The sequence below is a fragment of the Limimaricola cinnabarinus genome (assembly GCF_047631075.1).
Lineage (GTDB): Bacteria > Pseudomonadota > Alphaproteobacteria > Rhodobacterales > Rhodobacteraceae > Limimaricola > Limimaricola cinnabarinus.
The window spans coordinates 113,910-170,255 of sequence record NZ_JBLHYX010000008.1 but is presented as its reverse complement, the minus strand read 5'-3'; the positions used below and the strand labels follow the sequence as shown (position 1 = coordinate 170,255).

The window sequence follows — 56,346 nt, the reverse complement described above, 5'->3', positions numbered from 1 at the left end:
CGCATCGTTTCACCCATGTCGATGTCTCCCCCCTACGGACCCGTGCTTGATGCGGGGTCGGCCCCGCCTTGTCCAGCGGTGTCCGCCGCGCCCCTTCGCGCATTGCGCCTTTCGGCGGCGTCGCGATCCGCGACGCGCCCCATCGGGTCGCCGCAGGCCATTGATGGCGGGGAAACGAACTATGCCGTCTTCAGGGCCTTCCATTTGACCCCCTTTCTGGGCGATGTGAAGCGCAATGATCTTAGATGGCCCCGTTGCCGGTTCCATGTTCCCTGACTTTGAATGGAGTATCTCATGACCACCATCACCCCCGTCCTCCTCTGCGGTGGTTCCGGCACCCGTCTGTGGCCGCTATCGCGCAAGAGCTATCCCAAGCAGTTCGTGCCGCTGATGGGTGAAGAGACACTGTTTCAGGCTTCGGCACGGCGGCTGCAGGGCACGCGGCAGGGCAGCGGCGATCTGAACTTCGACCGCCCCCTCGTGCTGACCAACTCCGATTTCCGCTTCATCGTGACCGAACAGCTCAGCCTCGCGGCGATCGATCCCGGCGCCGTGCTGATCGAACCCGAGGGCCGCAACACCGCCCCCGCGATCCTCGCCGCGGCGCTGCATCTCGAGGCGACCTCGCCCGGGGCCATTATGCTTGTCGCCCCGTCCGATCAGGTCGTCCCCGACACCGCCGCCTTCCACGCCGCGATCGAGCGCGGGCTCGAGCCGGTCTCGCGCGGCCAGCTCGTCACCTTCGGCATAAAGCCGACCCATGGCGAGACCGGCTACGGCTATCTCGAGATCGCAAGCCCGATCGCCGACGGCGCGCCGCAGAAGCTGAGCCGTTTCGTCGAAAAGCCCGATGCCGATCGCGCGACGCAGATGTTCGAATCCGGCAAGTTCCTGTGGAACGCGGGCATCTTCATGGCGCGCGCCTCCGACATGGTCGCCGCCTTCAGGGCCCACGCCCCCGAGACCTTCGCCCCGGTCGAGGCGTCGCTCGCCCAAGGCAAGACCGATTTGGGTTTCCTGCGCCTCGACCCCGAGGCGTGGTCCACCGCGCCCGACATTTCGATCGACTACGCGGTGATGGAGAAGGCCGACAACCTGTCGGTGGTCCCCTTCGTTTCCGAATGGTCGGATCTGGGCGGCTGGGACGCCGTCTGGCGCGAGAGTAACCCCGACGCGCAGGGCGTCGTGACCTCGCAGGGCGCCACCGCGATCGATTGCGCCAACACGCTGCTGCGCTCGGAGAGCGAGCGCATGGAGGTCGTGGGCATCGGGCTCGAGAACATCATGGCCATCGCGATGAACGACGCGGTGCTGGTCGCGGACATGAGCCGCGCGCAGGACGTCAAGAAGGCGGTCGAGGCGCTCAAGGCCAAGAAGGCCCCGCAGGCCACCGCCTTCCCCAAGGATCACCGCCCATGGGGCTGGTTCGAAAGCCTCGTGGTCGGCGGCCGCTTCCAGGTGAAGCGGATCATGGTGCATCCCGGCGCCTCGCTGTCGCTGCAAAGCCATCACCACCGCTCCGAGCACTGGATCGTGGTCGAGGGCACCGCGCGCGTGACCGTGGATGAAGAGGTCAAGCTCGTGACCGAGAACCAGTCGGTCTATATCCCGCTGGGCGCCGTGCACCGCATGGAGAACCCCGGCAAGGTGCCGATGGTGCTGATCGAGGTGCAGACCGGCGCCTATGTCGGCGAAGACGACATCGTGCGCTACGAGGACGTCTACGCCCGCAGCTGATCCGGAACCCCGCGCCCCCGCGGCAGTTGCCCCCCCGAGGGGCGCTGTCGCGGGAGGCCGCGCGAGGCCGCGCCCCCCGGCCAAAGCGAGGGGCAGATGACCGACAGACTTCAAGGCAGCATCGCGATCGTCACCGGTGCGGAATCCGGCATCGGCCGCGCCATCGCCATCGCCTTCGCGCGCGAGGGCGCTGACCTGGTGCTGGCCTATCTGAGCGATGCCAAAGCCGCGGACGAGACCGCCCGCGCGGTGCGCGAGGCGGGCCGCGCCGCGATCACGGTGCAATGCGACCACACCCGTCCCGACGACGTGGAGCGGCTCTTCTCCTCGGCGGGCGACGCCTTCGGTCCGCCCGACATTCTCGTCAACTCCGCCGGTCTCGACGCGCCGGGCGACGAGGTGGCCGAGATGGACGAGGAAACGTGGGAAAAGATGCTGAAGGTCGATCTCTTCGGTCCGTTCCTGTGCTGCCGCGCCTTCATCCGCGCGCGGCGCGCCGAAGGCGGCGGCGGGCGGATCGTCAACATCTCCTCGGTGCATGAGGAAATCCCGCGCATCGGTTCGGCCGCCTATGACGCCGCCAAGGGAGGCCTGCGCAACCTCACCCGCACGCTCTGCCTCGAACTGGCACCGGACCGCATCGCGGTCAACAACATCGCGCCGGGGATGATCCTCACCGCGATGAACCAAGAGGCGATGGACGACGCGGAGGCCCGCGAAAAGCAGGTGCGCAACATCCCGTGGCGGCGTGCTGGCCAACCCGAGGAGGTGGCGCATCTCGCGGTCTATCTCGCCTCGCCAGAGGCCGATTACGTGACCGGGCAGACCTTCACCATCGACGGCGGCCTTTCGCTGAACGTAGGCCAGGGTGCCTGATCGCGCGTCCGAGACCAGGCGCGACCTGACCGCGCCCCAGCGCATGGCGCATCCCGCCTTGGGCATGCTGGGCGTGGTGACGCTGGTGCTGGTGGGATGGGCGCTGCACGCGATGCAGCCGGTGTTCCTGCCGATCGTCTTCGCGGTCTTCGTGGCGCTGCTGCTTGCGCCTGTCGATGGCTGGGCCGCGCGGGCGGCGGGCGGGCGGCGATGGGTCGGCCATCTCGCGGCGATGACGCTGCTGGCGCTGACGCTGGCGGTCTTCATCGGCATGCTGTGGGTCTCGGCGCAGCAATTCCTGACCCGGTTTCCCGCCGAACAGGCCAGCGCCGCGGTCGAGCAGATTTCGGACGCGACCGGCGATGCGTCCGGCACCGAGGGCGACACGAACGAGGCCGCCGGGGACGCGGCGGCGAGGGCCACGGGTGCCGCGGTCGAAAGCGCGATTCAGGCGACGCCCGGCGCGGGCCTCAACCCCGCCGACGCTCCCGATCCCGCCCAAGGCGGCGGCGGATCGGCGACAGGGCTGATCGAGCAGATCCGTGGCCTCGCGGGCGGCGGCGGTCTCGGCGGCACGCTGATGGAGCGGGCTTCGGGCATCGCCACCGCCGTGGTCTCGACGATCTCGGGCCTCGCGCTGGCGCTGGTGCTGATCTTCTTCCTGACGCTTCTGATGCTGTCGGAGGCGCCGCGCTGGCATGACAAGCTCTGCGCGATGCTGCGGCCCGACCGCCGCGAAGAGGTGGAGAGCGCCGTCGCGCTGATCGCCTCCAAGACGCGGCGCTATCTCGCGGTGCGCTTCGTGCTCGGGGTGCTCACTGCCCTCCTTTACGTGGGCTGGCTCTGGATCTTCGGGATCGACCTTCTTCTGGTCTGGGCGCTGCTGACCTTCGTGTTCAACTTCGTGCCTTCGATCGGTTCGCTGATCTCGGGCGTGCTGCCGGTGCTTTATGCCTTTGCCACGCGCGATCCTTGGACCGCCGTGCTGATCGGCGCGGGCATCCTGATGATCGAACAGGTGATGGGCAACTACATCGATCCGCGCGTGCAGGGCCGTCACCTGTCGATCTCGGCGCTGGTGATCCTGTCGTCGCTGCTGTTCTGGGGCTGGGTCTGGGGGGTCGCGGGGGCGATCCTCGCGGTGCCGATCACCATGGTGGTGATGGTGGCTTGCGCCCATGTGCCGGCGCTGCGCTGGGTCGCCCTCGCCCTGTCGGACGAGACCGATTACGACGGCATCGACGCGCAGCTCGGCGCGCCGGGCGAGGCCCGCGCGCCGGACTGAAACGGATCGGTCCTACTTGCCGAACACCACCGTGCGGCTGCCATTGACGAGCACCCGCCGGTCGAGATGCAGCGCCACGGCCCGCGCCAGCACCCGCCTCTCGATGTCGCGGCCCTTGGCCACGAGATCGTCGGGCGTGTCGGCATGGGTCACATGCTCCACGTCCTGCGAAATGATCGGCCCCTCGTCGAGATCCTCGGTCACGTAATGCGCCGTGGCGCCGATCATCTTCACGCCGCGCGCATGGGCCTGATGATAGGGCTTGGCCCCCTTGAAGCCGGGCAGGAAGGAGTGGTGGATATTGATGCAGCGCCCCGAGAGCCACGCCGACATCTCGTCCGACAGAATCTGCATATAGCGCGCCAGCACCACCAGCTCGGCCCCGGTCTCCTCGACCAGCGCGCGGATCTCGGCCTCCTGCTGCGGCTTGGTCTCGCGGGTGATCGGCAGGTGGTGATAGGGCACGTCCTCGGGCAGGCGCACCGACAGCGCGCTTTCGGGATGGTTGCCCGCCACCGCCACGAGATCCATCGGCATTTCGCCGATGCGCTGCCGGTAGAGCAGGTCCGACAGGCAATGGTCGAACTTCGACACGAGGATCAGCACCTTCTGGCGGTAGTCCTGCGGGCTCAGCGTCCACTGCATCCCGAAGGCGGTGCCGATGCCGTCCATCTTGGCGCGGAACCCGCCATCACCGCCGATCTCCTGCGGCAGGCGGAACGCCACGCGCATGAAGAAGGTGCCGGTGAGCGTGTCGTCGAACTGCCGCGCCTCGGTGATGTCGCCGCCTGTCTCGGCCAGCGCCGTGGCGACGGCGGCGACGATGCCGGGGCGGTTGCGGCAGGTGAGCGTGAGGATATGGGTGGTCATGGCGTGTCCCGTCTTGGCTTGCCCGGTTCTCGCCCGCCCTGCCCCGGGATGCCAGCACGCCCGCGCCGCTCCGACGGGGTTTGGCGACATCCCCGCGCGGAAACCCGCGTCGCGCCGGCGCGTTGAGGCGCAGAGGTTTCCGATAGGAGCACGAGATGAGCGACAGCAGGACGACGACCGATCACGACCAGATCCGCGAATGGGTCGAGGCGCGCGGCGGCCACCCGGCGCGGGTGCGCGACACCGGCGAGGGCGACGGCGACGGCATCCTCAGGATCGACTTCGAGCCGCAGGCCGACGGGCTGGAGCGGATCGACTGGGACGACTGGTTCGCCACCTTCGAGGAGAGCGAGCTGGCCTTCCTGCATCAGGACAGCGCCAAGGACGGTGCCGCAAGCCGGTTCAACAAGCTGGTTTCCCGCAACAGCTGATCATATCCTCCGGGGTGCGGGATGCCCGAGACTGGCCTCCCGCACCCGCGCACGATATTTCAGAGAGCATGAAGCCGCTTCTCGCTCTGACCGGGCCCCGCTTTCGCGGCGCGCCTCCGGCCCCTGACGATCCCTTCCTCGCCATCGGAGACGTCCATGGCCGCGCCGATCTGTTGGAGGCGCTGCTCGACAGGTTGCTGCGACGCCCCGTCAGGGGTCCGGTCGTGCTCTTGGGTGACATGATCGACCGAGGCCCCGACAGCGCCCGGGTGCTCCGCTTGATGTACGGGTTGTCGGATCTCAGGGTGATCTGCCTTTCGGGCAATCATGAGGAGATGATGCTCGATTTCCTCGACGCGCCCGCCTTGCGGGCGAAACGCTGGTTGCGCAATGGCGGCGCCGAGACGTTGCAAAGCTTTGGCATCGACCCCCCGGACCCTCATGCGTTCGAGCGCTCGGCCCAAGATCTGCACCGCGCGCTCGGCCCGATGCTGCCTTGGCTGCGCGGCCTTCCCGCGATGTGGCGCAGCGGCAATGTCGTGGCCGCGCATGCCGGTCTCGACCCGAACAGAAAGCCCGAGTTTCAGGAACGCGCCGATCTGCTCTGGGGGCATTCCGCCTTTGCCCGGCACCCCCGCCGGGACGGGCTGTGGGTGGTGCATGGCCATGTCGTGCAAGACGAACCCAACTGTCATCAGGGCCGCATCGCGATCGACACCGGCGCATGGCTCACCGGTCGTCTCAGCGCCGCGCGCATCGGCGCCGGGACGGTGGAGTTCGTGACCGAACCCTAACCCGCCCCGGCGCGTCGGTCAGGCGCGGATGCGCACCGGCACCCCCTTGTAGGCCGGGGTCTTCGACAGCTCGTCATGGTAGTCGAGCGGCACCAGCGGGTTGGTCTCGGGATAATAGGCGAGAACCGTGTCGTCGGGCAGATCATAAGGCACGACCCTGAGCCCGCCAACCTCGCGCGTCTCGCCATCATCGATGGCGCAGGAGAGCGTCACTTCCTGCCCCTCGGTGAGACTGGCCCTGGCGATCATCTCGGGGTTCATCATCACCACGTGCCGATCGGTCTTGAGCCCGCGCAGCCGGTCGTTGAAGCCGTAGATCGTGGTATTGAACTGGTCGTTCGAGCGCACGGTGACGAGGGTGTAGCTGTCCTTGTCCGGCACCTGCCCCAGCGCCGAAAGCGTCTTGGGCGCGGTGAAGATCGCCTTGCCGGTCTCGGTCTTCCAAGTCCGCTCGCGCGCGGGGTTGCCCTTGTAGAAGCCGCCCGCCGTGAACAGCCGCGCGTTGAAGTCGGTGAACTGGTCGGGATAGGTCTCCTCGATCAGGTCGCGCACGAGGGCATAATCCCCGACCCAGTCGTCCCATTTCACCTTGGGGTTCGGATCGAGCGTCGCCTTGGCGATCCCCGCCACGATGAAGGGCTCGGAGCGGAGCATCTTCGAGGCAGGCTCGCGCTTGCCCTCGCTGCCATGGATCATCGACAGGCTGTCCTCCATCGACACCGCCTGTGGCCCCGTCGTCTGCATGTCGAGTTCAGAGCGCACGAGGCAAGGCAGCAGCCACGCCTCCTTGCCCACCAGCGTGTGGCTGCGGTTGAGCTTGGTCGCGATCTGCACGTTGATCTCCAGATCCTGCCATGCCGGATCGGCCCGGCCCTGATCGGGGATCGCGCGGGCAAAGTTGCCGCCCAAGCTCACGAAGCCCTTGATCGAGCCGTCGAGGATGCCCTTTACGGCATCGACCGTGGTGGTGCCCTCATCGCGCGGGCTCTTGAAGCCGAACAGCTCGTCGATCTTGTCGAGCGGCACCAGCTCGGGCTTTTCCGAGATGCCGACGGTGCGCTGGCCCTGCACGTTGGAGTGGCCGCGCACCGGCGAGATGCCCGCGCCCTCGCGACCAATGTTGCCGCGCATCAGCAGCAGGTTGACATACATCGCGATGTTGAGGCTGCCATGCACGTGTTGCGTCAGCCCCATGCCATAGATGCCGATCACCTTCTCGGAGTTGCAGTACATCTCGCCGACCTCGGCGATGTCCTCGTGCCTGAGCCCCGAGACCCGCTCGATATCGGCCCAGTCGATCTCGCGGATCTTCGCCTCGAACTCGGGCCAGCCCGAGGTGTGCTGCGCCACGAACTGGCGGTCGATCACGCCGCCGCCCTGCTCGTCGTCGATCTCGAAGACGCGCTTGCACAGGCCAGCCAGCACCGCGACGTCGCCGCCGGGCTTGAGTTGCAGGTAACGGTCCGAGATCACCGTCTCTTTGCCGCCCAGCATCTCGACCGGGTTCTGCGGGTCGCGGAAGGTGACGAGACCGGCCTCGCGCACCGGGTTGAACGTGACGATTTGACATCCACGCTTCTTGGCGGCCCGCAGAGGGTGCAGAAAGCGCGGGCTGTTGGTGCCGGTGTTCTGGCCGAAGAACAGGATCATGTCGCAATGATCGAAATCCGACAGCACGCAGGTCCCGACCGAGCTGCCGGTCACGTTCTTGAGCCCGACGCTGGTGGTCTCGTGGCACATGTTGGAGCTGTCGGGCAGGTTGTTGTTGCCATAAAGCCGGGCCAGCAGCGCGTAGAGATACGAGGTCTCCAAGCTGGCGCGCCCGGAGGCGTAGAACACGACCGATTTGGGGTCCTTGGCACGGATCTCGCGCAGCTTAGCGCCGATCGCCGAGAACGCCTCATCCCACGTTGCTTCGACATATTTGTCCGAGGCCGGATCGTAGCGCATCGGATGCGTCAGCCGCCCCTCGATCTCGAGATCGTAATCAGGCCATGTGCGCAACTCCCTCACCGTATGGCGCGCGAAGAAATCGGGGCCGCAGCGGTCGCGGGTCAGATCCCACAGCGTCGCCTTGGCCCCGTTCTCGCAGAATTCGGCGATATGCGGGTTCGGCGGCTTGGTCCAGGCGCAGGAGGTGCACATGTGGCCGCCGGGCTTGTTCTGGCGCATCAGGGTTTCCATCACCCCTGCCGAAGGACGTTCCTGACCCATATGCTTGGCCACGCTCTTGAGCGAGCCCCAGCCGCCCGAGGGATGGTCGTAATGCGGCAGGTCCTCGCGCTGATGGGTTTCCTTGCGGTCGGTCATGATCGGTCCTTTCGCGTCTCTCGCGCCCCTGCCCCGGTGCCACCGGGGTTCGCACGTGTCCCGGCGATCAACTGTGACCCGAGGGGCGCGGTTCCGCGCATCGATCTCTCGGTACGGAACCCCGGTATCGCCCGGCCCGTTTCGACCGTCATGGATATCGAGAGCCTCCCCCGACTTCGCGCCCCCGACAGCACGCTGTCGCTGCTACGCGAAGGCTACGACTTCGTCTCGCGCCGTTGCGACAGGCTTGGCACGGACGGGTTTCGCACGCGGCTGATGCTGCGCCCCGTCACCTGCCTGCGCGGCCCGGAGGCCGCGCGCGCCTTCTACGTCCCCGGACGGCTGACCCGGCGCGGCGCGATGCCGGCGCAGGTCCTCGCGCTGCTGCAGGACAAGGGGTCGGTGCAGGCCCTTGACGGGGTCGAGCATCTCAACCGCCGCGCGCTGTTTCTCGACCTTATGTCCCAAGAGCGTCTCGACCTCGCCCGTCGCCTCCTGCGCGAGGAATGGCGGGCCACCGCGCGGACGTGGAGCGGGCGTGAGGTGACACTGTCGCGCGAGATCGGGCCGATCCTGACCCGGACCGCGCTGCGCTGGTGCGGCATCGATCCCGTCGACAACGCGCCCGGTCAACGCGAAGAGGAGCTGAGCGCGATGGTCCGGGGCGCGGCAAAGATCGGCCCCGGCCATTGGCGCGCCCGCGCCTTGCGCCGCCGCTCCGAAGCCTGGGCACGCGAACAGATCCGCGCCGCGCGTGCCGGTGCGCCGCCCCCCGGCACGCCTCTGGCGGCGCTCGCATATCACCGCGATCCAGATGGCCTCGCCCTGCCCCGCGACGTGGCGGCGGTCGAGTTGCTGAACCTGCTGCGCCCGATCGTGGCCGTGGGCCGCTTCATCGCCTTTTCCGCCCATGCCATGGCGACCGAACCCGAGGCGCGCACAAGCCTCACTGCCGACGAAGCCGCGCTGCGGGCCTGGGGCGACGAAGTCCGCCGCCTCTACCCGTTCTTCCCGCTGATCGGCGGCCGGGTGCAGAAGCCCTTCTCGCATGCGGGTCATCGCTTCGACAGGGATGACTGGGTGTTGCTCGACCTCCACGGCACCAATCGCCATCCCGCGGCCTGGCCCAAACCCGAGCGCTTCGACCCGTCTCGCCATCTTGCCGCGGCCCCGGTCGAGGGCGGCTTCGTGCCGCAGGGCGGCGGGCCCATGCGCGAGGGGCATCGCTGTCCGGGCGAAATGCTGACCCAAGCCCTTTTGTCCGAGGCGACGGCGCTGCTTCATGAGGCCCAATTCGAAACCCCGCCGCAGGACCTGTCGATCCCGCGCCGCACGATCCCGCCATGGCCCGCCTCGGGGATGCGGCTGCGGCTCTGAGGAACCGCCCCGCCCCGGCTTCGGTTTGAGTTTCGACATCTCAAAGGAGCCACGACATGGCCGAGACACCGCATACCGCCGATCGCCTCCGTCACGACATCGACGAGGGCGAGGCCGGCGACAAGAAGGGCTACCCCGACGCGGCGGCTTCGCCGCTGGGGACCGACGACGAAGCCTCGGGCTTCCCCAACACCGAAGCGCAGGTCGAACGCGCCCAAGCCGCCGAGACCGCAAACCCCGCCCGCAAGGACGCGCCGAAGGGGGCCGAGGCGACCCGACCCGACAGCATGTCGGCAAGCCACACCTCGCGCGAGGCGAGCAATCGCACCATCCTGATCGCCGTGACGGTCGGGACAGCGGTCGTGCTGACGGTGATCGCGCTTCTGGTCTAGACCTCAGGACGCGGTGATCACCACCACCTCGTCCACCGCATCATCCACGGCGCGGCAGGCATCGAGCAGCCGCGCGGTGAGATGCGTCTGCACATAGGCCGCGTGAAAGCGCGACGGCGCGGCAAGGGTCAGCCGGCCGCCCGCGCGCCCGGCGCGGGTCAACGCGCGCATCCATGACGCATAGAGCCCCGGCGCCTCGGCATGCAGCACGGCCTGCGCCAGTGCCCATTCCGTGCCCGCCGACAGGTCGGGCGGCGCCACCTCGCCGCGCAGCGGCAGCGGCACGACCTTGCCGTCGCTGTCATCGCCCTCGACGCGATGCGCGAAATCCGGCCCGACCTTTTCCCAGCCCGGGCGCGTGTCCGCCAACACCCGCTCGATCCCGAGGCGGTATTCCGCAACCCGGCCGCGCGCCGCCGCCCGGCTCAGCTCGAGCCAGCCCCTGCCCCGCAGCTTGGCCATCTCGCGCTTGACTGTCCGCTCGTCGACCGACCACAGCCGGGCGATCTCGCGCTGCCCAACGGCAAGCTCGTCACGGCCCCAGTTGTAGCGCGCGGTGATCAGCGTCACGAGCCGCAGCGCCAGCACCTGCTCGCCCCTCCCCTGCCCCAGCGCATGCGCGCCAAGAGCGGTGAGGATATCGTATTTGCGAGCCGCCGCACCCCGGCCTACGGGCTTCGTCAACAACATGGCACGCCCTGTCTGTCCCCCGCGAGGGGTCGTCGCTTCACTGCCTCGATCGAACATCGGTGTGATCCGATATCCCCTGGGTCCGCGCGTCTTCGCAACGCCTTTCCCCAACTTGACCTGATTTGCGTCCGGAAACTCGATTCTGTCAAGCCGAGTCCCGGATCGGGATCGCAGCCCGCCCTATTTCCGTTGGGAAATCGGTATGTACTGGTATTGGGGGACATACAGGCTGTCCCCCCATGGGCGGGAAATGTCCCCTCAAGGGTAATTTTGCCGATCCGGCCTGTCCCCCTTCTTTCGGATGCGGCTGCGGCAGGGACCTGGCCGTGTGGGGGCCGAGGCGCGAATCGCAAAGCCCCTTGTGGCATTGAGGATTGCTCGATTTCCGTAAAATCCCCTTCGGGAGCATAAATGGCTTTTCATGTTCCGCAAATGCGTCGTAGATCAGGACATCGCAAGAATTAGCGTTCCCTCGGTCTCCGGTTTCGGTTCCCCGCGGGGAACCGGAGGGCAGACACCGCATGTTCACACACACCGACCTGGCCCGGCTGCAGTCGCAGTCGCTCAAGATGCAGGGCTTCATCCGGCAGCAGACCTTTTCGCCCGAGAGCGAGAAGAGCCTGCGCCGCTTCTCGAGCTGGGAGGTGGCGGAGCTGATCCTCGGGCTGAACCCCTCGACATTTCGCGGCCGCCTCGCCGCCGACCCGTCGCTGCCCCAAGGCCTCGTCGAGGAGGATGGCCGCCAGCGCTGGTACAGCCTCGAGGAGATCAACGAGCTGCGCCGCCGGCTGCGCCACAAGAACAAGCCGATGCTGCCGCCCCGCCCGTCGGGCAAGCGCGCGATCCGCGCCGCCGTCGCCAACTTCAAGGGCGGCGCCGGCAAGTCGACCGTGGCGCTGCACTTCGCCCATGCCGCGGCGCTCGACGGCTACCGGGTGCTCTGCGTCGACTTCGATCCGCAGGCGACGCTGTCGCATTCGATGGGCCTGTCGGACGTGGCCGAGGAGTACACGGTCTGGGGCATCATGGCGCGCGATCTGATCCGCGAGACCGAGCGGATGAACGCCGCCGGTCGCGGCGCCGAGTCCGGTGCCGCCCTGCCCGAGCGCAAGCTGCCGCCTTCGGTCACCGGGATGGGCCTTGACGATCTCCGCGTCACCGACTTCATCAAGCCGACCTCGTGGCCGACCATCGACCTCGTGCCGTCCTGCGCCAACGCCGCCTTCGTCGAGTTCGCGAGCGCGCAGTACCGGCACCTCAATCCCGAATGGTCGTTCTTCGCCGCCGTCGACCGCTACCTCGATCACCTGCCCGCCGACGCCTATGACATCGTGATCTTCGACTGCCCGCCCGCGATCGGCTACCAGTCGATGAACGCGGTCTTCGCCGCCGACGTGCTCTATATCCCGTCCGGCCCCGGCTACTGGGAGTATGACAGCACCACCTCCTTCATCGGTCAGCTGGCCGAGGCGCTCGAAGATCTGGGGCGGTTCCGGGGTGCCGTGCCGGCGGGGACCGAGCCCGAGAAGCACTTCTCCGACATCCGCTTCCTGCTCACCCGGTTCGAGCCGAACAACGATCTGCACCGCGCGATGCAGCAGGCCTTTCAGAAGGTCTTTGGCCCACATGTGGCGGAGCATCCGATCGAGATGACCCGCGCGGTGGAGCAGTCGGGACGGTTCCTGAGTTCGGTCTACGAGATCGACTATCGCAACATGACCCGCGAGACATGGCGGCGTGCCCGCGCCTCTTTCGATCGCGCCTATGACGAATTCCGTGCCACCCTCGTGGCGGCGTGGGACAAGCTGGAGGACTGAGATGGCCAAGAAGCGCAGCGTTTTCGACATCGACTTCACCCCCGACGTGCCCGAGCCCGCGGCGCCCGAGCGGTTCCCCGCGGGGAACCCCGAGCCGGAACCGGCCCCGCCGGCCGCCCCGACGCCGCCGACGCGGCGCGGACCGATGGCCTCGGCGATCACCGAAACCGCGGATGCCGCGCGCGGTCGGGCCGAGGCCGAGGCGGCGATCCGCGCCGAAAACGACGAATTGGCGCATGAGCATGTGCGGCTCAAGAAGCTCGGTCTGATCACCGACCTGATCGCGATCGACGCGGTGCGCACCTCGAAGCTGGTGCGCGACCGGGCCAAGGGCCGGGACCCCGAGCTCGAGGAATTGAAGGTCTCGATTCAGGACATCGGCCTGTCGAACCCGATCCGCGTGGAGCAGGACGGGCAGGGGGGCTATGAGTTGATCCAAGGGTTTCGTCGCCTGTCGGCGTTCCGCGAATTGCTCGAGCAGACCGGCGACCAACGCTATGCCCGGATCCCCGCTGCGATGGTTCCCCGCGGGGAACCGGTGCGTGACCTCTATCGCAAGATGGTCGACGAGAACCTCGTGCGTAGGGACATCTCGTTCGGCGAAATGGCGCAGCTGGCCCTGAACTATGCGCAGCATACCGGGATCAAACCGCATGACGCCGTGTCCGAACTCTACGCCTCGGCGCTCAAGCAAAAACGCAGCTATATCCGCAGCTTTACCCGCGTGCTGGAGCGCGCCAAGGGCAAGATCCGCCATCCCGAGGCGATCCCGCGGGCCCTTGGACTGGAGCTGTTCAAGATCATCGACGCCGACCCGCTCTTGGGGGATGAGCTGATCGGCATGCTGGGGCGCGCGCCCGATCGCGACGCCGAGGCCGAGGTGGCGGTGCTCAAGGACTTCGTGCATCGCGCGCCCAAAATCGTGAAGCCGCGGCCCAAATCGGTGTCGAAGACGATGCTCCGGCTGCCCCGGCCCGAGGGCGAGGCGCGGATCGCCGCCTCGGATGGCCGGGTCGAATTGCGGCTGGCGCGGGATTTCTCGGCGCTGGACCGGGCGCGGCTGCAGCAGGCCTTCGAGGCCTTCTTTGACGCGCTCGATGCGAAATGAAAAAGGCCGGTTCCCCGCGGGGAACCGGCCTGCCGTCCTTGGCGCTGGCGCCAGCGCGAAGGTCTAGGACGCGCCGCCCGTGTTGCCCTTCTTGGCGCGCGGCTTGCGCGTGGCGGTCTTGGTCGCCTTCGCGGCGGGCTTGGCATCTGCCTTCGCGCTCGCGCTCTTGCGCGGTGACTTGGCGCGGGTCGGCTTGGCTTTGGCCCCGCCCTCGGCCCCCGTCACATCGGCCCCGCCCAGACCGGCGCCGCCCTCGTCACCGCCGTGAATGTCGCCTTCGGGCTTGGCGGCCAGGGTCTCGGGCGTCTCCGCATATTCGGGGGTCTCACCCGACTCCGAGGCGATCTCGGCGTCGATCTCGCGCGTGGCGTCGTGCCAATGCCCCTGATCCTGACCTTCGGGAAAACCGTCGCGTTCCCACATCTCGTGGGCGCGCTTGCGGATCCGCTCCTCGCGATCGTCAGCCATGGTCTGTGTCTCCTTCGCAGGCTCTAATTCTATCGTGCCGCCATGTCCGCGCATCGTGCGCGCTTGGGGCTGGAACATCTCGACCGTCCCGGCCCGAAGGCGGTCCGGGCGGATCGGAGCGGCCGGGATGGTCCGGCCTCTCTCGCATCCGCAGAATAAGCGTCGCCCGACAGGCGCGGGAATGCCAGCCGCTCCTTACGCAACGTCAGCTTTGTGCGATAGCGTACCTAGAATGTCACCCTCGGCCGCGATAGCCCGGCACGCCCGCATCGGGGATCCAGACGCCCTTGGGCGGCTCGCCGGTCTGGTAGAACACGTCGATCGGAATCCCGCCGCGCGGATACCAGTAGCCACCGAGCCGCAGCCAACGCGGCGACAGCGTGTCGACCAGCCGCCGGGCGATCGAGACCGTGCAATCCTCGTGGAACGCACCATGGTTGCGAAAGCTCGTCAGGAACAGCTTGAGCGACTTGCTCTCGACCAGCCAGTCGCCGGGCACGTAGTCGAGCACCAGATGCGCGAAGTCGGGCTGCCCGGTGAGCGGGCAGAGAGACGTGAATTCAGGCGCGGTGAAGCGCACCGCGTAATCGACGTCCGATTGCGGGTTGGGCACGCGTTCGAGCACCGCCTCTTCGGGCGATTGCGGCTGCACCGTCGCGCCGCCGAGCATGGTCAGGCCGTCATAGATGGATTTGTCGGACATGGGGGATCTCCTGCTGTCATGCCCCGCATGTGGGGGCAGGGGGGCGATCCGCCTAATGCCGGGGGACGCGGGGCCGGGCAAGGCCCCGCGCGTGGGCTCAGGCGGCGTCGCGCAGCCGCGCGCCCAGCCGGTCGAGATGGCCCGAGAGCAGCGCCTGCGCCCGCTCGGGGCTGTCGGCCTCGGCATAGAGGCGGCATTCGGGCGCGTTGCCCGAGGGGCGCAGATGCACGATGTCGCCATTGACGAAGGTCACGCGCAGACCGTCGGTCTCGTCGATCGCCTCTTCGGCGCTGCCGGTGTCGAAGAACTCGGCCCGCGCGGCGGGCTCGGCCCGAAGCCGTTCGATCAGCGCCATCGACCGCTCGGACGGGACCTCCTGCAGCCGGTCGGCGGCGGTGAAGCGCGGCGGCAGGCTCGCGGCCATCTCGGCGAGGCCCCGGCCATCGGCCCGCGCCGCCGCCAGGGGCGCCACGATCGGCAGCACCGCGTCGCGGGTAATCAGCGGCGCGATCGCGCCCTCGGGGCCATTTGCGGCAAAGCCGAGCAGGAAGCCGCCATTGGCCTCGTAGCCGACCACCGCCGCCGAGGCGTTCTCGGCCAAAGCGGCCTCCATCCCGGCGATCACGAAGGGCGAGCCGATCTTGGTGCGCCGCACCTCGAAGCCCTCCATGGCGTCGACCAGCGTGTTGGACGACACCGGCGTCACCACGATCCGCGCCCCCAGAAGGCGCGCGGTGATCGGGCCGAGCACGTCGCCGGGGATCATCGCGCCCTTGGCATCGGTCACCATGGGTCGGTCGGCGTCGCCATCGGTCGACACGATCGCGTCAAGCTCGTGCTCGGCGGCCCAGCCCGCGAGCGCGGCGCGCGTGTCGGGATCGACGGCCTCGGTGTCGACGGGGATGAACGTCTCGGAGCGCGCGATGCGCACCACGCTGCCGCCCAGACCGGCGATGACGTCGCCGAGGCTGTCGCGCGCGACGCTGCTGTGCTCATAGACGCCGATCCGCAGCCCCGAGAGCGCCTGCGCGCCGAAGCCATCGACATAGCGCGCGACGTAGCGCGCGGCGCAGTCGGGGTCCTGCTCAAGCGGGCCTTCGGGCGCGTCGGGCGCGCCGCCGGTCTTCAGGGCTTCGAGGATCGCCGTCTCGTCGGGCTTGGCGATCTCACCCGAGGGAATGTAGAACTTGAGGCCGTTGCGGTCGGCGGGGATATGGCTTCCGGTCACCATCACCGCCGCATGGCCGCGCGCCATCGCCGCCATCGCGAGCGCCGGCGTCGGCACCGCGCCGCAATCGACCGCGCCCAGACCGGCACCGCGGATCGCCTCGATCACCGTGGCCGCGATGCGCGGCGAGCTGTCGCGCAGGTCGCGCCCGACATGGACCGTGCCGCCATGCGGGCAGGCGGCGAGGAAGGCCCGGATATGGGCATGGACCAGTTCGTCGGTGAGCTCTGTCACCAGACCGCGCAAACCGCTTGTTCCGAATTTGGGGGGCATTGTCGTCCTGTTCGTGATGGGAGGTTCGCGGCGGACTATGCCACCCGCACCCCGACGCAGCAATCATGGCCGGGCGGAACAGCGCGCGCCTGTCGGCGCTTGTGACGCCAAAGGATGCAGCAAGGAGCACGATCATGACCTCCGCCACGCGTTTCACCCTGTTCGCCGCGGCATTGGCCCCGGCGCTCGCGCTGTCGAGCGGCCCGGCAGGGGCGCAGCCCTCCTTCGATTGCGGCGCCGCGCGCACCGCGACCGAACGGGCGATCTGCGCCGATCCGGATCTTGCGGATCTCGAACGGAACATGGTCGCGGTCTATGAGGATCTCGTGGCGGGGATCGGCGAGGCCAGGGCGCGCCGCATCGCCGACATTCAGCTCGAACGGCGTCAGGCCTGCGAGGGCGACACCGCCTGCATCGAGCGTCAGCTCCTGACCAGCATCGGCATCTTTCGCGCCGAGACCCGGGCCGCGGCCTCGCCGCAGGTGGTCCCGCCCGCCCAGCCGGCGCCTTCTGTCCAACCGGCCCCTTCCGTGCAGGCCGAGGCTCCGAGCCCCGCGCAGCGGCGTTCACAAGCACTCCAGGACGGGTTTGTCGCGATGCCCGAGTATCGTCGGCGCAACGTGCAGGGCCGGTTGCGCGACGCGGGGCTTCTGGCGGGGCCGATCGACGGCATCTGGGGCCGTGCGAGCGAGGCGGGCGTCGAGGCCGTGCTGCGCCAAGTGCGGGAACGGGGGCGCGGTTTCGAGGTCGCCCGTCCTGAGGGCGTCGCCGCCCTCTACCGTTTCATCGACAGCGACATCTTCTATTACGATTTCCTGCCCGAAGCCGCGCGCTGACGCAGCGCGGCGCTGGCCTTCGACGCCGGTCTCGTCCATCGGGGGGCGAAACCGGAACGAAAGGCGAATCGGCGGCGATGATGGGACGCACACATCTGGCGTTTGGGGCCGTGGCGGGGGTGCATCTGGCAGCGTCGATCCCCGCGCTCGGCCTGCCGATCATGGCGGCGGCGCTTCTGGGGTCGATTCTGCCCGATCTCGATACCCCCTACAGCAAGCTCGGCCGCCGCTTCTGGCCGGTCTCGAAGCTGGTGTTCTCGATCTTCGGGCATCGGGGCGGCACGCATTCGCTGCTCTTCACCGGGCTCGTGATGGCTCCGGTCTGGGCCGTCTCGCCGCCCGTGGCGCTGGCCTTGGGGGCGGGAATCATCACCCATCTGGCGGCGGATGCGATCAGCTTCGGGCAGGGGCCGCGCTTTGGCTGGCGCGGCGCGGGCGTGCCGCTGCTGTGGCCGCTGACCGAGGCCAAGACCGGGCTGCGGCTGGTCAAGGTGAACGGCCCCTTGGAAAACCTCGTGATCCTGCCGTGGATGGCGCTTTTCGCGGTGCAGTCGGGATGGGATCTGATCTGAGCGCGCGAGGCGGTGTTTCCTTGCAGGCGGCGCTGGGATAGGTTGACGCAAAACAAGGCAGGCACCGGACCCTCCATGGCACAACTGCGTTCTCGCGTCCTCATCGGGCCTGCCCTTCTCGGGCTCGTCCTTCTTGCGTCCGGCTGCAGCAACCTGCCGCGCGGCGCCGCGCTGCGCAGCGAGATCCTGCAGACGCAGGTGGCCGACGATCCTGCGGCCCGCGATTTCACCGTGGCCCCGGTGACCCGCGCCTTGCTGCCGGTTTATGCCGCGTGGCCGGGCAATGGCGGCACGGGGCATTCGTGGATCGACCGGGTGGATCAGCCCAACACGCGGATCATCGCGCCGGGCGACAGCATCGACATCACGATCTGGAGCACCGAGGAGAACGGCCTTTTGACCACGCCGGGCCAGCGCTTCGTGGCGCTGCCGCAGCAGCGCGTCGGCGCGGGCGGCACCGTGTTCCTGCCCTATGTCGGCACGGTCAAGGTCTCGGGCATGAGCCCGGAGACGGCGCGCGACCGGATCGAGGCGGAGTATGTCGAGGTGACGCCCTCGGCGCAGGTCCAGCTTGAATTCAGCGAGGGGCGCCAGAACACCGTGAGCCTCGTGTCGGGCGTGGCCAGTCCCGGCAGCTATCCTCTGCCCGACAGCGACTTCACGGTTCTGGGCCTCATCGCCGAGGGCGGCGGCGTGTCGAACGCATTGCGCAACCCGCAGATCCGGCTGACCCGCGACGGGCGGCTCTATGGCACCTCGGTCGAGCGGCTGCTCGACAACCCGCGGCTCGACACCACCCTCAAGGGTGGCGACAAGGTGCATATCGAGGCGGACGACCGCAAGTTCCTGTCGCTGGGGGCCGCGGGCAGCGAGAGCGTGCATTACTTTACCGAAGACAGGCTCGACGCGCTCGAGGCGATGGCGATCATCGGCGGCGTGGCCGACAGCCGCGCCGACCCCGGCGGCATCCTCGTGCTGCGCCGCTATGCGCCGAAGATGGTGACGCCGGGACCGGCCGGGCCGGACCATGCCCGCGTCGTCTTCACCATCGACCTGACCTCGGCAGACGGGCTGTTCAGCGCCGGGGAGTTCGAGATCCTGCCCGGCGATCTGGTCTATGCCACCGAAAGCCCGGTGACCTCGGCGCAGACGATCTTCGGCCTTCTCGGCACGAGCCTCGGGCTCGCCAGCCGAGTCGGCGTGAACTTCTAGACGCTCCAGCGGCCCACGGCCAGAAGCCTGACGCTGGCGATCTGCGCGCCGCCTGCGAAACCCGCGGCCCCGGCGGCGCGCGGCAGCCTGAGCGCGGCCGAGGCGGCGCCGGTCTCCTGCATCAGGGGGCCGATGTCGCCCGGAGCCAGCCCTGCGAAATCGGCCTCCGCGCCGGGCAGGGTGGCCGTGACCTGCGGGCTTTGGGCGAAGGGGGCGGGAAAGCTCCAGACATGTTCGAGCCGGTCGGGCGAGGCCTGGGCGAAGAGCGCCGCGTCGATCTGTGCGATCTGGGTGCCGTCGGCGAGGCGCAGGTAACGGCCCGAGGCGGTCTCGCCGGTTTCGAACACCGCGCCGCCCGGCAGGCCGCCCGACAGCGAGACCGGCCCCAGAAGGTCGGCCTGCCCGATCTCGCGGCGCCATCCCTGCCAGATCCCGCCCGCGCGGGCCCGCCGCCAGACGCGGCCCGTCGCGGTCTCATGCAGGCGCTGCGTCGCCTCGTCGGGGCCGAGTGCCGCGACCGACAGCAGCCCCGGCCCGGTGGCCCCGGAAGGTGTGCCGGGGCTGGGCATGGCGATCGCGAAGCTGCCGCCGGTGAGGGCGGCGTCGGCATCGGTGATCGCCGGGGCTGCCGTGGTGCCGAGGCCGAACGCCCCCACCGTCAGAAGCCGCCCCGGCGTCGCGTCGAGCCGGTCCGACTGCACCGCCGCCCCCGAGGCGCGCCCATCCGCCGCCGAGAGCCGCAGCGCCGTGGTCCAGCCCGCGCCGTCGGCGCTGGTCTTGATCGAGAAATCCGCCTCACCCGCGAGGCCCATCTCGGCCCCGCCCGCATAGCCGGTCTGGAACAGCATCGATGCGGTATCGCCGCCGCCTGCGCGGTTGATCTTGAGCCGGTGCCCCGCGCCCTCGTGGGTCAGCAGGGTGGAGGCCGCCGAGATTGTGAGCCGGTCGGTGGCGTCGGCCTCGGCGTTGAGGCCGAGATGCGCGGCCCGGGCGCCGCGCTCGGACCGGCCCTGCCAGCCCTGCGCGCCGAAAAGCAGATCCTCACCCTCGGCGAGGCAATGCGCGCGCCAGCCGGGCAGGGGGGTCTCGAACAGCCAGGCGGCCCCGTCCCAGACCGCGATCTCGCCCGCATGCCCGGCCCAGTCGCCCGCCGCCCCCGCCGCCACGACGTGGCGCGCGCCGAGGCCCGGCGTGGCGGGAGGGGCCGCGCGGTCCCGGTCGGCGACCACCGGCTGCACAAGCGCGTCGAGCCGCTTGAGCGCCTCGTTATGGGTGACGTGTTTCTGCGCCTGTCCGGGCTGGATGTAGGGCAGCGACAGGATGGCCGAGATCTGTGACATGGCGTCCTCATGGGGCTGGCTTTCGGGCGAGCATAGCCGCGGTGTCGCAACGAGGCGTGATCGTGGCGCGCGTTGCGCGCGCGCCAACCGCGCGCGACCCTGCTGTGGAGCGCTTCCCACGACCCGCGATTGTCCGGTTTCGTTTGAAGCTGCTTGGCGCGCGCATGGCTTGGCGATGACGCGAACGCGCCGCTAGAGTGGTGGACGCCAACGTCGAGGGAACCAGATGCACGACTTCGCAATCCTGTGGGACTGGGCCGGTTTCGCCGTGCGCTGGCTCCATGTCATCACCGCCATCGCCTGGATCGGCTCGTCCTTCTATTTCGTCGCGCTCGACCTCGGGCTGAAGAAGGCCCCCGACCTGCCGCCCGGCGCGCATGGCGAGGAGTGGCAGGTGCATGGCGGCGGGTTCTATCACATCCGCAAGTTTCTCGTCGCACCCGACGCGATGCCCGAGCACCTAACGTGGTTCAAATGGGAGAGCTATGCGACGTGGCTGTCGGGCGCGGCGCTGTTGATGATCGTCTACTGGGTCGGGGCGGAGCTCTATCTCATCGACCCGTCGCGCGCCGATCTCGCGGTGTGGCAGGCGATCGCGCTGTCGGCGGGATCGCTCACCATCGGCTGGCTGGTCTATGACCGGCTGTGCAAATCGGGGCTGGGCGCGCGTCCGACGCTCCTGATGCTGCTTCTCTTCGCGCTGCTGGTGGCGATGAGCTGGGGCTACAACCAGATCTTCACCGGGCGCGCGGCGCTGTTGCACCTTGGCGCCTTCACCGCGACGATCATGACCGCGAACGTGTTCCTGATCATAATGCCGAACCAGCGCATCGTGGTCGCCGACCTCAAGGCGGGGCGCAAGCCCGATCCGAAATACGGTAAGATCGCCAAGCTTCGGAGCACGCACAACAACTACCTGACCCTGCCGGTTGTGTTCCTGATGCTGTCGAACCACTACCCGCTCGCCTTCGCGACAGAGTATTCGTGGATCATCGCTTCGCTGGTGTTCCTGCTCGGCGTGACGATCCGGCACTACTTCAACACCATGCACGCCACCGGCAAGGGGCCGCATTGGACATGGGGGGCGACGGTGATCATCTTCCTCGTCCTCGCGTGGCTCTCGACCGCGCCGATGTGGGGCTCCTACGAGGAGGCCGAGGCGCGGCCGATGACCGCCTATGAGCAGCGCTTCGCAGAGGCGGAGGGCTTTCACGAGGCGGAACAGATCGTGGTGGGACGCTGCTCCATGTGTCATGCGCGCGAGCCGGTCTGGGACGGCATCCGTTGGGCCCCCAAGGGGGTGGTGCTCGAGACGCCGCAGGACATCGCGCACAACGCCCGCGCCATCTACCTTCAGGCCGGGGTCACCCATGCGATGCCGCCCGCCAACGTCACCGACATCTCCGAGGCGGACCGCCGGGCGCTGGTGCGCTGGTTCCGGGCGGGGCAGGGGGCTTGATCTGGGAGCAGGCTGTCCCTATCTAGACAGGTAGCTAGACAGGAGCAGCGCCATGTGGAGCCTTCAGGACGCCAAGAACCGGTTCAGCGCCGTGGTGGACGCCGCCATCGCCGGTGCGCCGCAGGAGGTGACCCGGCGCGGCAAGCCCGCGGTCGTGGTGCTGTCGGCTGCGGAATACGCGCGGCTGGTGGCGGCGGCGGGGGCCGAGCGGGGCAGTTTCGCCGAGCATCTTCTCGGCTTTCCGGGCCTTGAGGATGAGCGTGATCGGCTGCGGGCGCGGCCGCGCGACGTCGCGTTTTGATCTATCTTCTCGACACCAACGTGATCTCGGCGGTGCGGCGCGACGGCCGCGCGCCCGCCGTCGCGGCATGGCTGCGCGCCCAGCCCGAGCAGGCGCTGTTCCTTAGCGCCGTGACCTTGGGCGAGATCGAGCGCGGCATCGCCCGGCAGGAGGGGCGCGATCCCGGTTTCGCCGCCGATCTGCGCGGCTGGCTCGACCGGACGGCGCGGCTGTTCTCGGACCGCATCCTGCCCTTCGGGCCTGATGAGGCGCGGATCTGGGGTCGGCTTTCGGCCGAGATCGGCCATGGTGGCGCCGATCTGATGATCGCCGCCACCGCGCTGGCGCACGGGGCAACGGTGGTCACGGGCAACGTGTCGGATTTCGAACCGACCGGCGTTGCGATCCTCGACCCGTTCTGACGCCTCAGCCCTTGGCGCGGCGCACCATGCCGAAGAGGTCGCGCGTGTCGTCGGGATCGGCGAGCAGGTCGAGCAGGGTATAATGCCCCGTCCGGTCGAGCTGGTCGCGCACATAGCGCAGCGCCGAGAAATCCTCGGTCGCGAAGCCGACGCTGTCGAAGAGCGTGATCTGGTCGGGCGCACGCCGTCCCTCGGCCTTGCCGGTGATGACCTGCCACAGCTCGGTCACCGGGTGGTCGGGGTCGAGCTGCTGGATCTCGCCCTCGATCCGGGTCTGCTCGGGGTATTCGACGAAGATGTCCGAGCGCAGCAGGATGTCGCGGTGCAGCTCGGTCTTGCCGGGGCAGTCGCCGCCGATGGCGTTGATGTGGACGCCGCGCCCGACCATGTTGTCGGTCAGGATCGTGGCGTACTGCTTGTCGGCGGTGCAGGTCGTGATAATCTCGGCCCCCGCGACCGCCTCCTCGCCGCTGTCGCAGGCGGTGACGTCGAGGCCGCTATCGGCGAGGTTCGCCACGGCCTTTTTCGTGGCAGACGGGTCGATGTCGTAGATGCGGACCCTTTCGATGCCGAGCATCTCCTGGAACGCCAGCGCCTGAAACTCGCACTGCGCGCCGGCGCCGATCATTGCCAGCGTCTTCGCCCCCTTGGGCGCTAGGTGACGCGCGGCCACGGCCGATGTGGCGGCGGTCCTGAGCGCGGTCAGCACCGTCATCTCGGACAGAAGGATCGGATAGCCGTTGTCGACGCGGGCCAGCACGCCGAAGGCGGTGACGGTCTGAAAGCCGCGGCGCAGGTTCGAGGGGTGGCCGTTGACGTATTTGAAGCCGTAGGTCTCGCCATCCGAGGTCGGCATCAGTTCGATCACCCCCTCGGGCGAATGGCTGGCCACGCGCGGCGTCTTGTCGAACAGCTCCCAGCGGCGGAAATCCTCTTCGATGTAGTCGGCCAGTTCGGCCATCATCCGGCGCGGCCCGATGCTGTTCACCATCTCCATCATCTGGGCCACCGAAACGAACGGCACCATGGCGAGCTTGGACGGGGCGGGGGCGTCGGTCATCGGTCACTCCTGTCGGTCATGATTTTCCTTGATACTGGGGCATGACGCGCGCGGCTGGGAGGGGACGGATTGCGCATGACGCGCGGTTCTTCCTACAGTTTGCGCAATGAACCGACGGATTGCGCAATGACCAGCTTTGATCAGACCGACCGGCGCCTTTTGGCGCTGCTGCAACAGGACGCGCGGATGCCCGTGGTGGCGATCGCCGCCGAGCTGGGCCTGTCGCGCGCCACCGTCAGCGCGCGGATCGAACGGCTGCGCGCCACCGGGGCGATCCGCCGCTTCACCATCGAGCTCGGTGCACCGGAGGCCGACGACATGGTGCGCGCGGTGATGATGATCGAGCTTCAGGGGCCCAAGGCGCGCGGCGTCGTGGCGCGGCTGCGGCGGATGCGGCAGGTGTCGGATCTGTATTCGACCAATGGCGCGTGGGATCTCGTGGCGCGGATCGAGGCCGGATCGCTGGTCGAGTTCGACCGGGTGCTGGGCGATATCCGGGAGATACAGGGCGTGCTCAACTCCGAGACCTGCCTCCTGCTCGCCCGCGCCGGGGGCTAGGCCGACCCCGATGGCCGCGCGAAGGCCTTGCCAAGGGCGCGCGCCTGCCCGAGCATGGGGCGCGCGCCGGGGAGGCGGCGCAACAGGGCAGGAGGATCGCCATGGCCGAAGCGCAGATCGTAGGCTGGGCGCATAGCGTGTTCGGAAAGAGCGAGGCGCCGGATACGGCGTCGTTGATGGCCGAGGTGACGGGCCCGGCGCTGGAACATGCCGGGATCGGCGCCGAGGAGGTCGACGGCGTCTTTGTCGGCGTGTTCAACAACGGCTTCTCGAACCAGGATTTTCAGGCATCGCTGGTGGCGATGGGGCATGACGGGCTGCGCCATGCGCCCGCAACGCGCTACGAGAACGCCTGCGCCACCGGGACGGCCGCGCTCAACGGGGCGATGGATTTCATCGCCGCCGGGCGCGGGCGCATCGCGCTCGTGGTCGGGGCCGAGAAGATGACCGCGACGCCGGGCGCGCAGGTGGGCGACATCCTTCTGGGCTGTTCGTGGCGCGAGGAGGAGGGCGAAACGCCGGGCGGTTTCGCGGGCATCTTCGGGCGCATCGCGCAGGGATATTTCCAGAAATACGGCGACCGCTCCGAGGCGCTGGCCCGGATCGCCGCCAAGAACCATGCCAACGGCGTGGAGAACCCCTATGCCCATATGCGCAAGGATATCGGCTTCGAGGCCTGCAACGCCGTCACCGACCGCAACCCCTATGTCGCGGCGCCATTGCGGCGGACCGACTGCTCTCTCGTCTCGGACGGGGCGGCGGCGCTGGTGCTGGCCGATGCTGAGACCGCCAAGGCGATGCGCCGGGCCGTCGCGGTGCGCGCCCGCGCCCATGTGAACGACATCCTCGCCCTTAGCCGTCGCGACGTGCTAGCCTTCGAGGGGCCGAAAAGGGCCTGGGCCCGCGCCTTGCAGCAGGGCGGGCTGACGCTCGACGACCTGTCGCTGGTCGAGACGCATGACTGCTTCACCATCGCCGAGCTTCTGGAATACGAGGCGATGGGCCTCGCCGCCCCGGGGCAGGGGCACCGGGTGATCGAGGAAGGCGTGACCTCGAAGGACGGACGCCTGCCGGTGAACCCGTCGGGCGGGCTCAAATCCAAGGGGCACCCGATCGGGGCGACGGGTGTGTCGATGCATGTGATGGCGGCGATGCAGCTGATGGGCGAGGCGGGCGGCATGCAGGTGCCGGACGCGAAGCTCGCGGGGGTGTTCAACATGGGCGGCGCCGCGGTGACGAGCTATGTGTCGCTGCTCGAACGGGTAGGCTGAGGCTGAGGCCGGCCCACCGCCGGGCCGGCCTCCTTGCCGCGCCGCGACCTCAGACGGGGGTCGCGTGCTGCGCGGTTCTCGCGCGTCGGGTCAGCTCGACGGTGGTGTCGAGCATTTCGCTCTCGGCCTCATGGGCCTCTCGCGCGAGATGACCGGTGCAGTTGGTGCACAGGATCAACCAATCGCGCAGGTCGGCCCGAAGCCGCGTCTGAGCGCCCTCCTGCCAGCGGGTCACGGCCTGCGACAGCCGGGCCGTGTCGGTCCCGGCCTCGGATGTTTCGGCGGCAAACTCTCCGAGCGCCTCCGCCATGTGGTGGCGGCGCTCGAACCAGCCCGCCAGAAACGTCTCTGTTTCATTGAGCAGGCGGACCTGCGCCGCCCAGAGATGCTCGTGCCGTAATGTCGGGAAGGATCGCGGTGCCACGGCCCGTGTCGAAGGCCGTCGATCGGCGGTTGCGGGTTTCAGTCGGGGTGTGCGGGTCATCTCAAGCCTCCCGTGCGAGATCGACGCAGGCTCATCCTGGCAGGTTCGGCCGCGTCGATCCACGATCGCGCGAGGCCCGGCCCCATGCGGCGGGAAATGGCCCAAGTGCCGCGCGAAGCCCGGCGGATTTGCGCGATTTCGAGGCGATCCGAACGCTACAGCATCACCCGATGAAATGTCTGGCGGTGCGGTGCGGCGAATCGCGCTGCGGGGTTCGCGGGCAGAGCGCAGGGGCATCCGCTGCGTCGGGGACGGGGCGCCGGAGGGCGGCCCCGGCCCCCCGGCGCGACGCGACACCGGGCCGGGGCTATGCGCCCGGCCCGGTGCCCGATGGCCCGTCGGTCAGGCCCGACCGACGGGGTCTCTCACTCGGCCGCGAACTGGTTCATCGTGTTCGCATGGCCACCGGCCTTCAATGCGCGGTCGCCGCCGACCATCTCCTTGAAGGTATCGCCCAGATCCGAGCCGACCTCGTGCTGGTGTTTGACCGCCGAGATGCCGCGCCGGATCTCCTCGCGCTGCACGGTGGCGACATAGGCCAGCATCCGGTCTTCGCCGAAATAGCCGCGCGACAGCTCGTCCACCGATTTGGCGGTGAGGTGGAAGGTCGGCAGCGTGATCAGGTTGTGGAACACGCCCGCCTTGGTCGAGATGTCGTACTGGAACCGCTTGAGCCGGGCGTCGGCCTCGCGCCCGAGATCGGTGTCGTCGTAATCGGCCTTCATCAGCTGGGTGCCGTCCGGGTAGTCGGTCTCGGCGATCCGGCCCTCGCCGATCCAGTCCTCGCGCACCTGGCGGCGCAGGTTCAGGGTCCAGTTGAAGGAGGGCGAGTTGTTGTAGACGAGCTTGGCCTGCGGGGCCTTCTGGCGGATCTCGTCGACCATGCCCGCGATCTCGGCCACGTTGGGGGTGTCGGTCTCGATCCAGATCAGGTCGGCGCCGCCATCATTGAGAGAGGCCACGCAATCCTCGATGACCCGCGCCCGGCCGGTGTCGGGCTTGAAGCGCACGAGGCCGTTGGGCAGGCGCGCGGGCTTGGCCCAACCGCCGTCGCGCCACATGGCGATCTCGCCTTCGTCGGGCTGGCCATTGATGCTCTCGGTTTCGATCCATTTGAGGTATTCGGCCGCGTGGTCGCCGCTCTGCTGGCTCACCGGGAGCTTCTGGGTCAGGCCCGCGCCGAGGCTGTCGGTGCGCGCGACGATGACGCCCTCGGTCACGCCAAGCTCTTCGAAGGCCATGCGGCAGGCGCGCAGCTTTTCGATGAAATCCTCGCGCGGGACGGTGACCTTGCCGTCCTGGTGGCCGCATTGCTTGGCATCGGACACCTGGTTCTCGATTTGCAGGCAGCAGGCCCCGGCCTTGATCAGCTCCTTGGCGAGCAGGTAGGTCGCGTGCTCGTTGCCGAAGCCCGCATCGATGTCGGCGATGATCGGCACGACGTGGCTCTCGAAGCTGTCGATCGCGGTGACGGCCTCGCGCTCGGCATTGGCGTCGCCGCTCTCGCGGGCCTTGTCGAGGGCGCGGAACAGGTCGTTCAGCTCGACCTCGTCGGCCTGACGCAGCGAGACGTAGATTTCCTCGATGAGATCCGCGACGGCGGTCTTTTCATGCATCGACTGGTCGGGCAGATGGCCCCAGCGGTTGCGCAGACCCGCGACCATCCAGCCGGAAAGATAGACGTAGGCCCCCTTGGTGGTGCCGCGCAGCCGCTTGACCGAACGGATCATCTGCTGGGCGTGAAAGCCCGACCAGCAGCCGAGACTTTGCGTGAAATGCTCGGGGTTGGCGTCATAGGCGGCCATGTCGGCGCGCATCACGCGTGCCATCTCGCGGGCGATGTCGAGATGGGTGTTGTAGGTGTTCTGCATCTGCAGCTGCAGGATGTCGTCGATGCCGATGCCGCCGGGCGCTTCGCCCTTGGGAAAGCGCGAGGCGAGGCTGGCGCGGCGCTCGGCATAGGTCTTTCGGCTCTGGGGGGTCATGTCGGTCATGTCGTCAGGTCCTTGTCGATGAAGGGGAAGGGGGCGGGGGCCTTCGGGGCCCCGCGCCGGAAATCAGTCGAGCGTGTCGAGCAGCGGCGCCGCGAGGCGGGCGACGTGGTCGGGCTGCGGCGTGGCGCAAGCGGCCTCCTGCACGATGCGCGCGGCAGAGGCGTAGCGGCCGCGGTGGAAGCTGTGCGGACCCAGCCACTCGACCAGCGCCACGATCTCCTCGTGGATCAGTTCGGCGAGCCAGTCGGCGGTCATGCGGCGGCTTTCGCCGGCCTCCATCTCGACCGATGCGCCATGCGCCAGCCATTGACCGAGCCGGGCGCGGGCGAGATCGGCGGAGGCCAGGCCGTGAAGCTGGTCGTCGATGCGGACCGGGCCGCGACCGGCGATCCACGCGGCAAGCGCGCCGATGGCGACATGGACAGTGCCGCGCAGCCCGGCTTCGGTGACGGGGCCGGTATGGGGCTTGAGAAGCATCTCCGGGCTGATCCGGAAATACTGGCGCGGCTTGCCGATCTGGTGCGCGCCGGGCAGCGCGCGGGCGGTCGCCTCGCGGGCGGGTTCGATCCGCTCGGGCGCCGCGAGCCACATGCCGTCGCAGCCCTCGTCGAGCGGGCGGCGCAGCTGCGACGCCTCGGCGCTGTCGGGGCCTTCGGCGATGGCGTGGGTGCCCCGGCGATGCGCGACCTTGACCATGCGCGCGGCGCAGGTCCCGAGGAAAGCGGCCTCGGGGTCGAGCGTGGCGGGCAGCACCGCGTCGGGATGGGCGCGCATCAGCCGCAGATAGGAGGCGGTGAGCGGCGCGCGGCGCAGCGTCAGGCCAAGCGCGCGGCCCCGCAGCTCCCACAGGATCTCGTCCATCTCGAAGCCCGCATTGACGCTTTCGATCGAGGCCTCGGCGCGGATCGTGCCGGGGGCGAGGCCCGCGCGCTCCTCGGCGATGTCGAGGATCTCGGACCAGAGCCGCGCCTCGCGGTGGCCGTCGATGCCGCCGAGTTGCAGGTACGGCCCCATGTCGCGCGTCGAGAGCGGCGTCGCGAGATGGGTGACGATCAGCGCCAGATCGAACAGGCCCGCCGAAACCGGGTGGCCGCCGATCAGCAGCGCCGGCTCGTCGCGGTCCAGCGGGCGCGGACGGATCAGCATCGGCGTGTGGTCGTCGGGCGCCTCGATCAGCGCCGCGATCCCGGCGACGAGGTTGGCGAAGCCGGGCGCGGTCGTCTCGTCGAGATCGACCAGCAGCGTCGAGACGCCGCCCGCGCGGGCCATGGCCAGCGCCCCGGCCTCGGCGGCGGTGGCGAGACCGACGCGGCGGTCGCGCAGGCCCTCGGGCGCCGGGGTGCAGGTCCACATGCCCTTGCGGATGCTGGCCGTGTCTTCGAGGTAATCGGGCATGCGGCCTTCGTCGGCGCGTTCCTGACGGCGATCACGGGCGACCGAGAGCGCCTGCATCTTGGGTGCGAAGCGGGTCTGAAGCTCGGCGGCGAGGGCGAGCGCCTCGTCGGTCAGGACGCGGGAGGCGCCAGGCACGTCGCGCAGCAGGACCGGCTTCGGGGCTGCGGGGGCGGGGACGAGATCGAGAGACATCTGCGTGACCTTCCTGTTGGTGGCACCGAAAGGGAGGAGGGTGCCTGTTCTGTCTGTAAGGTTAGTGTGGTCATGGCGCAGTTGCAGCATAATTTTGTTGCGAGCGGGTAATCTTGTAAGTTATGTAAGCGGTAAGTTTGAAACATTGTTAGGTCTGAAATGAGTGAGCGTGGTGAAAAGCTGCTGATCGGTCCTCGTCTCAAGGCGCTGCGCGTCTCGCTCGGGTTGACGCAGGTGCAGATGGCCGGACGTCTGGGCGTGTCGTCGAGCTACGTGACGCTGATGGAGGGCAACCAGCGCCCGGCTTCGGCCAAGCTGCTGATGCGGCTCGCCGAGGCGTTCGACATCAATGTGAGCGAGCTGGCGCCAGAGACCGACGCGCAGCTTGCCGCCGATCTGGCCGCGGCGCTGAAGGACCCCGCGCTCGAGGCCTCGGTCGGGCGGGTCGAGATCGAACAGGCGCTCTCGGCGGCTCCAGGCGTCGCGGCGGCGCTGGTGCGGCTGCACGATCGCTACCGCCAGCTGGTGCTGTCGCGCCAGACCGACGCCAACCCGTTGGCGGATCGCGACAAGGTCGAGGTGCTGGAGGAGGGCAGCCGCGCGGTGCAGTCGGTGCGCGCCTGGCTGTTCGAGCGGCGCAACCATGTCGACGCGCTCGACCGCGCCGCCGAAGCCATGGCCGAGGAGATGAAGCTGCACCGGAGCGAGCCGCACACCGCGCTGACCGAGCGGCTGCGCGGTCATGGCATCCGCGTGCGCATCCTGCCGTCCGAGGTGATGGCGGGCCGGTTGCGCCAGCACGTGGCGCATCGCGGCGAGCTGCGCCTGTCCGAGCTTCTGGGCCAGTCAAGCCGCCGGTTTCAGATGGCGGTGCTTCTGGCGCGGCTGGAATTGCCGCAGGAGATCGCCGACGAGGTCGCGGCGGCGGGTCTCACCGACCCGTCGGCGCTGGCGCTGGCGCGGGTGACGCTGGCCAATTACTTTGCCGCGGCGCTGCTGATGCCCTATGCGCGCTTCCTCGCCGCCTGCGAGAGCGCGCGCTACGATGTGGAGCTTCTGAGCCACCGCTTCGGCACCAGCTACGAGCAGGTGGCGCACCGGCTCACCACGTTGCAGCGCGAGGGCGCGCGCGGCATCCCGTTCTTCTTCGTGCGGGTCGATCAGGCGGGCAACATCTCCAAGCGGTTCAGCGCGGGTCGGTTTCCGTTTTCCTCCTTTGGCGGCACCTGCCCGCTTTGGAACATCCATGCCGCTTTCGAGGCGCCGGACCGGGTGCAGACCCAAGTGATCTCGATGCCCGACGGGGCGCGGTATTTCTCGATCGCCCGCACCGTGACCCGGCATGGCGGCACGCTGGGCCAGCCCGCGACGCGGCTGGCCATCGGTCTGGGCTGCGACGTCGCCTATGCGCCGCGCCTCGCCCATGCCCAAGGGCTCGACCTCGACCGGATCACCCCCACCGGCATCGGCATCAACTGCTATCTATGCGAGCGGCCCAACTGCGCCAGCCGCGCCCACGCGCCGGTCAACCGCAAGCTCGAGATTGACGAGAGCGAGCGCGGCCTCGCGATCTACCGCTTCGAAGGCGAGCGGTGATCCCGGCCTCCCTTGCGTCACCCGGGGCGCGCCGCTAACGTCCGCTCGAATCCGTTGGGGTGCCCAGCTAGGGCTGAGAGGCGAAAGCCGACCCATCGAACCTGATCCGGTTGATACCGGCGGAGGGAACGGAGACGCGACCGGGGCCATGCATGCGCGCGCCCCGAATCCGTCCCGCGCCCCCGTCCGGGGGGAGAGCGAGACGATGCGCATCAAGACGGCCCTGACCATCGCGGGCTCCGACAGCGGCGGCGGCGCAGGCATCCAGGCCGATCTCAAGAGCTTTGCCGCCTTCGGCGTTTACGGCACATCGGCCCTCACCGCGATCACGGCGCAAAACACGCGCGGGGTCTTCGGCGTGACGTCGGTGCCGCCCGAGATGGTCACGGGGCAGATCGCCGCCGTGCTGGACGACATCCCTCCCGACGCGATCAAGATCGGCATGCTGGGCGACGCGGCGACGGTAGAGGCGGTGGCCGCCGCGCTCGCGGGATACGAAGGCCCGGTCGTGCTCGACCCGGTGATGATGGCCAAGTCGGGCGATGCGCTGCTCGACGCCGCAGCCATCGCGGCGCTGACCCGGCGGCTGATCCCGCGCGCGGCGATCCTGACGCCGAACCTGCCAGAAGCGGCGCGGCTTCTGGGGGTGTCGCCCGCTTCGAGTCCCGCCGAGATCGTGGCGCAGGGACGCGCGCTGCTCGATCTCGGGCCGGGGGCGGTGCTGATGAAGGGCGGCCATGCGGGCGGGCCGTGCTGCACCGACTGGCTGGTCGGCCGCGCGGGCGTGCACGAGGTGACGGGGCCGCGCATCGCCACGCGCAACACCCATGGCACCGGCTGCTCGCTCTCGGCGGCGCTGGCTGCGCTTCTGGCGACGGGACGCACGCCCGAGGCGGCGCTCGATCGGGCGCAGCGCTGGCTGTCGGGGGCGATCCGCGCGGCGGACGCGCTCGGGATCGGGTCGGGGCACGGGCCGGTCGATCATTTCTACGAGGGGCGGCGATGACACAGCGGGTGATCGGCGGCGGCGTCATGGGCCTTGCCGTGGCGGCGGAGCTGTCGTCGCGCGGGCGCGCGGTGACGGTGGTGGACCGGAGGGCCGGGGCCGGACCGCATCACTGCTCGTGGTGGGCGGGCGGCATGCTCGCCCCCGATTGCGAGGGCGAGACGGCCGAGGCGCCGGTCGTGCGGCTCGGGCGCGAGGCGGCGGGGTGGTGGGCGCGGCAGGGTGCACAGGTCACACAGCGCGGCACGCTGGTGGTGGCGCTCGGGCGCGACCGGGCGGAGCTTGGACGCTTCGGCCGCCGCGTGGCTGGCGTGACGCTCGATGCCGAAGGCGTGGCGGCGCTGGAGCCCGATCTCGCGGGGCGGTTCGATCGGGGCCTGCATGTCGAGACGGAGGCCCATCTCGACCCGCGCGCGACGCTGGCGGGCTTGCGCGACAGGCTCGCTGCGCGCGGCGTGGTTTTCGAGACGGGGGAGGCGCGCGCGCGGGGTGCTGCGATCGACTGCCGTGGGTTGGCGGCGCGCGACGCATTGTCCGACCTGCGCGGGGTGCGCGGCGAGATGCTGGTGCTGCGCGCGCCCGAGGTCGCGATCACCCGGCCCGTGCGGCTCTTGCATCCGCGCCACCCGCTTTATGTCGTGCCGCGCGGCGACGGCCTTTACATGCTGGGTGCCACGCAGATCGAGAGCGAGGGGCGCGGGCCTGCGAGTGCGCGCGCGGTGCTCGAGCTTTTGAGCGCGGCTTATGCGCTGCACCCCGCCTTTGGCGAGGCCGAGGTTCTGGAGATCGGCGCGGATGCGCGCCCGGCCTTTCCCGACCACCTGCCGCGCATCCGGCGGCGGGGCGAGACCATTCATGTCAACGGGCTGTTCCGCCACGGTTTCCTTCTTGCGCCAGCGATGGCGCGGATGGTGGCGGCGTGGCTCTGCGACGGCATCAGACCGGAGGTTTGCGATGAGGATCATGGTTAACGGCGCGCCGCGCGAGGTCGCGGCCGAAACGCTGGCCGAGGCGCTGGAGGCGCTGGGGCAGTGCGGCGACACGGTGGCGACGGCGCTGAACGAGGAGTTCGTGCCCGCCGCGGCGCGCGCGCGCACCCCGCTGGCGCCGGGCGACCGGGTCGAGATCGTCGCGCCGCGGCAGGGGGGCTGAGATGGTCGCCTTCTATGGCACGGAGCTGCCCTCGCGGCTGATGCTCGGCACCGCGCAATACCCCTCGCCGAAGGTTCTGGCCGAGGCGTTCCGCCGCTCGGGCGCAGGCATCGCCACGGTTTCGGTGCGGCGCGAGGCGGCGGGCGGCGAGGGCGGGGCCTTCTGGGATCTGGTGCGCGAGCTTGGCGTGCGGCTCCTGCCCAACACCGCCGGGTGCCACACCGCGCGCGAGGCGGTGACCACGGCGCGGATGGCGCGCGAACTGTTCGGCACCGACTGGATCAAGCTGGAGGTGATCGGCCATGCCGACACGCTGCAGCCCGACCCTTGGGGTCTGGTGGAGGCGGCACGGATCCTGAGCGACGACGGCTTCAAGGTGTTTCCCTACACCACCGAGGATCTGGTGCTGGCCGAGAAGCTGATCGAGGCGGGCTGCGAGGTGCTGATGCCATGGGGCGCGCCGATCGGCACCGGGCTGGGGCTGGCGAACCGCTACGGGCTGCGAAGCTTGCGGGCGCAGTTTCCGCAGGTGCCGATGGTCGTGGATGCGGGGCTGGGGCGTCCGTCGCAGGCCGCCGAGGCGATGGAGATGGGGTTCGACGCGGTGCTGCTCAACACCGCCGTGGCGAAGGCCGACGACCCGGCGGCGATGGCCGAAGGCTTTGCGCGCGCGGTCGAGGCCGGACGGCTCGGGTATGAGGCCGGCGCGATGGAGCCGCGCGACATGGCGGCACCCTCGACGCCGCTGATCGGCAAGGCGTTCCTCGCATGACGCTCGATCGCTTCTACCCGATCTTCGACGACGTGGCTTGGCTGGAGCGGATGCTGCCGCTCGGCGTGAAGCTGGTGCAGCTGCGGCTCAAGGACCGAAGCGCGGCCGAGACCCGCGCGCAGATCGCCCGCGCCTGCGATCTCTGCGCGGCCCATGGTGCGACGCTCGTGGTCAACGACCATTGGCGCGAGGCGATCGACCTGAACTGCGATTGGCTGCATCTAGGGCAGGAAGATCTCGACACCGCCGACATGGCCGCGATCCGCCGCGCCGGGCTGCGCCTCGGGGTGAGCACGCATGACCGGGCCGAGCTGGATCGGGCGCTGTCGCTTGGCCCCGACTACGTGGCGCTGGGGCCGGTCTGGCCGACGATCCTCAAGAAGATGAAGTGGGAGCGGCAGGGGGTGGAGCGGCTCACGGAGTGGAAGCGCGAAATCGGCGACATTCCCCTCGTCGCGATCGGCGGGCTGTCGGTGGCGCGCGCGCCCGAGGCTTTCGCCGCCGGGGCCGACATCGTCTCGGCGGTGACCGACATCACGCTCAATGCCGATCCCGAGGCGCGGCTGCGCGACTGGATCGGGGCGACGCGATGAACCGCTACGCGCGGCAGGTCGCGGTGCCGCAGTTCGGCATGGAGGGGCAGGCGCGGCTGGCCGCTGCCCATGCGCTGGTGATCGGCGCGGGTGGGCTGGCGGCCCCGGTGCTGCAATACCTCGCGGGCGCGGGTGTGGGCCGCATCCGGCTCGTCGATCCCGACCATGTGGAGGCGTCGAACTTGCACCGCCAGACCCTGTTTCGCCAGGCCGATCTGGGCCGGCCCAAATCCATCGCGGCGGCGGCGCATCTGGCCGCGCTGAACCCTGATTGCGCGGTCGAGCCTCTGGTCGCGCGTTTTGATCCGGGCAATGCGGCGGCGCTCTGCGCGGGCGTCGATCTGGTGATCGACTGCGCCGACAGTTTCGCCGCGAGCTATGTCGCCTCGGATCACTGCAAGGAGGCCGGGCTGCCGCTTATCAGCGCCTCGGTCACGGGGCTCTCGGGCTATGCGGGTGGGTTCTGCGGCGGCGCGCCGAGCTTGCGCGCGGTGTTTCCGGACCTGCCCGCGCGCATGAGCTCCTGCGCCGAGGACGGCGTGCTCGGGCCGGTGGTCGGCGTGATCGGCGGTCTTCAGGCGCAGATGGCGCTGGCACAGCTTTCCGGCATGGTGCCGCCGCCGCTGGGGCGGCTGGTCAGCTTCGACGCCGAGACGTGGCGCTTTGGCGGCTTCGGCTTCGCGGGGGCTGAGGAGCCTGACCGCGCGCCACGTTTCCTTGCCGCGTCACAGATTGCGGCGGAGGATTTCGTGGTGGATCTGCGACGCGAGGAGGAGGGGCCGCTGGTACGGGCAGGGGCGCGGCGGCTGCCGGTCGAGGGCCTCGGGAGTTACGGCCCGCGCCCGCCCGATGGCGCCCGCGCGGTGCTGTGCTGCCGCTCGGGGCTTCGAGCGTGGCAGGCGGCGCGGCGGCTGGAGACGGTCTGGGACGGGGAGATCCGGCTGGTGGCGCTCGGCTGACGCTGCCGTGGCGGCAGAGCTTGCAAGCCACGCGCGCGGGCATAGAGTCGGGGCCTGCCCGTGCCGTTGAGAGGACCCTCCATGAGCCGCTTTCTGCAAGACATCGAGACCCGCCTTTCGGAGATCCGCGAGGAGGGCATGTGGAAGACCGAGCGCGAGATCACTTCGCCGCAGGGCGGGCGCGTGGATTTGAACGGCCGTGAGGTCATCAATCTCTGCGCCAACAACTATCTCGGCCTCGCCGATCACCCCGACCTGATCCATGCGGCCAAGGAATCGCTCGACCGGCATGGCTATGGCATGGCCTCGGTGCGCTTCATCTGCGGTACGCAGGATCTGCATCGCAAGCTGGAGAAGCGGCTGGCCGAGTATCTCGGCCATGACGACACGATCCTCTTCGCCGCCTGCTTCGACGCCAACGGCGCGCTGTTCGAGCCATTGCTCGGCCCCGAGGATGCGGTGATCTCGGACGCGCTCAACCACGCCTCGATCATCGACGGCATCCGGCTGTGCAAGGCCAAGCGCTACCGTTTCGCCAATTCCGACATGGGGGATCTGGAGGCCAAGCTGAAGGAGGCGCGCGAAGCGGGGGCGCGCCACGTGATGATCGCCACCGACGGGGTGTTCTCGATGGATGGCTACCTCGCGCGGCTCGACGAGATCCGGGCGCTGGCGGACAAATACGACGCGCTGATGATGGTCGATGATTGCCACGCCACCGGCTTCATGGGACCGAAAGGGGCGGGCACGCCCGCGCATTTCGGCGTGAAGGCGGACCTGCTGACCGGCACGCTGGGCAAGGCCTTGGGCGGTGCGATCGGCGGCTATATCGCCGGGCCGCAGCCGGTGATCGACCTGCTGCGCCAGCGCGCACGGCCCTATCTCTTTTCCAATGCGCTGCCGCCGATGGTCTGCGCCGCCGGGCTGGAAGCGCTGCACTTGATCGAGCAGAGCGACGATCTGCGCGCGAAGCTCTTCGAGAACGCCGAATACTGGCGCAAGGGTCTGACCGATATGGGCTTCGAGATTCTGCCGGGCGAGCATCCGATCATCCCCGTCATGCTGCACGACGCCAAGCTGGCGCAGAAGATGGCCCAGAGGCTCGACGAGCTGGGCGTCTATGTCTCGGCCTTCTTCTTCCCGGTCGTGCCCAAGGGCGCGGCGCGGATTCGCACCCAGATGAACGCGGCTCTCACGCGCGACGACCTCGACGCGGCGCTCGAAGCCTTTGCGCAGGCGGGCCGCGAACTGGGCGTGATCGAATGAGCCGCCCCAATGGCATGACCGCTCTGGTCAAGGCGCGGCCCGAGCCGGGGCTGTGGCGCGAGACGGTGCCGGTGCCCGAGATCGGCCCCGACGATGTGCTGATCCGGGTCAACAAGACCGGTATCTGCGGCACCGACGTGCATATCTGGAACTGGGACGAGTGGGCGCAGGGCGCGGTGCCGGTGCCGCTGGTGACGGGCCACGAATTCGCGGGCGAGATCGTCGAGCTGGGGCGCAACGTGACCGATCTTGAGATCGGCCAGCGCTGTTCGGGCGAGGGGCACCTGATCGGCAAGCAGTCGCGCCAGAGCCGGTCGGGCAAGTTTCACCTCGACCCCGAAACCCGCGGCATCGGCGTCAACGAGCCGGGCGCCTTCGCCGAATACCTGCGGCTGCCGGCGTTCAACGTGGTCCCCCTCCCGGACGCGATCGACGACGAGATCGGCGCGATCCTCGACCCTCTGGGCAACGCGGTGCACACCGCGCTCAGCTTCGATCTGGTGGGCGAGGACGTGCTGATCACCGGCGCGGGGCCGATCGGCATCATGGCGGCGGCGGTGGCGCGCCATGTCGGCGCGCGCCATATCGTCATCACCGACATCAACCCCGACCGCCTCGCGCTCGCCGCCCGCGTCGCCGACGTGGTGCCGGTCAACGTGGCCGAGGAGGACCTTGCCGAGGTGGTGCCGCGCCTCGGGATGAAGCAGGGCTTCGACATCGGGCTCGAGATGTCGGGCAACCAGCGCGCGCTCGACCAGATGGTCGAGCGTCTGGTGATGGGCGGGCGCATCGCCATGCTCGGCATCCCGCCGGGCAAGTCGCCGGTGGACTGGTCGCGCATCGTGTTCAAGGCGATCACCATCAAGGGCGTCTATGGGCGCGAGATCTTCGAGACCTGGTACAAGATGATCGCGATGCTGGAAAACGGCCTCGACGTGCGCGGCGTCATCACCCACCGCATGTCGGTGGACGACTACGTGGCAGGCTTCGACGCGATGCGGGGCGGCGGTTCGGGCAAGGTGGTGCTCGACTGGACCGCCGGGCGCTGAGCCGCGCGGCCCATGCAGGCAGCGCATGGCGGGTCTACGGCGGATCGGGGTGGTGCTCGGCCGTTATCGCTACCAATTAGGGATCAACGACGCGGCGAATACGCGACGCGCCGATCAGGCCCGAGACAAGGGCCACACGGACCCGAAGATCAAGGATACTGACATGACCTACGCCACCATCGACCAGCGCACCACCTACAACACCGAAGACCGCGGCCTCACCGCGATCACCGCCCGCGTCAAGGCCGCCATCGAGCGCAACCGCGTCTACCGCCAGACCCAGCGCGAGCTGAGCCAGCTCACCGATCGCGACCTCGCCGATCTGGGCATCGCCCGCGGCACGATCAACCAGATCGCCCGCGACGCGGCCCGCGCCGCCTGATCCGGCCCTCCCTTTCGCCCCCCTGACACGGGGCTTCGAATGCAGACGGCGGTCCTCCGAAAAGGGGGGCCGCCGTTTCGCGTTCGGGCTCGGCGCTCCGGAAAACGGGCGAGTCGTGGTATAAAGGGGCACCGGGCCATCGTTCCGGCCCGGCTTTGACAAGTGGGAGAATACGATGACGATCTCCAGATTTGCGACGATGGCCCTCGTGGCGTTCGGCGCCGCCCCGGCCCTCGCGGAGACCTACCCCGCCAACGGCACCGGCATGGGCAGCGTGGGCACCGAGCAGATGCCGGTGCGGGACGATCTCATCCTCGTGCACACCCAGAACAGCTATGACGGCTTCGAGATGGGGCAGGAGGATCACCCGATGGCCAGCCTGTCAGGGCCCTGCTTCGGCGCGGCGATGGTCGAAGCCGGGGCGATGAGCGGGCAGGGATATTGTCACCTGACCGATGCCGATGGCGACATCAGCGCCATCAGCTGGACCGGGACCGGCATGGACGAAACCGGGCGCACCATGGGCACATGGACCATCATGGGCGGCACCGGCAAATGGGACGGGGCCACGGGCGGCGGCGAGTTCGATGCCGGGTCGACCGAGGATGGCGACTTTTCCAACGAGATCACGGGCGAGGTCACCCTGCCCTGACACGCGGCGCGGCGCCTGGTCGCAGCCGCCGCGCCGGCCGGGGGAAACCCGCGATCGGAGCCCGATGATCCGCTCCCCCCTTTGTCTCCCGGTCGATCGACCCGATGCGGTATGGGTGGGCCATGGCCTCCGCAGCATGACCTCCTCTCGCCTCACCATGCGGAGACGGAGGGCGACATGTTCAAGCGATTGATGACCACGGGGCTCTTGTTCGGGATGGCGGCGACGGCCCCGCCCGCCACGGCGCAAGGCTGCGCGCCGCGCGACTACATCGTCGACAAGCTCGAGAACCGCTATGCCGAGAGCCTTGCCGGGGCCGGGCTGCAGGGCCGCTCGCAGGCGTTGCTGGAGCTGTGGTCGAACCCCGAAAGCGGCAGCTTCACCGTGCTCTTGACCTCCCCCGAGGGATTGAGCTGCATCATCTCGCACGGGTCGGATTATTTCGCCATCGAACAGAAGGAAGCCCTCGAGGGCGATCTGGGGTGATCCGCCTCAGCCGGTCGGCATGATGAACATCTCGCGCAGATCCGCCGTCGGCGACTGGTCGAGCGCGAAGACCACCGCGCGGGCGATATCCTCGGGCTGGATCTTGTCGGGCTTGGGCTCGGAAAAGAACGGCGTGTCGACCATGCCCGGCGCGATTACCGTGCAGCGCCCGCCCCAGTCGCGCATCTCCTCGCTCATGTTGCCGGCATAGCCGTGCACGAACCACTTGGTCGCTCCGTAGATCGAGCCCGCGATGTGCCTCTTGCCTGCCGCCGAGCCGGTCAGCACGAGGTGGCCCTTGCGTTTCTTCAACTCGGGCAGCGTCACGCGCGCGGTGTAGAGCAGCGCCATGATGTTGAGATCGATCATCGCGCGCCATTCGTCGGGGTCGCCTGCCTCGGTGCCCGGCGTGTCGAGCCCGCGCCCCGCATTGGCGAAGGCGGCGTCGAGGCCGCCCTTTTCGGCGACGAGCCGGGCCACGGCGTCGCTCTGGCTCGCGAGATCGGTCGCGTCGCCGGGCAGGGGCATGGCCTGCGGGCCCAGCTCGCGGGCGAGGGCGTCGAGCCTGTTGGCGCTGCGCGCCATCAGCCCGACATGCCAGCCCGCGGCGACGGCGGCGCGGGCGGTGGCGGCACCGATCCCCGACGAGGCCCCGGTGATGAAAAGCGTGCGTTCGGCCATGATCCACTCCTGTTTCGGGCAATTGAGCTGAAGCTGGACCGCGCGGGGCCCGTGACAAGCCCCTGCGCGGCATGGCGACCCGAACAGGCCCGCTGCGGCGCGACCCATGCGTCGTGCCGCAGCGATGCCATGTCCGCGTCGAGCCGGTCTTGAGATCTGAGGCGCACCCGGAACACGGGCCTGCGTCAGGCGGGATAGCCCTGTTCCAGCACCAGCGCCCAGATCTCGTGGTTGAGCAGCTTGAGCGCCTCGATCGTGTCCTTGATCCGGGTCAGCGCCTCTGCATCGACATCGTCGCTCCGACCCATCTTGAGCGCGTCCTTGCGATCGGCGATGCGCATGGTGATGGTGCGGGTGGCGCCGGTCTCGGCGTCGAAGGAATAGATCGAGTGGCTGTAATGATTGCGCAGCGACTGATGCTTGCGGATGCGGGCGGTGAGGTCGGTGATCCGCTGGCGCAGCTCGGCGGGTACCGTGCCGGATTTGGCCAGACGGTCGACAAGATCGACCCGCGCCCGCGTGGTGTTGAGCGTCAGGTAGATGATCACCGCCGTCTGCTTGGAGGTGCCCGCCAGCCCCGCGATCAGGTGGATCAGCAGGCTTTCGGTGTTGGTCCAGCTGTAGTTCATGCGCCCGACCAGCAGCAGCAGCTGGTCGAAGGCGCTCAGCCCGGCCTCGCCGCTGTTTGGCGGCTCGGGCGCGGGGGCGGTCATGTCGAACTGGTCGGCGTCCCGCCCGCCTCCCCCTGCGCAAGGAACCAGATCGCAGCCCCGGTGCGGTTCGACACGCCGAGCTTGTTGATCAGATGATGGATGTGCAGCTTGACCGTGTGTTCGGACAGGCCCAACTCGGCGGCCACGATCTTGTTCTGCTTGCCCTTGGCGATCAGGGCCAGCACCTCCCATTCGCGGCGGGTCAGGTCGCGGATGGCCGGGTCGGCCGGCCCGTTCCGGGGCGCCGCCACGGGCCCGGCAGACAAAAGCGCGCGCAGGATCGGCTCCGGCACGAGGATCTCGCCGCACAGCAGCAGCCGCACCATCGCCAAAAGCACGTCGATCCGCACGTTGAGCGGCAGCAGGCCCAGCCGCGGCGGGTCGTGATCGTTCAGACCCTGTCGCAGCAGTTCGTGATCCGGCGGGTGGCCACCATAGGCCAGGACCAGCATGTCCGTGCCCGCCGCCTGCGCCGCGGCCAGCATGTCGGCCTGGGTCTCGATATAGGCCTCGTCGACGATCAGCAGCGGCACGTCGCCGCGCTCGGGCTTCAGGCGGCCGATATCCGCGAGGTCCTTTGCCCTCGTGAACAGGACGCTGTCGAATTCAGCACAAAGCGTTCTGAGAAGATCATTCGGGAAACAGAATTCGCTTCCCAGCATCGGAATGACGAGTTTTTCGGGCTCGGAAGGGGGGGAGGATAGATGATCATGGGGATCGGGGTCACGATTCGACATAGGTAACTCGCAAAATGAAAATGGTGAGTTGAATCGATGTTCGTAGGATTTCGATAGTAAGGCTGACAGCGCAAGTTCCCCATAGACCGATAGGATAGGTCCGGATTTCCGTAGTCGGTCAGGTCGCGCAACCCGCTCCCGCCTATGGCGCGCGCGGGATATGAATTTCGTTCACAAAGGGTTACTTGAGTTCGGACCCCTCAAGCAGTGCCTCCAAAACAAGCTGTTTTGGGAGCTGTTTCGATCACATTCTCTTGATAAAGGTTAACCTCGGCGCTGGCCAGCGTTCTCTGCGGCCCGTCGCGGGACGTTGTATTCGCCGCTATTACATCGAATCTCCGGGCTGATCCGCGCCGACAATCCGCGCAATCTCGTTTCATCGGCTGGGTCCCGAAATAGGGACCACCACGATCGAGGTGAAATGCCGTCGCTCTTGCACAGCCGAAGATGATGCCCGGATCAGGGCAGAACTTTTAACAGTAGCCGATAGGCAAGTTTGCTTTGTGATTTCTGCCGCCCTGTCCGGGGCGTTCATCATTTGCATCCCATTGCAACCGGCTATCTCGATTTACCGCTTTCAAGATGAGTGGCGGTGCGGCGATAGCCTTTTGTCCGGAGACAGAACCATGGCCACACGCAACAACAGCACAATCATCGGTTGGGGTGACGGAACCTCGACCCCGAGCGAGGTCGTCGACGGCGGAGACATCGACGCCATCGTCGAATCCTCCGCGCCCGAGGACAACGGAGACGGTTACTCCGAAAATGGCGACGAAGGCGATCAGGGCCAGGGTCACGGTTACGGCCATGGCGGCGACAAGAACTACAACGCCAACAAGAACAAGAACTCCAACGAGAACCACGACGAGAACACGAACTCGAACGCGAACGAGAGCGAGACCGACGCGACATCGAGCGCCAGCGCGGATGCCCATTCCGGCAGCGACAGCTCAAACCGCAACGACAATGACAACGAGAACAGCAGCGAGGTCGATGTCAACGTGGATGTCGACGTGGACCTCGGCATCGAGTTGGACGGCACGTCCGAGCATGATGACGACGTGGTCGATCTCGACCTGCAGGACTCCACGACCGGGGACGTCATCACCGCCAATGGCGATCTGAGCTACAACCCGGGCGACGATCTCGACATGGAAGCCATGCTGAACGACTCGCTCAATGGCGAGGGCAACGATGCGGGTTTCATCAACGTCCTGACCAACAACCTCGAGGACAATGACAGGCTCGATGAGGCCACGGTCGACAACTCCGGCGAGTTCCACCAGAACGGCAACGCCAATGGCGGCAACGCTCATGCCGAGGAAGGCATCAAGAGTGGCGGCGAAGGCGGTGACGGCGGCGACGATGCCGACGCCATGGGCGGCGACGGTCACGGGGCCGCCGGCGGTTCGGCCGATGCGTCCTCCATGGGGGGCAACAGCGGTGACGGCGGCGATGCCGGCGCGACCGGCGGTGACGGTGGCGACAGCGCCGAGATCGATGCCGAAGGTCATCACACCAACAGTGGATCGGTCGACACGGCGACCGAGGCCGCAAGCGGCGATGGCGGTGACAACAACTCCTCCAACGACTCCATGTCCGACACCGACGCGGACCTGGCCGCCGATGGCCATGGCGGCGAAGGCGGCGATGTCAACAGCACTGCCGACGTTCGGTCCGACAGCCAAAGCCAAGCGGCATCGGATGATGAGGGTGGCTATGGCGGTGCAAGCGACGCCGACGCGACCCAGGCCACGACCGCCACATCCGACAACGACAGCGCCGCGAATGGCGGGGCAGGCGGCGCGGCCGACAGCGAAGGCAACGGCCTCGGCCTCGGCCTGACCTTCTCCAAGGCCAAGGGCGAGGGCGGTGACGGCGGCGAGATCGACGGCGACGTCTGGGTCCATGGCAGAAGCGAAACCGAAAGCGACGCCTCCGGCGACGGCGGCGATGGTGGCGAGTCCGCGAGTGACGCCGCAGGCCGCGGCGACGGCCATGTCGAATCGGTTTCGGACGCCGCCGGCGGTGAAACCGGCGATGTCGACACCGACGTGAGCGGCGAGGCCGATGCCACCGCCGACGGCGATGGCGATGGCGGCGATGGCGGAGAGGCCGACAGCACCCTCGATTCCCAAAGCGACGCCCATGCGGATGGCGATGCCGACACCGCGGCCGGTGACAGCGGCAACAACGACCAGAGTGCCGACAGCGCGGGCGACGCCGAGAGCGATGCCAATGCCGAGCCCGAAGCGGGCGATGGCGGCTATGGCGACGGCGACGCGACCGGTGACAGCGAGGTCGACGTCGCAGGCTACGCTGAGGCCGGCGACGCCGGTGAAACCGCCAGCGACGCCGATGGCGACAGCGACGCCCAGACCGATGGTTCGGCCGATGCGGGCTATGGCGAAGCCGGCGATGCCGAGAACGACGCCGACAGCGACGCCGATGGCACGGTCTCTTCGGACGCCGCTACCGAGGCGGGTGATGGCGACACCGCCGACGGCGATGGCCACGCCGATGCCGCGGCGGGCGAAGCCCACAACGACAACGATCAGAACGCCTATGGCGACGGCGCCGAACCCGTCGTCGACACGGCCGGCAACCACTCTCCCGCCAGCGCCGATGACGCCAGCGGCGGCGATGGCGGCACGAACACCGGCGACACGGGACCGGCCAATGCGAACGGCACGGCGACCGGCACCGGCACCGGCGGCCACAGCACCGGTGGTGCGGCCGACGCCACGACGGGCATGAGCCGCAGCGACGTGTCCGGGGATGCGACCACCGATGGTGACGGCGGCGACGGGACCGGCGGCGACGCGACCAACGCCGACACGGCCTCGGCCGACACCGGCAACGCCTCCGATGCCCATGGCGGGGACGGCGGCGCGGCGGAGAACGGCCACACCGCGGACTCGAGCGGCGACGCCGAGACCGAAAATGACGGCGGCACCGGCGGCGACGCCACGGGCACCGGTGGCACCTCGAACAGCGACGGGTCGAGCGAAGCCCGCAACGACGGAGCGACCGGCGCGGTGATGGGCGGCAACGCCAGCACCGACAACGACGCCACCTCCGACGCCATGGGCCATGCCGAAACCGATGGCGGTGAAGGCGGCGACGGCGGCGCCGACAACGACGCCATGGCCGATGGTCGAAGCAGCTCGGACGGCAACACCACTGGCGCAGGCGGGGCGACGAACGCCACCAACGGGGCGCTGACCGGCATGGTCTCGGGCGATGCGACGGCCGATGGCACGGGCGGCGACGGTGGATCGGGCAACGCCAACACCGATGACGATGCCTCCGTGGAGGGTACCGGTTCGACCGACTCCGAGAGCGGGGCGGGCGCGGCAGGCTCGGCGACCAACGACGCCGACGCCACCGGCAGCGGCACCGGCGGCAGTGAAGCGCTTGGCGGCGATGCCGGCGCGATGGCCGAGAACCACGCGGATCAGACGGCCGACGGCGCGTCCGACGCCGCGTCGACCGGGGGCGAGGGCGGCGCCAGCACCTCCGACACCGACTCGACCTCTAGCAGCACCGCCGACGGCATGGCCGACGGTATGGGCGGCTATGGCGGGATGTCGGATCTCGCGGCAGAGGCGCTCGCGGAATCGATGGCCGACAACGACGCGCACATCGATACCGGCGACGGCGGCATGGCCGACGCGGCCTCCATGGTCGACGTCAACACCGCAGCCTCCGGCGATGTCAACGCGATGTCGGGTGCCGGCGGAGCGGGCGGCATGGCCGAAGCCATCGGCGGCGCCAGCGGCATGGCGCAAGGCGGGGTCGCCAATGGGGGCAGCGCCAATGGTGGCGACGGGATCGGCGGCGCCAGCGGCGATGCCATGACCGGTGACGGCGGAAGCGCCGGACATGCCGGCACATGGGGCTCGTCGAACGGTGACGACGGCTACGTGACGGGGGAATCCTACGCCTCCGCCGCGGCGCAGGTCGACACCACCGCGTTCAACCAGGAGATCGTGATGGGCGCCAACGTGCTCGGCAACACGGTCGACATGAACGTGGTCGGCGGATCGTTCAGCTCCAACTACGTCGGCGACGACAGCGACGGTATGTAAGCCGCCGCCAACAAGCCCCGGGGCCGGTCGCGCCCGGCCCCGGGTCCTGCCATCCTCACTCCTCCCGGCGGATCGGCAGGTAACTTCCCCGCAGGCACCACCGGCACCCGCCACCTCCCTGGCGGGTGCCACGCACCAAAAGCAGGGACCAGAACATGTCGATGGATCGAATTACCGAAATCATCGCGCATTTCATCGGCGACTTTGCCTTGTCCGACGAGATCGGACGCATCAGGGCCGATTACGAGGACATCCCGGTGCTGCCCGAGCCCGATCCCGAGCGCGAGGCGCTCGACTTCGAGGGGCTCCGCCTGACACCGAAGCACGAGATCGAGGATCTCGACCCGCAGATCGTCTATCAGCAGCTCCCCCCCTCTCCCTTCGCCATTCCCGTGGCCCCGCCACAGCCCTTGCCCGGCCCCGAGCACGTGATCGAGGTCGTCTCCGCCGCGACGCTGCGGATCGAGATGGCCCCCGTCAAGCAGATGGCCCGGCCCGAGCCGATGAGCGGGCTGGAGATCCCGCCGCCCTCGAGCGTCGCGGCGATCCTCTGGATGTCGAACCGGCTCGAGGACGCCGATGGCTTCGGCCCGTTAAGCGCGGCCGACATGGCGCTGGCGGCGGATCTGGCGGAGACGCTGCAGGTGCTGAGCGAACAGCTCGCATCGCTCTCGCCGCTGCCCTCCCCGTTCGAGGCCCTGTCGGGCAGCTCGATCGGGGCGCTCGACTGGGCCGAGCTGACGGTCGAGATCACGGAGGCGGCGGCGCAGCTTGCAACATCGCCGCTGGGCGGCGTCGTGCTGCAGGGGGGCGAGACGCTTGGGGTGCATGTCGATGGCGTGGTGGCCGAGACGCTGCCCGACTGGCACGACCTGCTGCCCGCGTTCCTCCGCGAGAAGGAGGACGAGGAGGCGGCCGACACGATCCCCGAGGACGAAACGGGTTCCGACGATGATGCGGTGGAGGGCGATAGCGCGGACGGCGATGCCGGGGAGGGCGACGGCGCGAACGACGACGCCTCCGGCACCGAAGCCGCCGGTCATGGCTTGGTCGCGCAGGGCAATGCCGGCGATCAGGCGACGACCATCAAGACTGTGGTGTCGGGCGAGGCCGCCGACTTCGACAAGGCGATGAACGGGCTTCAGGACGAGGCATCGCCCGCCAGCGACACACAGGAGACGCCGCTCGTGGTGACCGGTGGCAACCAGCTGATCAACGAGGTCTCGATCACATCGAACTGGCTGGACGCGCCGTTGATCGTCGTGGAGGGCGACGCGCGCGAGATCACGGCGATCTCGCAGGTGAACGCCACCTTCGACCGCGACACCGTCACGGGCCCGGCGCAGGCAACGCACGCCCCGCACGCGCCGTCGATGGTCCAGAACGCCGTTTCGGTCACCAGCGCCTCCAACCCCGTCCCCCGCGATCCCGACCACGCCGGTCAGCAGCCGAGCAACTGGGCGATCGCCCGGATCACGGGTGATCTGGTGCAGGTGAACGGGGTCCAGCAGTACAATTTCGCCAGCGACACCGACAGCCTGCGCATCGATCTGCCATCGTCGAGCCTGCGTCTCGGAGCGGGTGAGAACCAGCTCGAGAACCTCGCGGTGCTCAACCAGTTCGGCTGGACCTTCGATCTGATCGTGGTCGGCGGGAACATGATCGACGCCAACCTGATCCGGCAGGGCAACCTCCTGCTCGACGACGACATCGTGACGACCGCGCCATCTGCGGGCGCCACCTTGGCGGCGGCGCGCCCCGTCGGCAAGGATGCGGCAACAGCCGGGACGGCACAGCTCCCCGCGAGCGACGTGAGCGCGCAGGCGACCACCGCCGCGACCGAAACGCAGGCGGTTTCGTCCGGCGCGGCTCCGGCAACCTCGGTGGCATCGGCCCCACAACCGATATCGGCTCCGGTGACGGCTACGACGTCGTCCCAGATCTCAGCCCCGGAAGCGACCCAGACAACGACCCAGGTGTCAGCTCCGGCCTCGGTCCAGAAATCGGTCGTCGCGTCGACCCCGGAGGCGGCTTCGACGGCAACCCCGGTATCGGCCCCGGCGACGACCCCTGCGGCGGCTCCGAAGACCGCTGTTACCGAGCCCGCGCCGAAGGCCGACGCCGTTCCGGCCAGCGCCGCCTCGCCGACCGCCGCGCCCGACAACCTGAGCTACAACGAGGCACGGATCCACACGCAGGGGCAGGACATGGCCGCGGCGGTCCCCAAGGCGCTCGCGCAGGCCAGCAAGGCGCTGGCCGAGGGAGCCGAGGCGCTGGGGCGCGAGGTGCTCGGGCTCGATGTCTTCGAAGGCATCGACCTCTTGAAGGTCCTGATCATCGAGGGCGATTTCACCACCCTCAACTGGATCGACCAGATCAACGTGCTGGGCGATTCCGACCGGGTGGAGTTGCTGAAGGAGGCGATCGCCGCGCTGCCCGACGCGCAGGTCGTGACCGGCTCGAACCTGCTGGCCAATCTCGCCTCGATCGAGGAGCTGGGCGTCGATTCCAAGATCATGGCCAAGGGCGAGGCCTTCAGCGACGCGCTGTTGCATCAGGCGGGCTTCGTCGAGGATGGCGCCCCGGCGACCGGCGTGGGCCTGACGCAGCTCGCCAGCGAGGCGGTGGCCTTTCTCGCCGACGGCATGATCGAGACCGCCGCCGCCGACATCGAGGCGGCGCAATCGACGATCGACGGCGGTCTTGCGGCGATGTCGACCAGCCAGGCCGACCTGATGCAGACCATGCTGAGCTAGCGAGGAGCGTTATGCGCGTCAAAGATTACGCCGAGCCCGTCCGTCCCGACCCGCCGCTGCGCGGCACGGCGCGACCCAGGCGGCTGCCGCGCTTTCTCAAGGCGCAGGACGATCCGCAGGACGGCGGCCAGCCCGGCGGCGGCGCCGAGGCCCGCGCCACGCCCGAGACACCAAAGGCCCCCAAGGTCCCGCAGACCCCCAAGGTCCCCGAGACGCCGCGGACGGCGCCGTCCAAGGCACGCGGCCCGGATGACGGGCCACCGCTTCCGGGACAGGTGATCGACGCCGATCGCGGCCCCGTGCGGGAGCGGCGCGACACGCCCCCCGACATCCCGCGCGGCGGCGGCCCGACCGAAGGCGGCGGAGGTGGGGGCGGCGGTGGCGGACCCCGGCCGCCCAAGTTCCACAAGCGCATGGCGCCCGAGAATTACGGGCAGGCGCTGCGGGCCGGGATCGGCGCGGTGCGGCGCAACCTCGTGATGGTGATGGTGCTGACCTGCGCCACCAACCTTCTGATCCTCGCCATCCCGATCTACCTGTTCCAGATCTCGGACCGGGTGCTGACCAGCCGGTCCGTCGACACGCTGATCATGCTCACCGTGGTCATCGTCGGCGCGGTGATCCTGCAGGCGGTGTTCGACGCAATCCGCCGCTTCATGCTGATGCGCACCGCCGTGGAGGTCGCGGCCCGGCTCGGCGCGCCGATCCTGAGTGCGGCCTCGGCGGCGGCGCTGCACGGCTCGGGGCGCGAATACCAGACGCTGGGCGACCTGCAGCAGCTGCGCGGCTTCATCGTCTCGGGCACCTTGCTGTCGTTCCTCGACGTGCCGTTCACGCCGCTCTTCATCCTCGCGATCTTCATGGTGCACCCGCATCTGGGGCTGATCGTGATCAGCACGGCGACGGCGCTTCTGGTGATCACGCTGATCAACCAGAAGCTCACCGCGCGCTCCTTTGCCGAGGCCAACGCCGCGCAGAGCCGGGCCAACCTGCATCTCGACTCGATGGCGCGCAACAGCCAGATCATCAACGCGCTGGCGATGATCCCCGAAGCCGTTCGGATCTGGGGCCGCGACTCGGCCATCTCCCTCACCGCGCAGGTCCGCGCGCAGGACCGCAACATCGCGGCCTCGGCGGTCAGCCGCGCGGTGCGGCTTCTGACGCAGATCGCGATGCTGGGCTGGGGCGCCTATCTCGCCATCGGCGGCGAGATCACCGGCGGCATGGTGATCGCCGCCTCGATCATCGCGGGCCGGGCGCTGGCGCCGATCGAGGGCGCGATCGAGGGTTGGAGCGGCTACGCGCTGTCGCGCGCCGCCTATGGCCGGATCTCGGCGCTGCTCACCTCCTCGCGGCTGCAGTTCGAGCGGCTCAACCTGCCGCGCCCCGAGGGGCGGCTCGATGTGGAGCGGCTCCTTTACGTGCCCGGCGGCACCAAGCAGGTCGTGCTCAACGGCATCAGCTTCTCGCTCCGTCCGGGCGACACGCTGGCGATCATCGGCAATTCGGGGGCGGGCAAGACGACGCTGGGCAAGATGCTGGTGGGCTCGATCCTGCCGACCTCGGGCAACGTGCGGCTCGACCTGATGGATCTGCGCAACTGGGACCCGCGCCAGCTTGGCGAGAATATCGGCTACCTGCCGCAGGACGTGCAGCTGTTTCCCGGCACCATCAAGGACAATATCGGCCGGATGCGCCATGACGCGACCGACGCGCAGATCTATCACGCCGCCGCGCTTGCGGATGTGCACGAGATGATCGCCAACCTGCCGCAGGGCTACGAGACGGTGGTCGCCGCCGATGGCGCGCCGCTTTCGGGCGGGCAGAAGCAGCGCATCGCGCTCGCGCGCGCCTTCTTCGGGGAGCCGCGTTTCGTGGTGCTCGACGAGCCCAACTCCAACCTCGACAGTGCGGGCGACAAGGCGCTGGCGCAGGCGATCCGCCACGCCAAGCAGAACAAGATCACCGTGGTGGTGGTGACGCAAAAGCCGTCGCTGCTCACCGCCGTCGACAAGATCATGCTCTTGGGCGACGGCTCGATCCAGATGTTCGGCGCGCGGATGGAGGTGCTCACCAAGCTGGCGGGCGACAAGGCCCCGCGCGTGCCGCGACCCGATGGGGGAGGCAAGCCGTGACCATGGTTCAACCGGCTCCCGACGAGGGCGAATGGTTCGCGGAAGTCCCCCGCTCGGTGCGGCGGCACACGATCTGGGGGCTGGTTCTGCTGGTGCTGAGCTTCGGCGGCTTCGGCGCCTGGGCGATGCGCGCGCCGCTCGCGGCGGCGGTGATCGCGCAAGGCAGCTTCGTGGCCACCGGCCAGAACAAGATCGTGCAGCATTTCGAGGGCGGGATCATCAAGGAGATCCTCGTCAGCGAAGGCGACCGGGTCGAGGCGGGGCAGCTTATTTTGCGGCTCGACGGCACGCAGGCGGCGGCGGCCGAACGCGAATTGCAGCTGCGCCAGTTCCGGCTGGAGGCGACGCAGGCGCGGCTTGTGGCCGAGGAGGAGCGCCGCGACGAGCTGCGCTTTCCGCCGCATCTCGAAGCGGCGCGCGAAGACATCGCTGTCGCGGGCATCCTCGACGGGCAGGAGCTGGCCTACCGGGTGTCGCGCGGTGCCCTCGAAAACGATCTCGCGCTTCTGGAGCGCAGCGTGCAGGCGCTGCAGATCCGGGCCCGCGGCTACGAGACCCAGCTCGACACCCATCGCGGCCAGCTCGATCTGCTCGAGGCCGAACATGCCGACAAGACGGCGCTCTTTGAGCGTGGCCTGCTGCGCCGCCCCGAGCTTCTCGCCATCGAGCGGGCCCAGCTCGAGGCGCGCGGGCAGATCGGGCGGCTCGAGGCCGAGATCGACGAGATCGACGAGCTCGTGCTCAAGAACCGCGCGCAGATCGAACAGGAGATCGACCGCTACCGCGAGAAGGCCCTCGACGAGTTGCAGGGCGTGCAATCGCAGCTCGAAAGCATCAAGGAGCAGTTCCGCACTGCGCATTCGGTGCGCGAACGCGTCAACCTGACCGCCCCCGTCGCGGGCACCGTCGTGCGGCTTTATTTCCACACCGCCGGCGGCGTCATCGAAAGCGGCCGCCCGATCCTCGAGATCCTGCCGCTCGATGAGCCGCTGATCATCGAGGTGCAGATCCCGCGGGTCGAGATCGACAGCGTACGGCGCGGCCAGCCCGCAACGGTGCGGCTCACCGCGCTCAATCAGCGCACGACGCCAGTGCTCGACGGCGAGGTCTATTACGTCTCGGCGGATGCGATCACCGACGGCACCGGCGCGGAGATGCGCGAGATCTACCTTGCCCGGATCTCGATCCCGGTCGAACAGCTCGACCGGGTGCACAACTTCGTGCCCACGCCGGGGATGCCCGCCGAAATCATGATCCAGACGGCCTCGCGGACCTTCGTGCAGTACATCTCGAAGCCCATCAAGGACAGCATGACCCGCGCCTTCCGCGAGCAGTAGCGCCAGAACCGCCGCCGTCGGAGGCAGGGGATCGGCCTTCAGGCCCCTCGAATGTGTCGAAAACCAAGTTGCCTGACGCCGATCGTTCGCGAACCGGTCGCCGGATCGCGAACAATGCGCAGGCGATGTGGGGCATCGGTGCCACGAACCGGGCAAATCCTTCCCCCGCCATGGCTCCGCCACAGTCCCGGCGAGGTGCAGCCGCATTGCGCGAATACCTCATTAACCATGATGAACGAAGACCCATGGGAATGAGCAGAATGCCTCTCGCGCGCAGATACAGATTACCGAGCCTGACCACGGCCCTGTTCGGCTTTGTCACCCTCTTTGCCATCGTGGGGTTCGGGGCGATGACCCTCGTGGCCGATCGCCGGCTCGAGAACGTGGCAAGCGCGGTGCAGTCGGAATCGGTCTATCTGCGCGGCGAGGCGCTGCGCATGAACCTGTCCAAGGCCCTCGACCGGGAATGGAACTCGGTCAACGCCGTGGCGGGCACGCTGCGGATGAATGCGATCCGCGTGGCGCGGCCCCGCCTCATCGCCATCTCGCGCATATCGAACTCCATCGCATGGGCCGGGATCGCCGATGCCAGCGGCCGTCTGGTGGCCAGTTCGCATGACGAACTCGAAGGGCAGGACGTGTCGCGCGCCACATGGTTCCGCCGCGGCCTCGCCGGCAGCCACATCGGCACGGCCCCGGCCGGTGACCCGCTGGGCCGCCTCGTGCCGAGCGACGCGGCCGGCGAGGGCCCGGTCAAGTTCGTCGACCTTTCTGTGGCGATCCGCGACGACGAGGACCGGGTCGAGGGCGTGCTGATCTACCGTCTCAACGCCGGCTGGATCCAGAACTATCTCGTCGAATCCGCGCGCGTGCTCGATCTCGACCTGTTCCTCGTCGACGGTCGTGGCCGGGTGCTCTTTGACTATGTCCAGTCGGTGCCCGGCGGGCTGTCGGACCGCGCGGCGCAGGTCGTGGCCTCGGGACAGCAGGGCATCTTCCGGGTCGAGCACGACGACAAGCACGACGTGTTCCTCGCCCTGCTGCCCAAGCTGGTGACCGACGGGATGGCGTCGCTCGACTGGCGGCTGGTGGCGCGGGTTCCGACGCGGATCACCGGGCTCGGCCTCGGGCCTTTCATGCTGTCGCGCGACATCGTCGCCCTGCTGCTCGGCTCGCTACTGGCCCTCCTGCTCGGCACCGCCCTGTTCAGCCGCTATTTCCTGAGGCCGCTGCAAACCCTGTCGCGCGAGGCCGAGGCCATCGCCGAGGGGCGCGACATCTATCCCGCCGAACAGCGCAGCAGCCGCGAGGCGGAGATCCTTTCCTCGGCGATCGTCCGGATACAGAAGGTCTGAGCCCGGCTACCCCGAGAGATGCACACGGGTCACGCGCCGACGCCCAAGCGCCCCGCGCGACCCACCGTCACGATTGATCCGACCCACCCCCCTTGCCGACACAGGTGAGACCATCCCCGCTGCCGACCACGCTGCCGCAACAAGGAATGCCCCATGCGTCTCACCCGTCTCTTCATCGGCCTCGCGCTGATCCTCGTCTCGGTCTGGGTGATCGTCGGGGAGCAGATGGGCGGGGCCAGCGCCAACGCCATGGTCAATGCCCGTCTCACCACGCTGCGCGCGCCGCTGGCCGGGCGGATCACCATGCCCGACCTCGCCTTCGGCGCCACCGTGCGCGAGGGCGAGGAGCTGGCCTCGGTGGTCGATTTCTCGGTCGACCGGATCCGCCTCGACGATCTCGTGCTGGAATGGCAGCACGCGCAGGGCGAGCGCGACCGGCTGATCGACGTGATGACCGAAACCCGGCAGATGATGGAGTCGCTCTCGGTGCGCGCGGCGCGCTTCGAGCGCGGCAAGATCCGTCAGGTCGAGGTGCGGCTGCGCCACGCCCGCGCCCGGCTGGCGATGCTCGAGGAGCGGGCCGCGACCCCGCCCGCGCGCCTCGCTTCGCTCGAGCCCGAGATCCTGCTCGACGGCATGGCGTCCCGGCTGCGGCGCGACACCGCGCCCGTTGCCGCCCCGGCGGCCCCGGTGCCACAGACGCCCGTCGATCTGGCGCTGGCGATCGAGCTGGCGCGCGAGCAGGTCGGCGTGTTGGAGGCCGCGATCGCCTCGGCGCGCGACGGCGTGTTCCTCGCCGATGGCTACAATGACAGCCCCTATGCCGGGCAGCGGCTCTACGAGCTTCAGACGCGTTACGACGCGCTCGAAGCCGAGCATCGCGGTCAGCTCCGGGCGGTGCGCGATCTCGCGGCGCGGGTCACGCAGGAGCGGCTGAGCGTCAATCGGCGCGCCGAGGCGCCGCTCGCGGCGAACGTGAGCGGCCAGCTTTGGGAGGTGCTCGCGGGGGATGGCGAGCAGGTGGAGCGCGGACAGGACGTGCTGCGACTGCTCGATTGCGACCACGTCCTCGTCACCGCCTCGGTGAGCGAGAGCGTTTATAACGGGCTGCGGCAAGGCGACGCGGCGAAGTTCCGGATGTCGGGCAGCGGCGAGGTCTTCGACGCGACGGTCGAACGGCTCGCGGGCGCGGGGGCGGCCACGATCTACCGCAACCTCGCCGTGGCGCCGGGCCAGAAGCATCTCGAACGCTATGACGTCGCCGTCTCGGTGCCGGGCCTCGCGCGGTCGGAGGCGGGCGCTTGCCCGGTGGGCCGGACCGGCCGGGTCTTCTTCGAGGGCCGTCCGCTCGACCGGCTGCGTGGCCTGCTGTGATCGCGCTGCATCCCTGGCTCAGCGAAACCCAGAAAAGCTTCGCGCTGATGCTGCTGGCGCTGGGGGTGGTGGTGCTGTTGCCTCTGGTGGTCGACACGCGCAGGACGGTGCATCGGGTCGTCCTGCTCCTTGGCGTGATCGCGCTCGCGCTGCGCTATATCTGGTGGCGCGGCACCGAAACGCTGGCCCCGGTCGGGTTCGACCTCGACTTCGCCGCAAGCGGCACGCTCTACCTGCTCGAACTCGTGGCGATCCTGAGTTCGATCAACGCCGCTGTGCTGCTGATGCGCCGCCGCAACCGCCACGACGAGGCGACCGAGAACGCCGAATGGTGGGCGCCCGGACCGCCGCCGAAGGTGGCGGTGATGATCGCTACCTACAACGAGGAGCGCGAGGTGCTCGAGCGCAGCATCGTCGGGGCCATCTCGGTCGATTGGCCCGATGTCGAGGTGCTGGTGCTCGATGACGGGCGGCGCGACTGGCTTGCGACCTTCTGTGCGAAACACAGCGTGCGCCACGTCACCCGCTCCGACAACAGCCATGCCAAGGCGGGCAACATCAACCATGCGCTCGCGCTCCTCGAGGCCGAGGGGAACGCGCCCGATTTCTTTGCGGTGCTTGATGCCGATTTCGTGCCGCACCGGGATTTCCTGACCCGCTGCGTGGCGCTGTTCCACGACCATAGCGTCGGCCTCGTGCAGACGCCCCAGCACTTCTTCAACGCCGACCCGATCCAGCACAATCTCGGCCTGTCGCGCTCCTACCCTGACGAGCAGCGCTTCTTCTTCGATCACATCCAGCCCGCGCGCGATGGCTGGGGCGTGGCGATCTGCTGCGGCACCAGCTCGGTGATGCGCTGGAGCGCGCTGCGCGAGATCGGCGGCTTTCCGACCGACAGCGTCACCGAGGATTACCTGCTCAGCCTGACCCTGCAGGAGCGGGGTCTCTCGACTGCCTATCTGAACGAGCCGCTGACCGAAGGCCTCGCGGCCGAAGGGGTGGGCGAATACGTCACGCAGCGCGCGCGCTGGTGCCTCGGGCTGATGCAGATCGTGCGTGGTCGTCTCGGCCCCTTTGCCCGCAACGGTTTGCGGCTGCGCGACCGCTGGAGCGTGTTCGACACGCTGCTCTATTGGCTTGGCAGCTTTCCCTTCCGCTTCGCCGGGCTGGCCTTTCCGCTGCTCTACTGGTTCTTCGGCACGATCGTCGTCGATGCCCGCGTGCCCGACGTCCTGGCCTATTTCGGCGCTTATTACGTGGTCTCGCTCGGGGTGATGAACCTGCTGTCGCGCGGCACAGTCATCCCGGTGCTGCATGATGTGAGCCAGATCGTCGGGGCGGTTCCGATCATGCGCGCGGCGGTCCACGGGCTTCTGCGCCCCAAGGGTCACAAGTTCAAGGTCACTGCCAAGGGTGGCGACCGCAGCCGCGTCGTGGTGCAATGGCGGTTGATGATGCCGTATCTGGTGCTGATGGGGCTTTCGGTCGCGGGGCTCTGGATCGGCAGCGCCTTCGACAGCCTTGCCCATTACGACGCGGGCGACGGCAAAATGGTGGTGCTGTTCTGGACGTTCTACAACCTCTTCGTGCTGTCCCTGACCATCCTTGCCTGCATCGAGCTGCCGCGCCAGGAACGCCACATCGCCGATGCGCCCGAGCGGGCGGCGTTTTCGGCGGGCGCGCATTCCGACCAGATCTGGTTGGCCTCGCTGACGCAGGATTCAGCGCGGATTCGCGGTCGGACCTACCCCGTGGGGATGCGCGGCATGCTGCATATCCCGCAGATCGGCGCGGTCGAGGCCACGGTGATCGCGCCCACG

At 68.8% G+C, this 56,346-nt stretch carries 51 protein-coding genes and 1 riboswitch (2 of these 52 running past the window's edge); of the genes, 36 read left to right on the top strand and 15 right to left on the bottom strand.

Annotation, left to right across the window (positions count from 1 at the left end; genetic code table 11):
• Positions 1–17: the 5' portion of a DUF475 domain-containing protein gene (locus tag ACJASC_RS08925; protein WP_415145327.1), read on the bottom strand. The gene continues 1,024 nt to the left of window position 1, outside the view; the window shows 17 of its 1,041 coding nt (coding positions 1–17); its start codon is at positions 15–17; its stop codon lies beyond the left edge, outside the window.
• A gap of 277 nt (positions 18–294) precedes the next feature.
• Here ACJASC_RS08925 and ACJASC_RS08920 point away from each other — a divergent pair, with 277 nt between their 5' ends.
• The 3 genes from ACJASC_RS08920 to ACJASC_RS08910 all read left to right on the top strand — a co-directional run bounded on the left by ACJASC_RS08920 (position 295) and on the right by ACJASC_RS08910 (position 3,898).
• Positions 295–1,737: a mannose-1-phosphate guanylyltransferase/mannose-6-phosphate isomerase gene (locus ACJASC_RS08920; protein WP_415145325.1), complete on the top strand. Its 1,443-nt coding sequence runs from the start codon at positions 295–297 to the stop codon at positions 1,735–1,737.
• 96 nt (positions 1,738–1,833) lie between these two features.
• Positions 1,834–2,613 carry an SDR family NAD(P)-dependent oxidoreductase gene (locus ACJASC_RS08915; RefSeq protein ID WP_415145323.1) on the top strand — a complete coding sequence of 260 codons (780 nt, stop codon included), beginning with the start codon at positions 1,834–1,836 and terminating at the stop codon, positions 2,611–2,613.
• Positions 2,606–3,898, top strand: a complete 1,293-nt coding sequence (locus tag ACJASC_RS08910; RefSeq protein WP_415145321.1) for an AI-2E family transporter — start codon at positions 2,606–2,608, stop codon at positions 3,896–3,898. The genes ACJASC_RS08915 and ACJASC_RS08910 overlap by 8 nt, the downstream gene beginning before the upstream one ends.
• Before the next feature lie 12 nt (positions 3,899–3,910).
• Here the strand turns inward: ACJASC_RS08910 and purU are convergent, their stop codons facing one another.
• Positions 3,911–4,768 (bottom strand): formyltetrahydrofolate deformylase, encoded by an 858-nt coding sequence (gene purU / locus ACJASC_RS08905; protein WP_021695240.1) that lies wholly within the window; start codon positions 4,766–4,768, stop codon positions 3,911–3,913.
• 155 nt (positions 4,769–4,923) lie between these two features.
• Here purU and ACJASC_RS08900 point away from each other — a divergent pair, with 155 nt between their 5' ends.
• Together ACJASC_RS08900 and ACJASC_RS08895 are read left to right on the top strand one after the other, a co-directional pair.
• A complete protein-coding gene (locus ACJASC_RS08900) occupies positions 4,924–5,199 on the top strand; it encodes a hypothetical protein (RefSeq protein WP_415145318.1) in 276 nt (91 codons plus the stop codon).
• Between the two features lie 68 nt (positions 5,200–5,267).
• The gene (locus tag ACJASC_RS08895; RefSeq protein ID WP_415145316.1) at positions 5,268–5,993 is read left to right on the top strand and encodes a metallophosphoesterase; all 726 of its coding nucleotides are present in this window, start codon (positions 5,268–5,270) and stop codon (positions 5,991–5,993) included.
• A gap of 18 nt (positions 5,994–6,011) precedes the next feature.
• Here the strand turns inward: ACJASC_RS08895 and ACJASC_RS08890 are convergent, their stop codons facing one another.
• Positions 6,012–8,303 carry an FdhF/YdeP family oxidoreductase gene (locus ACJASC_RS08890; RefSeq protein ID WP_415145314.1) on the bottom strand — a complete coding sequence of 764 codons (2,292 nt, stop codon included), beginning with the start codon at positions 8,301–8,303 and terminating at the stop codon, positions 6,012–6,014.
• A 150-nt stretch (positions 8,304–8,453) separates the two neighbouring features.
• Here ACJASC_RS08890 and ACJASC_RS08885 point away from each other — a divergent pair, with 150 nt between their 5' ends.
• Complete coding sequence (locus tag ACJASC_RS08885; protein WP_415145312.1) at positions 8,454–9,680, top strand: cytochrome P450; 1,227 nt, start codon at positions 8,454–8,456, stop codon at positions 9,678–9,680.
• Between the two features lie 56 nt (positions 9,681–9,736).
• A complete protein-coding gene (locus ACJASC_RS08880; protein ID WP_021695235.1) occupies positions 9,737–10,072 on the top strand; it encodes a hypothetical protein in 336 nt (111 codons plus the stop codon).
• Positions 10,073–10,075: 3 nt separating this feature from the next.
• Here the strand turns inward: ACJASC_RS08880 and ACJASC_RS08875 are convergent, their stop codons facing one another.
• Entirely contained in the window at positions 10,076–10,762 is a 687-nt protein-coding gene (locus tag ACJASC_RS08875; protein WP_021695234.1) for a hypothetical protein, read from the bottom strand.
• Positions 10,763–11,283: 521 nt separating this feature from the next.
• Here ACJASC_RS08875 and ACJASC_RS08870 point away from each other — a divergent pair.
• Positions 11,284–12,579: an AAA family ATPase gene (locus ACJASC_RS08870; RefSeq protein ID WP_415145309.1), complete on the top strand. Its 1,296-nt coding sequence runs from the start codon at positions 11,284–11,286 to the stop codon at positions 12,577–12,579.
• A 1-nt stretch (position 12,580) separates the two neighbouring features.
• On the top strand, positions 12,581–13,687 hold the full coding sequence (locus ACJASC_RS08865) for a ParB/RepB/Spo0J family partition protein (RefSeq protein ID WP_415145307.1): 1,107 nt from the start codon (positions 12,581–12,583) through the stop codon (positions 13,685–13,687).
• A gap of 63 nt (positions 13,688–13,750) precedes the next feature.
• Here the strand turns inward: ACJASC_RS08865 and ACJASC_RS08860 are convergent, their stop codons facing one another.
• The 3 genes from ACJASC_RS08860 to ACJASC_RS08850 all read right to left on the bottom strand — a co-directional run bounded on the left by ACJASC_RS08860 (position 13,751) and on the right by ACJASC_RS08850 (position 16,359).
• Complete coding sequence (locus ACJASC_RS08860) at positions 13,751–14,155, bottom strand: DUF2934 domain-containing protein (protein ID WP_415145305.1); 405 nt, start codon at positions 14,153–14,155, stop codon at positions 13,751–13,753.
• Between the two features lie 235 nt (positions 14,156–14,390).
• On the bottom strand, positions 14,391–14,858 hold the full coding sequence (gene queF, locus ACJASC_RS08855; protein ID WP_415145303.1) for a preQ(1) synthase: 468 nt from the start codon (positions 14,856–14,858) through the stop codon (positions 14,391–14,393).
• 97 nt (positions 14,859–14,955) lie between these two features.
• Positions 14,956–16,359, bottom strand: a complete 1,404-nt coding sequence (locus tag ACJASC_RS08850; RefSeq protein ID WP_415145301.1) for a phosphomannomutase — start codon at positions 16,357–16,359, stop codon at positions 14,956–14,958.
• Between the two features lie 134 nt (positions 16,360–16,493).
• Here ACJASC_RS08850 and ACJASC_RS08845 point away from each other — a divergent pair, with 134 nt between their 5' ends.
• The 3 genes from ACJASC_RS08845 (at position 16,494) to ACJASC_RS08835 (ending at position 18,979) form a co-directional block, all read left to right on the top strand.
• Positions 16,494–17,195, top strand: coding sequence for a lysozyme inhibitor LprI family protein (locus tag ACJASC_RS08845; protein ID WP_415145299.1), 702 nt, complete (start codon positions 16,494–16,496; stop codon positions 17,193–17,195).
• 80 nt (positions 17,196–17,275) lie between these two features.
• Entirely contained in the window at positions 17,276–17,767 is a 492-nt protein-coding gene (locus ACJASC_RS08840; RefSeq protein ID WP_235047667.1) for a metal-dependent hydrolase, read from the top strand.
• A gap of 75 nt (positions 17,768–17,842) precedes the next feature.
• Positions 17,843–18,979: a polysaccharide biosynthesis/export family protein gene (locus ACJASC_RS08835; protein WP_415145296.1), complete on the top strand. Its 1,137-nt coding sequence runs from the start codon at positions 17,843–17,845 to the stop codon at positions 18,977–18,979.
• On the opposite strand, the gene ACJASC_RS08830 is transcribed toward ACJASC_RS08835, so the two are convergent.
• On the bottom strand, positions 18,976–20,319 hold the full coding sequence (locus ACJASC_RS08830) for a DUF2793 domain-containing protein (protein ID WP_415145294.1): 1,344 nt from the start codon (positions 20,317–20,319) through the stop codon (positions 18,976–18,978). The two genes, ACJASC_RS08835 and ACJASC_RS08830, sit on opposite strands and share 4 nt — an antisense overlap.
• Before the next feature lie 226 nt (positions 20,320–20,545).
• Here ACJASC_RS08830 and ACJASC_RS08825 point away from each other — a divergent pair, with 226 nt between their 5' ends.
• From ACJASC_RS08825 to ACJASC_RS08815, 3 genes are read left to right on the top strand one after another with little or no spacing between them, the layout of a single operon-like run.
• Positions 20,546–21,778, top strand: a complete 1,233-nt coding sequence (locus ACJASC_RS08825; RefSeq protein WP_415145292.1) for a urate hydroxylase PuuD — start codon at positions 20,546–20,548, stop codon at positions 21,776–21,778.
• A gap of 52 nt (positions 21,779–21,830) precedes the next feature.
• Entirely contained in the window at positions 21,831–22,079 is a 249-nt protein-coding gene (locus ACJASC_RS08820) for a type II toxin-antitoxin system Phd/YefM family antitoxin (protein ID WP_415145290.1), read from the top strand.
• A complete protein-coding gene (locus ACJASC_RS08815) occupies positions 22,076–22,480 on the top strand; it encodes a type II toxin-antitoxin system VapC family toxin (RefSeq protein ID WP_415145288.1) in 405 nt (134 codons plus the stop codon). Before ACJASC_RS08820 ends, ACJASC_RS08815 begins: the two co-directional genes overlap by 4 nt.
• 4 nt (positions 22,481–22,484) lie before the next feature.
• On the opposite strand, the gene ACJASC_RS08810 is transcribed toward ACJASC_RS08815, so the two are convergent.
• Positions 22,485–23,540 carry an ornithine cyclodeaminase gene (locus ACJASC_RS08810; protein WP_415145286.1) on the bottom strand — a complete coding sequence of 352 codons (1,056 nt, stop codon included), beginning with the start codon at positions 23,538–23,540 and terminating at the stop codon, positions 22,485–22,487.
• Between the two features lie 126 nt (positions 23,541–23,666).
• On the opposite strand from ACJASC_RS08810, the gene ACJASC_RS08805 reads away from it, so the two are divergent.
• Entirely contained in the window at positions 23,667–24,098 is a 432-nt protein-coding gene (locus ACJASC_RS08805) for an Lrp/AsnC family transcriptional regulator (RefSeq protein WP_021695500.1), read from the top strand.
• A 101-nt stretch (positions 24,099–24,199) separates the two neighbouring features.
• A complete protein-coding gene (locus ACJASC_RS08800; protein WP_415145284.1) occupies positions 24,200–25,369 on the top strand; it encodes an acetyl-CoA acetyltransferase in 1,170 nt (389 codons plus the stop codon).
• 49 nt (positions 25,370–25,418) lie between these two features.
• On the opposite strand, the gene ACJASC_RS08795 is transcribed toward ACJASC_RS08800, so the two are convergent.
• The 3 genes from ACJASC_RS08795 to ACJASC_RS08785 form a co-directional block, all read right to left on the bottom strand.
• Complete coding sequence (locus tag ACJASC_RS08795) at positions 25,419–25,853, bottom strand: hypothetical protein (protein WP_021695502.1); 435 nt, start codon at positions 25,851–25,853, stop codon at positions 25,419–25,421.
• A gap of 365 nt (positions 25,854–26,218) precedes the next feature.
• On the bottom strand, positions 26,219–27,847 hold the full coding sequence (locus ACJASC_RS08790; protein ID WP_415145282.1) for an isocitrate lyase: 1,629 nt from the start codon (positions 27,845–27,847) through the stop codon (positions 26,219–26,221).
• Positions 27,848–27,910: 63 nt separating this feature from the next.
• A complete protein-coding gene (locus ACJASC_RS08785) occupies positions 27,911–29,434 on the bottom strand; it encodes an aldolase/citrate lyase/malate synthase family protein (protein WP_415145280.1) in 1,524 nt (507 codons plus the stop codon).
• Positions 29,435–29,593: 159 nt separating this feature from the next.
• Here ACJASC_RS08785 and ACJASC_RS08780 point away from each other — a divergent pair, with 159 nt between their 5' ends.
• The 12 genes from ACJASC_RS08780 (at position 29,594) to ACJASC_RS08725 (ending at position 39,347) form a co-directional block, all read left to right on the top strand.
• Positions 29,594–31,030 carry a helix-turn-helix domain-containing protein gene (locus tag ACJASC_RS08780; protein WP_415145278.1) on the top strand — a complete coding sequence of 479 codons (1,437 nt, stop codon included), beginning with the start codon at positions 29,594–29,596 and terminating at the stop codon, positions 31,028–31,030.
• A gap of 45 nt (positions 31,031–31,075) precedes the next feature.
• Positions 31,076–31,175, top strand: a riboswitch (TPP riboswitch).
• A 60-nt stretch (positions 31,176–31,235) separates the two neighbouring features.
• Positions 31,236–32,036 (top strand): bifunctional hydroxymethylpyrimidine kinase/phosphomethylpyrimidine kinase, encoded by an 801-nt coding sequence (thiD, locus tag ACJASC_RS08775; RefSeq protein WP_415145276.1) that lies wholly within the window; start codon positions 31,236–31,238, stop codon positions 32,034–32,036.
• Positions 32,033–33,007, top strand: a complete 975-nt coding sequence (locus ACJASC_RS08770; protein WP_415145274.1) for an FAD-dependent oxidoreductase — start codon at positions 32,033–32,035, stop codon at positions 33,005–33,007. Before thiD ends, ACJASC_RS08770 begins: the two co-directional genes overlap by 4 nt.
• Positions 32,991–33,188 carry a sulfur carrier protein ThiS gene (thiS, locus tag ACJASC_RS08765; protein WP_415145272.1) on the top strand — a complete coding sequence of 66 codons (198 nt, stop codon included), beginning with the start codon at positions 32,991–32,993 and terminating at the stop codon, positions 33,186–33,188. The genes ACJASC_RS08770 and thiS overlap by 17 nt, the downstream gene beginning before the upstream one ends.
• A 1-nt stretch (position 33,189) precedes the next feature.
• Positions 33,190–33,960, top strand: coding sequence for a thiazole synthase (locus tag ACJASC_RS08760; RefSeq protein ID WP_415145270.1), 771 nt, complete (start codon positions 33,190–33,192; stop codon positions 33,958–33,960).
• Positions 33,957–34,553: a thiamine phosphate synthase gene (locus tag ACJASC_RS08755; protein ID WP_415145268.1), complete on the top strand. Its 597-nt coding sequence runs from the start codon at positions 33,957–33,959 to the stop codon at positions 34,551–34,553. The genes ACJASC_RS08760 and ACJASC_RS08755 overlap by 4 nt, the downstream gene beginning before the upstream one ends.
• Complete coding sequence (locus ACJASC_RS08750) at positions 34,550–35,512, top strand: ThiF family adenylyltransferase (RefSeq protein WP_415145266.1); 963 nt, start codon at positions 34,550–34,552, stop codon at positions 35,510–35,512. Before ACJASC_RS08755 ends, ACJASC_RS08750 begins: the two co-directional genes overlap by 4 nt.
• Positions 35,513–35,593: 81 nt before the next feature.
• Complete coding sequence (locus ACJASC_RS08745; RefSeq protein ID WP_415145264.1) at positions 35,594–36,778, top strand: glycine C-acetyltransferase; 1,185 nt, start codon at positions 35,594–35,596, stop codon at positions 36,776–36,778.
• Between the two features lie 14 nt (positions 36,779–36,792).
• Complete coding sequence (gene tdh / locus ACJASC_RS08740) at positions 36,793–37,827, top strand: L-threonine 3-dehydrogenase (RefSeq protein ID WP_415145262.1); 1,035 nt, start codon at positions 36,793–36,795, stop codon at positions 37,825–37,827.
• 163 nt (positions 37,828–37,990) lie between these two features.
• Entirely contained in the window at positions 37,991–38,209 is a 219-nt protein-coding gene (locus ACJASC_RS08735) for a DUF1127 domain-containing protein (RefSeq protein ID WP_045320193.1), read from the top strand.
• 175 nt (positions 38,210–38,384) lie between these two features.
• Positions 38,385–38,861: a hypothetical protein gene (locus ACJASC_RS08730; protein WP_415145260.1), complete on the top strand. Its 477-nt coding sequence runs from the start codon at positions 38,385–38,387 to the stop codon at positions 38,859–38,861.
• Positions 38,862–39,038: 177 nt separating this feature from the next.
• Positions 39,039–39,347 carry a hypothetical protein gene (locus ACJASC_RS08725; RefSeq protein WP_415145258.1) on the top strand — a complete coding sequence of 103 codons (309 nt, stop codon included), beginning with the start codon at positions 39,039–39,041 and terminating at the stop codon, positions 39,345–39,347.
• 6 nt (positions 39,348–39,353) lie between these two features.
• Here ACJASC_RS08725 and ACJASC_RS08720 read toward each other — a convergent pair whose 3' ends face one another.
• The 3 genes from ACJASC_RS08720 to ACJASC_RS08710 all read right to left on the bottom strand — a co-directional run bounded on the left by ACJASC_RS08720 (position 39,354) and on the right by ACJASC_RS08710 (position 41,403).
• Entirely contained in the window at positions 39,354–40,028 is a 675-nt protein-coding gene (locus ACJASC_RS08720; protein ID WP_415145256.1) for an SDR family oxidoreductase, read from the bottom strand.
• 185 nt (positions 40,029–40,213) lie between these two features.
• Complete coding sequence (locus tag ACJASC_RS08715; protein WP_415145254.1) at positions 40,214–40,741, bottom strand: hypothetical protein; 528 nt, start codon at positions 40,739–40,741, stop codon at positions 40,214–40,216.
• Positions 40,738–41,403, bottom strand: coding sequence for a response regulator transcription factor (locus tag ACJASC_RS08710; RefSeq protein ID WP_415145252.1), 666 nt, complete (start codon positions 41,401–41,403; stop codon positions 40,738–40,740). The genes ACJASC_RS08715 and ACJASC_RS08710 overlap by 4 nt, the downstream gene beginning before the upstream one ends.
• 701 nt (positions 41,404–42,104) lie before the next feature.
• Here ACJASC_RS08710 and ACJASC_RS08705 point away from each other — a divergent pair.
• From ACJASC_RS08705 to ACJASC_RS08675, 7 genes are all read left to right on the top strand, one after another.
• Positions 42,105–45,569 (top strand): hypothetical protein, encoded by a 3,465-nt coding sequence (locus tag ACJASC_RS08705; protein WP_415145250.1) that lies wholly within the window; start codon positions 42,105–42,107, stop codon positions 45,567–45,569.
• Positions 45,570–45,724: 155 nt separating this feature from the next.
• On the top strand, positions 45,725–48,325 hold the full coding sequence (locus ACJASC_RS08700; RefSeq protein WP_415145248.1) for a hypothetical protein: 2,601 nt from the start codon (positions 45,725–45,727) through the stop codon (positions 48,323–48,325).
• Positions 48,326–48,336: 11 nt separating this feature from the next.
• On the top strand, positions 48,337–50,460 hold the full coding sequence (locus ACJASC_RS08695; protein WP_415145246.1) for a type I secretion system permease/ATPase: 2,124 nt from the start codon (positions 48,337–48,339) through the stop codon (positions 50,458–50,460).
• Between the two features lie 2 nt (positions 50,461–50,462).
• The gene (locus ACJASC_RS08690) at positions 50,463–51,797 is read left to right on the top strand and encodes an HlyD family type I secretion periplasmic adaptor subunit (RefSeq protein WP_415145334.1); all 1,335 of its coding nucleotides are present in this window, start codon (positions 50,463–50,465) and stop codon (positions 51,795–51,797) included.
• Between the two features lie 251 nt (positions 51,798–52,048).
• Complete coding sequence (locus tag ACJASC_RS08685; protein WP_158497392.1) at positions 52,049–53,152, top strand: cache domain-containing protein; 1,104 nt, start codon at positions 52,049–52,051, stop codon at positions 53,150–53,152.
• Between the two features lie 153 nt (positions 53,153–53,305).
• Complete coding sequence (locus ACJASC_RS08680; RefSeq protein ID WP_415145243.1) at positions 53,306–54,526, top strand: HlyD family efflux transporter periplasmic adaptor subunit; 1,221 nt, start codon at positions 53,306–53,308, stop codon at positions 54,524–54,526.
• Positions 54,523–56,346: the 5' portion of a glycosyltransferase gene (locus ACJASC_RS08675; protein ID WP_415145241.1), read on the top strand. Its footprint extends 162 nt past the window's final position; only the first 1,824 of its 1,986 coding nucleotides appear in the window; it begins with the start codon at positions 54,523–54,525; its stop codon lies off the right edge, out of view. Before ACJASC_RS08680 ends, ACJASC_RS08675 begins: the two co-directional genes overlap by 4 nt.

Coding starts and splice junctions, on each gene's coding strand:
- ACJASC_RS08920 (WP_415145325.1), top strand. CDS start 295: ATGACCACCATCACCCCCGTCCTCCTCTGCGGTGGTTCCGGCACCCGT.
- ACJASC_RS08770 (WP_415145274.1), top strand. CDS start 32,033: ATGACACAGCGGGTGATCGGCGGCGGCGTCATGGGCCTTGCCGTGGCG.
- ACJASC_RS08810 (WP_415145286.1), bottom strand. CDS start 23,540: ATGACCGACGCCCCCGCCCCGTCCAAGCTCGCCATGGTGCCGTTCGTT.
- ACJASC_RS08790 (WP_415145282.1), bottom strand. CDS start 27,847: ATGACCGACATGACCCCCCAGAGCCGAAAGACCTATGCCGAGCGCCGC.
- ACJASC_RS08845 (WP_415145299.1), top strand. CDS start 16,494: ATGACCTCCGCCACGCGTTTCACCCTGTTCGCCGCGGCATTGGCCCCG.
- queF (WP_415145303.1), bottom strand. CDS start 14,858: ATGTCCGACAAATCCATCTATGACGGCCTGACCATGCTCGGCGGCGCG.
- ACJASC_RS08795 (WP_021695502.1), bottom strand. CDS start 25,853: ATGACCCGCACACCCCGACTGAAACCCGCAACCGCCGATCGACGGCCT.
- ACJASC_RS08830 (WP_415145294.1), bottom strand. CDS start 20,319: ATGTCACAGATCTCGGCCATCCTGTCGCTGCCCTACATCCAGCCCGGA.
- ACJASC_RS08680 (WP_415145243.1), top strand. CDS start 53,306: ATGCGTCTCACCCGTCTCTTCATCGGCCTCGCGCTGATCCTCGTCTCG.
- ACJASC_RS08840 (WP_235047667.1), top strand. CDS start 17,276: ATGGGACGCACACATCTGGCGTTTGGGGCCGTGGCGGGGGTGCATCTG.
- ACJASC_RS08685 (WP_158497392.1), top strand. CDS start 52,049: ATGAGCAGAATGCCTCTCGCGCGCAGATACAGATTACCGAGCCTGACC.
- ACJASC_RS08850 (WP_415145301.1), bottom strand. CDS start 16,359: ATGCCCCCCAAATTCGGAACAAGCGGTTTGCGCGGTCTGGTGACAGAG.
- ACJASC_RS08695 (WP_415145246.1), top strand. CDS start 48,337: ATGCGCGTCAAAGATTACGCCGAGCCCGTCCGTCCCGACCCGCCGCTG.
- ACJASC_RS08720 (WP_415145256.1), bottom strand. CDS start 40,028: ATGGCCGAACGCACGCTTTTCATCACCGGGGCCTCGTCGGGGATCGGT.
- purU (WP_021695240.1), bottom strand. CDS start 4,768: ATGACCACCCATATCCTCACGCTCACCTGCCGCAACCGCCCCGGCATC.
- thiS (WP_415145272.1), top strand. CDS start 32,991: ATGAGGATCATGGTTAACGGCGCGCCGCGCGAGGTCGCGGCCGAAACG.
- ACJASC_RS08725 (WP_415145258.1), top strand. CDS start 39,039: ATGTTCAAGCGATTGATGACCACGGGGCTCTTGTTCGGGATGGCGGCG.
- ACJASC_RS08880 (WP_021695235.1), top strand. CDS start 9,737: ATGGCCGAGACACCGCATACCGCCGATCGCCTCCGTCACGACATCGAC.
- ACJASC_RS08865 (WP_415145307.1), top strand. CDS start 12,581: ATGGCCAAGAAGCGCAGCGTTTTCGACATCGACTTCACCCCCGACGTG.
- ACJASC_RS08870 (WP_415145309.1), top strand. CDS start 11,284: ATGTTCACACACACCGACCTGGCCCGGCTGCAGTCGCAGTCGCTCAAG.
- ACJASC_RS08715 (WP_415145254.1), bottom strand. CDS start 40,741: ATGACCGCCCCCGCGCCCGAGCCGCCAAACAGCGGCGAGGCCGGGCTG.
- ACJASC_RS08900 (WP_415145318.1), top strand. CDS start 4,924: ATGAGCGACAGCAGGACGACGACCGATCACGACCAGATCCGCGAATGG.
- ACJASC_RS08825 (WP_415145292.1), top strand. CDS start 20,546: ATGCACGACTTCGCAATCCTGTGGGACTGGGCCGGTTTCGCCGTGCGC.
- ACJASC_RS08700 (WP_415145248.1), top strand. CDS start 45,725: ATGTCGATGGATCGAATTACCGAAATCATCGCGCATTTCATCGGCGAC.
- ACJASC_RS08760 (WP_415145270.1), top strand. CDS start 33,190: ATGGTCGCCTTCTATGGCACGGAGCTGCCCTCGCGGCTGATGCTCGGC.
- ACJASC_RS08800 (WP_415145284.1), top strand. CDS start 24,200: ATGGCCGAAGCGCAGATCGTAGGCTGGGCGCATAGCGTGTTCGGAAAG.
- ACJASC_RS08835 (WP_415145296.1), top strand. CDS start 17,843: ATGGCACAACTGCGTTCTCGCGTCCTCATCGGGCCTGCCCTTCTCGGG.
- ACJASC_RS08735 (WP_045320193.1), top strand. CDS start 37,991: ATGACCTACGCCACCATCGACCAGCGCACCACCTACAACACCGAAGAC.
- ACJASC_RS08785 (WP_415145280.1), bottom strand. CDS start 29,434: ATGTCTCTCGATCTCGTCCCCGCCCCCGCAGCCCCGAAGCCGGTCCTG.
- ACJASC_RS08805 (WP_021695500.1), top strand. CDS start 23,667: ATGACCAGCTTTGATCAGACCGACCGGCGCCTTTTGGCGCTGCTGCAA.
- ACJASC_RS08755 (WP_415145268.1), top strand. CDS start 33,957: ATGACGCTCGATCGCTTCTACCCGATCTTCGACGACGTGGCTTGGCTG.
- ACJASC_RS08745 (WP_415145264.1), top strand. CDS start 35,594: ATGAGCCGCTTTCTGCAAGACATCGAGACCCGCCTTTCGGAGATCCGC.
- ACJASC_RS08895 (WP_415145316.1), top strand. CDS start 5,268: ATGAAGCCGCTTCTCGCTCTGACCGGGCCCCGCTTTCGCGGCGCGCCT.
- ACJASC_RS08885 (WP_415145312.1), top strand. CDS start 8,454: ATGGATATCGAGAGCCTCCCCCGACTTCGCGCCCCCGACAGCACGCTG.
- ACJASC_RS08780 (WP_415145278.1), top strand. CDS start 29,594: ATGAGTGAGCGTGGTGAAAAGCTGCTGATCGGTCCTCGTCTCAAGGCG.
- ACJASC_RS08915 (WP_415145323.1), top strand. CDS start 1,834: ATGACCGACAGACTTCAAGGCAGCATCGCGATCGTCACCGGTGCGGAA.
- ACJASC_RS08750 (WP_415145266.1), top strand. CDS start 34,550: ATGAACCGCTACGCGCGGCAGGTCGCGGTGCCGCAGTTCGGCATGGAG.
- ACJASC_RS08860 (WP_415145305.1), bottom strand. CDS start 14,155: ATGGCTGACGATCGCGAGGAGCGGATCCGCAAGCGCGCCCACGAGATG.
- ACJASC_RS08820 (WP_415145290.1), top strand. CDS start 21,831: ATGTGGAGCCTTCAGGACGCCAAGAACCGGTTCAGCGCCGTGGTGGAC.
- ACJASC_RS08705 (WP_415145250.1), top strand. CDS start 42,105: ATGGCCACACGCAACAACAGCACAATCATCGGTTGGGGTGACGGAACC.
- tdh (WP_415145262.1), top strand. CDS start 36,793: ATGACCGCTCTGGTCAAGGCGCGGCCCGAGCCGGGGCTGTGGCGCGAG.
- thiD (WP_415145276.1), top strand. CDS start 31,236: ATGCGCATCAAGACGGCCCTGACCATCGCGGGCTCCGACAGCGGCGGC.
- ACJASC_RS08875 (WP_021695234.1), bottom strand. CDS start 10,762: ATGTTGTTGACGAAGCCCGTAGGCCGGGGTGCGGCGGCTCGCAAATAC.
- ACJASC_RS08690 (WP_415145334.1), top strand. CDS start 50,463: ATGGTTCAACCGGCTCCCGACGAGGGCGAATGGTTCGCGGAAGTCCCC.
- ACJASC_RS08710 (WP_415145252.1), bottom strand. CDS start 41,403: ATGCTGGGAAGCGAATTCTGTTTCCCGAATGATCTTCTCAGAACGCTT.
- ACJASC_RS08730 (WP_415145260.1), top strand. CDS start 38,385: ATGACGATCTCCAGATTTGCGACGATGGCCCTCGTGGCGTTCGGCGCC.
- ACJASC_RS08890 (WP_415145314.1), bottom strand. CDS start 8,303: ATGACCGACCGCAAGGAAACCCATCAGCGCGAGGACCTGCCGCATTAC.